Annotated in this window: 51 protein-coding genes (2 of these 51 running past the window's edge); 17 read left to right on the top strand and 34 right to left on the bottom strand. The window is 66.7% G+C overall.

What is annotated here, in order from left to right; translation table 11 throughout:
• Positions 1–250, top strand: the end of a protein-coding gene (locus AC1DCU_RS09210) for an AAA family ATPase (RefSeq protein WP_442252248.1). The gene continues 911 nt to the left of window position 1, outside the view; 250 of the gene's 1161 nt are visible here — the last part of the coding sequence; its start codon lies off the left edge, out of view; its stop codon occupies positions 248–250.
• Between the two features lie 39 nt (positions 251–289).
• Here the strand turns inward: AC1DCU_RS09210 and AC1DCU_RS09205 are convergent, their stop codons facing one another.
• Positions 290–1237 (bottom strand): DMT family transporter, encoded by a 948-nt coding sequence (locus tag AC1DCU_RS09205; RefSeq protein ID WP_025877711.1) that lies wholly within the window; start codon positions 1235–1237, stop codon positions 290–292.
• A gap of 77 nt (positions 1238–1314) precedes the next feature.
• Between AC1DCU_RS09205 and AC1DCU_RS09200 the strand changes: the two genes are divergently transcribed.
• A complete protein-coding gene (locus AC1DCU_RS09200; RefSeq protein ID WP_442252249.1) occupies positions 1315–1932 on the top strand; it encodes a Pr6Pr family membrane protein in 618 nt (205 codons plus the stop codon).
• Here the strand turns inward: AC1DCU_RS09200 and AC1DCU_RS09195 are convergent.
• Both AC1DCU_RS09195 and AC1DCU_RS09190 read right to left on the bottom strand, forming a co-directional pair.
• Positions 1853–2731, bottom strand: coding sequence for a DUF72 domain-containing protein (locus tag AC1DCU_RS09195; RefSeq protein ID WP_032975764.1), 879 nt, complete (start codon positions 2729–2731; stop codon positions 1853–1855). The genes AC1DCU_RS09200 and AC1DCU_RS09195 overlap by 80 nt on opposite strands.
• The gene (locus tag AC1DCU_RS09190) at positions 2728–3171 is read right to left on the bottom strand and encodes a VOC family protein (RefSeq protein WP_033830702.1); all 444 of its coding nucleotides are present in this window, start codon (positions 3169–3171) and stop codon (positions 2728–2730) included. The genes AC1DCU_RS09195 and AC1DCU_RS09190 overlap by 4 nt, the downstream gene beginning before the upstream one ends.
• A 110-nt stretch (positions 3172–3281) precedes the next feature.
• On the opposite strand from AC1DCU_RS09190, the gene AC1DCU_RS09185 reads away from it, so the two are divergent.
• Together AC1DCU_RS09185 and smrA are read left to right on the top strand one after the other, a co-directional pair.
• The gene (locus AC1DCU_RS09185) at positions 3282–4841 is read left to right on the top strand and encodes a serine hydrolase (RefSeq protein ID WP_442252250.1); all 1560 of its coding nucleotides are present in this window, start codon (positions 3282–3284) and stop codon (positions 4839–4841) included.
• A 192-nt stretch (positions 4842–5033) separates the two neighbouring features.
• A complete protein-coding gene (gene smrA, locus AC1DCU_RS09180; protein WP_025877703.1) occupies positions 5034–6866 on the top strand; it encodes a multidrug efflux ABC transporter SmrA in 1833 nt (610 codons plus the stop codon).
• A gap of 121 nt (positions 6867–6987) precedes the next feature.
• Here smrA and AC1DCU_RS09175 read toward each other — a convergent pair whose 3' ends face one another.
• Complete coding sequence (locus AC1DCU_RS09175) at positions 6988–8796, bottom strand: DUF885 domain-containing protein (protein ID WP_442252251.1); 1809 nt, start codon at positions 8794–8796, stop codon at positions 6988–6990.
• Between the two features lie 112 nt (positions 8797–8908).
• Between AC1DCU_RS09175 and AC1DCU_RS09170 the strand changes: the two genes are divergently transcribed.
• The gene (locus AC1DCU_RS09170; protein WP_099783365.1) at positions 8909–9265 is read left to right on the top strand and encodes a GFA family protein; all 357 of its coding nucleotides are present in this window, start codon (positions 8909–8911) and stop codon (positions 9263–9265) included.
• Complete coding sequence (locus AC1DCU_RS09165; RefSeq protein ID WP_442252252.1) at positions 9262–10071, top strand: DUF4349 domain-containing protein; 810 nt, start codon at positions 9262–9264, stop codon at positions 10069–10071. The genes AC1DCU_RS09170 and AC1DCU_RS09165 overlap by 4 nt, the downstream gene beginning before the upstream one ends.
• Before the next feature lie 120 nt (positions 10072–10191).
• On the opposite strand, the gene AC1DCU_RS09160 is transcribed toward AC1DCU_RS09165, so the two are convergent.
• Positions 10192–10485, bottom strand: coding sequence for a hypothetical protein (locus AC1DCU_RS09160; protein ID WP_025877698.1), 294 nt, complete (start codon positions 10483–10485; stop codon positions 10192–10194).
• A 69-nt stretch (positions 10486–10554) separates the two neighbouring features.
• Entirely contained in the window at positions 10555–11499 is a 945-nt protein-coding gene (locus AC1DCU_RS09155) for a LysR substrate-binding domain-containing protein (protein WP_049466285.1), read from the bottom strand.
• 116 nt (positions 11500–11615) lie between these two features.
• Between AC1DCU_RS09155 and AC1DCU_RS09150 the strand changes: the two genes are divergently transcribed.
• Positions 11616–12488 (top strand): DMT family transporter, encoded by an 873-nt coding sequence (locus AC1DCU_RS09150; RefSeq protein WP_025877696.1) that lies wholly within the window; start codon positions 11616–11618, stop codon positions 12486–12488.
• Between the two features lie 528 nt (positions 12489–13016).
• Here AC1DCU_RS09150 and AC1DCU_RS09145 read toward each other — a convergent pair.
• Positions 13017–13919: a peptidylprolyl isomerase gene (locus tag AC1DCU_RS09145; protein ID WP_442251025.1), complete on the bottom strand. Its 903-nt coding sequence runs from the start codon at positions 13917–13919 to the stop codon at positions 13017–13019.
• A 410-nt stretch (positions 13920–14329) separates the two neighbouring features.
• Between AC1DCU_RS09145 and AC1DCU_RS09140 the strand changes: the two genes are divergently transcribed.
• From AC1DCU_RS09140 to AC1DCU_RS09130, 3 genes are all read left to right on the top strand, one after another.
• Positions 14330–15529 carry a hypothetical protein gene (locus AC1DCU_RS09140; protein ID WP_442251026.1) on the top strand — a complete coding sequence of 400 codons (1200 nt, stop codon included), beginning with the start codon at positions 14330–14332 and terminating at the stop codon, positions 15527–15529.
• A 92-nt stretch (positions 15530–15621) separates the two neighbouring features.
• Complete coding sequence (locus AC1DCU_RS09135; protein ID WP_032975774.1) at positions 15622–15987, top strand: PadR family transcriptional regulator; 366 nt, start codon at positions 15622–15624, stop codon at positions 15985–15987.
• On the top strand, positions 15984–16973 hold the full coding sequence (locus tag AC1DCU_RS09130; protein ID WP_442251027.1) for a sensor domain-containing protein: 990 nt from the start codon (positions 15984–15986) through the stop codon (positions 16971–16973). The genes AC1DCU_RS09135 and AC1DCU_RS09130 overlap by 4 nt, the downstream gene beginning before the upstream one ends.
• 198 nt (positions 16974–17171) lie before the next feature.
• Here AC1DCU_RS09130 and AC1DCU_RS09125 read toward each other — a convergent pair whose 3' ends face one another.
• The gene (locus tag AC1DCU_RS09125) at positions 17172–18479 is read right to left on the bottom strand and encodes a polyhydroxyalkanoate depolymerase (RefSeq protein WP_025877691.1); all 1308 of its coding nucleotides are present in this window, start codon (positions 18477–18479) and stop codon (positions 17172–17174) included.
• Between the two features lie 86 nt (positions 18480–18565).
• Entirely contained in the window at positions 18566–19162 is a 597-nt protein-coding gene (locus AC1DCU_RS09120; RefSeq protein WP_313444639.1) for a class I SAM-dependent DNA methyltransferase, read from the bottom strand.
• 148 nt (positions 19163–19310) lie between these two features.
• Here AC1DCU_RS09120 and AC1DCU_RS09115 point away from each other — a divergent pair, with 148 nt between their 5' ends.
• Positions 19311–19766, top strand: a complete 456-nt coding sequence (locus AC1DCU_RS09115; protein WP_025877688.1) for a CopD family protein — start codon at positions 19311–19313, stop codon at positions 19764–19766.
• A 484-nt stretch (positions 19767–20250) separates the two neighbouring features.
• Here AC1DCU_RS09115 and AC1DCU_RS09110 read toward each other — a convergent pair whose 3' ends face one another.
• The 24 genes from AC1DCU_RS09110 to AC1DCU_RS08995 form a co-directional block, all read right to left on the bottom strand.
• Positions 20251–21210: an acetyl-CoA carboxylase carboxyltransferase subunit alpha gene (locus AC1DCU_RS09110; RefSeq protein WP_025877686.1), complete on the bottom strand. Its 960-nt coding sequence runs from the start codon at positions 21208–21210 to the stop codon at positions 20251–20253.
• A gap of 129 nt (positions 21211–21339) precedes the next feature.
• The gene (locus tag AC1DCU_RS09105; RefSeq protein WP_442251028.1) at positions 21340–22203 is read right to left on the bottom strand and encodes a hypothetical protein; all 864 of its coding nucleotides are present in this window, start codon (positions 22201–22203) and stop codon (positions 21340–21342) included.
• Between the two features lie 58 nt (positions 22204–22261).
• Positions 22262–25840 (bottom strand): DNA polymerase III subunit alpha, encoded by a 3579-nt coding sequence (dnaE, locus tag AC1DCU_RS09100; RefSeq protein WP_080149342.1) that lies wholly within the window; start codon positions 25838–25840, stop codon positions 22262–22264.
• 215 nt (positions 25841–26055) lie between these two features.
• The gene (locus tag AC1DCU_RS09095; protein WP_442251029.1) at positions 26056–26727 is read right to left on the bottom strand and encodes a ribonuclease HII; all 672 of its coding nucleotides are present in this window, start codon (positions 26725–26727) and stop codon (positions 26056–26058) included.
• Positions 26724–27926 (bottom strand): lipid-A-disaccharide synthase, encoded by a 1203-nt coding sequence (gene lpxB, locus AC1DCU_RS09090; protein ID WP_223482669.1) that lies wholly within the window; start codon positions 27924–27926, stop codon positions 26724–26726. The genes AC1DCU_RS09095 and lpxB overlap by 4 nt, the downstream gene beginning before the upstream one ends.
• Positions 27927–27979: 53 nt before the next feature.
• Positions 27980–28771, bottom strand: coding sequence for an acyl-ACP--UDP-N-acetylglucosamine O-acyltransferase (gene lpxA, locus AC1DCU_RS09085; RefSeq protein WP_025877677.1), 792 nt, complete (start codon positions 28769–28771; stop codon positions 27980–27982).
• 19 nt (positions 28772–28790) lie between these two features.
• Positions 28791–29246, bottom strand: a complete 456-nt coding sequence (fabZ, locus tag AC1DCU_RS09080; protein WP_025877675.1) for a 3-hydroxyacyl-ACP dehydratase FabZ — start codon at positions 29244–29246, stop codon at positions 28791–28793.
• Positions 29243–30265, bottom strand: a complete 1023-nt coding sequence (gene lpxD / locus AC1DCU_RS09075; RefSeq protein WP_032975782.1) for a UDP-3-O-(3-hydroxymyristoyl)glucosamine N-acyltransferase — start codon at positions 30263–30265, stop codon at positions 29243–29245. Before lpxD ends, fabZ begins: the two co-directional genes overlap by 4 nt.
• Before the next feature lie 441 nt (positions 30266–30706).
• Positions 30707–33070, bottom strand: a complete 2364-nt coding sequence (gene bamA, locus AC1DCU_RS09070) for an outer membrane protein assembly factor BamA (protein ID WP_346602242.1) — start codon at positions 33068–33070, stop codon at positions 30707–30709.
• A gap of 74 nt (positions 33071–33144) precedes the next feature.
• Positions 33145–34503, bottom strand: a complete 1359-nt coding sequence (rseP, locus tag AC1DCU_RS09065) for an RIP metalloprotease RseP (RefSeq protein WP_218789015.1) — start codon at positions 34501–34503, stop codon at positions 33145–33147.
• A 55-nt stretch (positions 34504–34558) separates the two neighbouring features.
• On the bottom strand, positions 34559–35749 hold the full coding sequence (locus AC1DCU_RS09060; protein WP_033830714.1) for a 1-deoxy-D-xylulose-5-phosphate reductoisomerase: 1191 nt from the start codon (positions 35747–35749) through the stop codon (positions 34559–34561).
• A 2-nt stretch (positions 35750–35751) separates the two neighbouring features.
• Complete coding sequence (locus tag AC1DCU_RS09055; protein ID WP_442251030.1) at positions 35752–36588, bottom strand: phosphatidate cytidylyltransferase; 837 nt, start codon at positions 36586–36588, stop codon at positions 35752–35754.
• Positions 36585–37352, bottom strand: coding sequence for a polyprenyl diphosphate synthase (gene uppS / locus AC1DCU_RS09050; protein ID WP_032975790.1), 768 nt, complete (start codon positions 37350–37352; stop codon positions 36585–36587). The genes AC1DCU_RS09055 and uppS overlap by 4 nt, the downstream gene beginning before the upstream one ends.
• A 5-nt stretch (positions 37353–37357) precedes the next feature.
• Positions 37358–37912 (bottom strand): ribosome recycling factor, encoded by a 555-nt coding sequence (gene frr, locus AC1DCU_RS09045; RefSeq protein WP_025877664.1) that lies wholly within the window; start codon positions 37910–37912, stop codon positions 37358–37360.
• A 97-nt stretch (positions 37913–38009) separates the two neighbouring features.
• On the bottom strand, positions 38010–38738 hold the full coding sequence (pyrH, locus tag AC1DCU_RS09040) for a UMP kinase (protein WP_025877663.1): 729 nt from the start codon (positions 38736–38738) through the stop codon (positions 38010–38012).
• 119 nt (positions 38739–38857) lie between these two features.
• A complete protein-coding gene (locus AC1DCU_RS09035; protein WP_032975791.1) occupies positions 38858–40396 on the bottom strand; it encodes a sensor domain-containing diguanylate cyclase in 1539 nt (512 codons plus the stop codon).
• Positions 40397–40665: 269 nt separating this feature from the next.
• On the bottom strand, positions 40666–41544 hold the full coding sequence (gene tsf, locus AC1DCU_RS09030; protein ID WP_032975792.1) for a translation elongation factor Ts: 879 nt from the start codon (positions 41542–41544) through the stop codon (positions 40666–40668).
• 125 nt (positions 41545–41669) lie between these two features.
• Positions 41670–42473, bottom strand: coding sequence for a 30S ribosomal protein S2 (rpsB, locus tag AC1DCU_RS09025; RefSeq protein WP_025877657.1), 804 nt, complete (start codon positions 42471–42473; stop codon positions 41670–41672).
• 219 nt (positions 42474–42692) lie between these two features.
• The gene (locus AC1DCU_RS09020; RefSeq protein WP_442251031.1) at positions 42693–43391 is read right to left on the bottom strand and encodes a fimbrial biogenesis chaperone; all 699 of its coding nucleotides are present in this window, start codon (positions 43389–43391) and stop codon (positions 42693–42695) included.
• Complete coding sequence (locus tag AC1DCU_RS09015) at positions 43391–43570, bottom strand: hypothetical protein (RefSeq protein ID WP_223482177.1); 180 nt, start codon at positions 43568–43570, stop codon at positions 43391–43393. The genes AC1DCU_RS09020 and AC1DCU_RS09015 overlap by 1 nt, the downstream gene beginning before the upstream one ends.
• A 148-nt stretch (positions 43571–43718) precedes the next feature.
• Positions 43719–44753 (bottom strand): Csu type fimbrial protein, encoded by a 1035-nt coding sequence (locus tag AC1DCU_RS09010; protein WP_442251032.1) that lies wholly within the window; start codon positions 44751–44753, stop codon positions 43719–43721.
• Positions 44750–47089, bottom strand: a complete 2340-nt coding sequence (locus AC1DCU_RS09005) for a fimbria/pilus outer membrane usher protein (RefSeq protein ID WP_033830720.1) — start codon at positions 47087–47089, stop codon at positions 44750–44752. Before AC1DCU_RS09005 ends, AC1DCU_RS09010 begins: the two co-directional genes overlap by 4 nt.
• 7 nt (positions 47090–47096) lie before the next feature.
• Positions 47097–47852, bottom strand: a complete 756-nt coding sequence (locus AC1DCU_RS09000) for a fimbrial biogenesis chaperone (RefSeq protein WP_099783394.1) — start codon at positions 47850–47852, stop codon at positions 47097–47099.
• Positions 47852–48379 carry a Csu type fimbrial protein gene (locus tag AC1DCU_RS08995; protein WP_025877648.1) on the bottom strand — a complete coding sequence of 176 codons (528 nt, stop codon included), beginning with the start codon at positions 48377–48379 and terminating at the stop codon, positions 47852–47854. Before AC1DCU_RS08995 ends, AC1DCU_RS09000 begins: the two co-directional genes overlap by 1 nt.
• Before the next feature lie 173 nt (positions 48380–48552).
• Between AC1DCU_RS08995 and map the strand changes: the two genes are divergently transcribed.
• Genes map through dapE form a run of 5 tightly spaced genes read left to right on the top strand, consistent with a single transcriptional unit; the run spans position 48553 to position 54619 of the window.
• Positions 48553–49395, top strand: coding sequence for a type I methionyl aminopeptidase (gene map, locus AC1DCU_RS08990; protein WP_080277585.1), 843 nt, complete (start codon positions 48553–48555; stop codon positions 49393–49395).
• A 20-nt stretch (positions 49396–49415) separates the two neighbouring features.
• Positions 49416–52025, top strand: a complete 2610-nt coding sequence (locus tag AC1DCU_RS08985) for a [protein-PII] uridylyltransferase (protein ID WP_456301995.1) — start codon at positions 49416–49418, stop codon at positions 52023–52025.
• Positions 52025–53116, top strand: a complete 1092-nt coding sequence (gene dapD / locus AC1DCU_RS08980; protein ID WP_025877642.1) for a 2,3,4,5-tetrahydropyridine-2,6-dicarboxylate N-succinyltransferase — start codon at positions 52025–52027, stop codon at positions 53114–53116. Before AC1DCU_RS08985 ends, dapD begins: the two co-directional genes overlap by 1 nt.
• A gap of 13 nt (positions 53117–53129) precedes the next feature.
• Complete coding sequence (locus tag AC1DCU_RS08975; RefSeq protein WP_080149330.1) at positions 53130–53495, top strand: arsenate reductase; 366 nt, start codon at positions 53130–53132, stop codon at positions 53493–53495.
• Complete coding sequence (gene dapE / locus AC1DCU_RS08970) at positions 53492–54619, top strand: succinyl-diaminopimelate desuccinylase (protein ID WP_059063604.1); 1128 nt, start codon at positions 53492–53494, stop codon at positions 54617–54619. Before AC1DCU_RS08975 ends, dapE begins: the two co-directional genes overlap by 4 nt.
• Before the next feature lie 152 nt (positions 54620–54771).
• Here the strand turns inward: dapE and AC1DCU_RS08965 are convergent, their stop codons facing one another.
• Entirely contained in the window at positions 54772–55650 is an 879-nt protein-coding gene (locus AC1DCU_RS08965; RefSeq protein WP_442251057.1) for a tetratricopeptide repeat protein, read from the bottom strand.
• Positions 55651–55991: 341 nt separating this feature from the next.
• Between AC1DCU_RS08965 and asnB the strand changes: the two genes are divergently transcribed.
• Positions 55992–56709, top strand: the beginning of a protein-coding gene (asnB, locus tag AC1DCU_RS08960; protein ID WP_032975805.1) for an asparagine synthase B. The gene runs 974 nt beyond the window's last position; only the first 718 of its 1692 coding nucleotides appear in the window; it begins with the start codon at positions 55992–55994; its stop codon lies beyond the right edge, outside the window.

The raw sequence follows: 56709 nt of genomic DNA, 5'->3' as shown, positions 1-56709 counted from the left end.
ACCGCTGCTGGTGCTCAACGAGCCGGAGACCAGCCTGCATCCGGACCTGCTACCGGCGCTTGCACGGTTGATCATCGCCGCCAGTGCACGCAGCCAGGTCTGGGTGGTATCGCACGCCACGCGCTTGATTGCCGCGCTGGAACAGGCACCGCAGTGCCATTCAATGCACCTGCACAAGGAACACGGGCGTACGCTGCTGAGCGGGCAGGGCCTGCTGGATGCACCGGCCTGGCATTGGCCGCAGCGCTGAGACGGGTGCCGGGAAGATCCACGCAATGCGCGGACGCGCTCAATCGGCGATGTTGCGCGCTTCGGATGTTCCGAGGATTTCCGGATGCTGCACGCGCTTGCGGCGGTTGAGCAGCGGATGCAGGAACACGGCACCGACGATGATCGCCACGCCCAGGTAGAACCACGGGGTGACTTCATGCTGCTCGCGCAGCAGCACCACGGCCAGCAACACGGCGTAGACCGGTTCCAGGTTGGTGACCAGCTGCACGGTGTAGGCGCTGAGGTGGCGCAGCGCGACCAGGGCCAGGGCGAACGGCAGCAGCGTGCAGACACCGGCCAGCACCAGCAGCAGGATGCCGTCGTGCAGGTCGGGAACGATCCACAACGGGCTGGCCAGCGCTGGCAGCAGGTACGGCATCAGCGGTGCCAGCAGGGTCAGGGTGAGCGTGCCCGCGCCAAGTTCCAGTGCGGTGACCGTCAGCGGATCGGCATGGCTGACCATGCGCTTGTTGAGCGAGCCGAACACTGCCACCAGCAGGGCCGAGAGCGCGCCGATCAACACGCCCAGGCGCATGCCGTCGGGCACGCCACCCACCACCAGCGCCACACCGGGCAGCACCGCCAGGCCGAAGGCCAGTTCGCGCAGCTGGAAGGGACGCTTGGCCACCCAGGGCTCGATGATCGAGGTGAACACCGGTGCCAGGGCGATGCAGGTGGCGGCAACCGAGGCATTGGCCAGCTTCACCGCGCCGTAGAAGGTCAGCCAATGCAGGGCCACCAGCGCGCCGATACCGGCATAGCCGGCGACCAGCCGCAGCGGCAGCGTGCGCAGCCCGCGCCAGACCCGCGGCAGCAACGCCAGCATCGCCACCACCAGCAGCATCCGCCACCACACCAGCGGCAGCGCCGGCAGGGTGATCAACTTGCCGAGGATGGCGGTGACGCCCCACAGCAGGACACAGAAGTGGATCTGCCAAAGCGCTTTGCGGGTGTCGGGTGTGCTCATCGGCGTATTGTGAGGCAAGCCGCATCGGCGGGCGATGCCTGTGGCATGCTCGCGGCGTTGCCACGAGGGAGCCGTGCATGCCTGCTGCCCGTTTTCTTCTGCTGCGCGGCTGGGCGCTGTTGACCGCGCTGGTCGCTGCAGCATCGTTGCTGCTGCAGTTTGCCCTGCTGATGCGCGGCATCGGCGCCAGCCTGGGACCCGGCGTGGCGAGCCTGCGCTTCTTCAGCTACTTCACCATCCTCAGCAATCTGGCCGTGTGCCTGGGCTGCCTCTGGCTCTGCAGCGGCCGCGCACTGCGACCTACGGTAGCCGCCACCCTGGCACTGTGCATCGGCGTCACCGGCCTGATCTATCTGCTGGCGCTGCAGGGGCTGTGGCAGCCAACTGGCCTGCAATGGTGGGCCGATGCCGGCTTGCACTACGTGGTGCCGCTGCTGTATCTGGCCGGTTGGGCGGGGCTGCTGCCACATGGTGGCCTGCGCTGGCGTGCGTTGGGTGTGGTCCTGCTGGTGCCACTGGCCTACCTGGGCTGGGCGATGCTCACGGCCTCGTGGTTGGGCAGCGCACCGTACCCGTTCCTGGAAGTACAGCCGATCGGTTCGCGTGCATTCGGCCTCAGCGTGCTGCGCGTCGGCGGGGTGTTCGTGCTGGGCTGGACACTGCTGTGGGCAGTGGACCGCTGGCGCCGTCGATGACCCGCTGCAGTGCCATCGCCGCCGCCGGATTGCGCACCTTGCCGGCGCCGATGCACAGCAGGTAGACCTCGCGCGGCGCGGCCGGGGACGGTGCGGCCAGGCAGGGCAGGTCGTCCACCGCCTCACCCCGGGCCCAGCACCGCGCGCGCGTGGCCCAGCGCTGCTGCATCGGCTGGGGAAGACCTTCGGCCAGTCGGGCCTGGCTGCGTTTGATCCGTGCATAGACGAAGCCCGCGGTGATGTCGCCATGCAGTGGCGATTCGTCGCTGTCTTCGATCACCAGGGCCACGCCATGCCGGCGCGCCGCTTGCACCAGTTCCGGCCCATGGACGCTGGCGTTGCGCACCTCCAACGCATGCTGCAACCCCGTTCCATCCAGCTGCCTGGGCAGCTGTGCCATGAAGGCATCCAGCGCCGCGGCATCGGCCGGGTGCTGCGGGTCGAACTGCCAGAGCAACGGGCCCAGCCGGTCGCCCAGCGCGACGGCCGCCTGCAGGAACGCGCTGGCCGCCTCGATCGTGGACGACAGGTCGCGACGCTGCACCAGATGACGCGGGGCCTTCATCGAGAACCGGAAACCTTCCGGCGTCTGCGCTGCCCACTGCGCGCACTGGGCAGCTGTCGGGGTGCGGTAGAAGGTGCCGTTGATCTCGATGCAGCGCAACGCACGACTGGCATAGGCCAGCTCTTCGCGCTGGATCAGTCCTGGCGGATAGAAGGCGCCCCCACGCCATTGCGGGAACACCCAGCCGCCGATACCGCAGCGGACCGGCGCCGCAGACGCTTGCCGTGCCGTCATTGCGTGTGTTCCGCTCGCCATGGATCGTAACTGCCGAACCACCACAGGTAGCCTTCCGGATCGGCGCAGGCATAGCCACGTCCACCGTAGGCCTGGTCGGCAATGTCGATGACGATGCGCGCACCGGCAGCCTTGGCCCGGGCATAGTGGGCGTCGACATCGGTGACGATCACGCAGGCACTCTGGGTCTGCCGGCCGCCGACTTCATCGGGCATCACCGCCAGCTTGGCCCATTCGCCGCTGTTGCTGGCAGATCCAAGCATGATCATGCCCTGGCCGAATACCAGCTGCGCGTGATGCACCGTATCGCCGTCGGCATGCACGGCCTGCGCGTGGAAACCGAACGCGCGCTGCAGCCAGTCGATGGCCGCCAGCGCATCGCGGTAACGCAGGCACGGAATGATGGTGGAGCCGTTGCTGCTCTGGCCGTTCGCACCCATGACACCCCTCCTATGGCACAGGGCAGGCTGCACCCGTGGCCGTTACCATCGCGCGAAACCCCGGTGACGGCCTGCACATGGCCGCTACCCCTGTTCGGAGATGGTGCTGGATGAAAACCTGGATCGGAGGAGCCGTGCTGCTTGCGTGCACGACCATGGCCAATGCGGCGACCCCGCAGCAGCTGCAGGACCTGGATGCGACCGTGGAGCGCGTGCGCGCGCAGTTCGACGTGCCCGGTATCGCCGTGGCCGTGGTCAAGGACGGGCAGGTGGTGCTGGAACGCGGCTGGGGCGTGCGTGAGCTGGGCAAGCCGGCGCCGGTCGAGGCCGATACCCTGTTCGCCATCGCCTCCAACACCAAGGCCTTCACTGCCACCTCGCTGAACCTGCTGGCCGAGGACGGCAAGCTGAAGATGGACGACAAGGTGATCGACCACCTGCCATCGTTCCGCATGTCCGATCCGTTCGTGACCGGGCAGATGACGATCCGAGACCTGCTTTCCCACCGCAGTGGCCTGAGCCTGGGCGCAGGCGACCTGCTGTTCTGGCCGACCACCTCCTACAGCAATGCCGAAGTCGTGCAGCGCCTCGGCCAGGTGCCGCTGAAGGGCGGTTTCCGCGAGCGCTATGCCTACGACAACATCCTGTATGCAGTCGCCCAGCAGGTGATCGAGCACATCTCGGGCATGAGCTACCAGCAGTTCCTGCAGACACGCATCTTCGACAAGGTCGGCATGGCCGGCACGCGCTACAACGCCGATCACCTCAAGGCTGGCGACAATGCTGCGGTCGGCCACGCCAAGTACGATTTCAAGGACCTGCGCACCGTTGCACCGTTGACCTGGTCGAACAACGCAGGTGCCGGCGGCATCTATTCCAGTGCCCACGACATGGCGCGCTGGATGCAGGTGCAGCTGGCCGAAGGCAAGCTGGCCGATGGCACTGCGCTGTTCACCGCCAAGAGCCAGCAGCAGATGTGGCAGATGATCACGCCGCAGACGATTCCGGCGCCGAGCGTGCCGGAGCTGGCACCGGCGCGGGCCAACTTCGCCGGCTATGGCGAGGGCTGGAGCCTGAGCGACTATCGCGGGCAGAAGCTGGTCTGGCACACCGGTGGCTGGCCGGGCATGGTTTCGCGGCTGACCCTGGTGCCGGGCGAGAAGCTGGGCGTGGTGGTGCTGACCAACCAGGAAGTGGGTGCGGCCTTCAATGCGATCACGCTGAGCGTGCTCGATGCCTACCTTGGCGGTGAAAAGCACGACTGGGTGGATGCCTATGCCAAGGGCGTGGCCAAGGGCCAGGACAAGGCCGACGAAGCGTGGGCCAAGCACCAGGCCGAGCGTGACAAGGGCAGCAGGCCGTCGTTGCCGCTGGCCGGGTATGCGGCCACCTACCGCGACCGCTGGTATGGCGACATGGTGGTGACGGCGGAAGGCAAGGGCCTGCGCCTGCGCTTTGCAAAGACCGCGCAGCTGAGCGGCCGCCTGGAGCACTGGCAGCACGACACCTTCATCGTGCGCTGGGACGACCGCTCGCTCAATGCCGATGCGTTCGTCAATTTCAGCCTGGACCCGGATGGAAAAGTGCGCGAGGTGCGCATGCAGCCGATCTCGGACCTGACCGATTTCAGCTTCGATTTCCAGGACCTGCTGTTCACGCCGGTGAAATGACGCCGCCGGGCGCGGCGCTACCGTTTGGCCGAGCGGACGGGTAGCGCCGGACCACGTCCGGCGAGCGCGTAGCGCGGTTGCAGGCGATCCGCCGGGCATGGCCCGGCGCTACCCGGAACCGGTAATGATCGTCGGCCGGCGTACACACGCGGCGTGGGATACTCCGCCGGCTATCGATGGCGAGGGAATGCGATGTTCCGTTGGTTTGAATCCCTGATTCCGGTGTTTCCGCCCATTGACGGGCGCATGCCGCCGCGCACCGTGGTGCCGTTCTACCTGCACTACCTGCGGCCGGTGTGGCCGGTGCTGCTGGCCACCCTGGTCGCCGGCCTGCTGCTGGCGCTGGTGGAAGTGGCGATGTTCGATTTCCTCGGCCGCATCGTCGACATGGTTGCCGAGCAGCCTGGTGCGGACTTCTTCCAGCGCCATGCCGATACCCTCGGCTGGATGCTGTTCATCACCGTCATCGCGCGCCCGATCCTGGTCGGCCTGCACAACCTGCTGGTCAACCAGGCCATCGTGCCGGGGCTGAGCAATCGATCGCGCTGGCTGATGCACAACTACGTGGTGCGGCAGAGCCTGAGCTTCTTCCAGAACGACTTCGCCGGCAGCATGGCCAACCGGGTGATGCAGACCGGCACCTCGCTGCGCGAGTCGGCGGTGCAGATGGTCGATTCGCTGTGGTACATCGTGGTCTATACCGGCACCGCGCTGTACCTGTTCGCGCAGGCCGACTGGCGGTTGATGGTGCCGCTGATCCTGTGGCTGCTGGCCTACGTGGTGATCATGATCTACTTCGTGCCGCGCGCGAAGGAACGGGCCTGGATCGCCTCGGAGGCGCGCTCCAAGGCGATGGGACGCATCGTCGATGGCTACACCAACATTCCCACGCTGAAGCTGTTCGCCCACGGCGGCCGCGAGCAGGCCTATGTCGCCGATTCGATCCAGGAGCTGGCGGTCAAGCACCGCGCGCAGACCCGGATCACCACCGGCATGGACCTGACCATCGCCATCGTCAATGGTTTCCTCATCGCCGGCACCTGTGGCCTGGCACTGTGGCTGTGGAACGGCGGACACATCACCGTCGGCGCGATCACCCTGGCAACCGGCCTGGTGATCCGCATCCACAACATGTCCGGCTGGATCATGTGGACCATCAACGGCATCTTCGAAGACATCGGTACCGTGCAGGATGGCATCACCACCATCGCCCAGCCGCTGACCGTGCAGGACCGCGAGGATGCGGTGCCGCTGCAGGTGACTCGTGGCGGTGTGCACTTCCAGGATGTCCATTTCCACTACGGCAAGAAGGGCGGCGTGATCGCCGGCCTGGACCTGGTGGTGAAGCCGGGCGAGAAGATCGGCCTGGTCGGCCCCTCCGGTGCCGGCAAGTCGACGCTGGTGAACGTACTGCTGCGGCTGTATGACCTGGAAAGCGGTCGCATCCTGATCGATGATCAGGACATCGCCTACGTCACCCAGGAAAGCCTGCGCCAGCAGATCGGCGTGGTCACCCAGGACACCTCGCTGCTGCACCGTTCGATCCGCGACAACCTGCTGTACGGCCGTCCCGATGCGACCGACGCGCAGCTGCGCGCGGCCGTGGCCAAGGCGCGCGCGGAGGCCTTCATCGACACGCTGGTCGACGGGGAAGGGCGTCGTGGCTACGACGCGCATGTCGGCGAGCGCGGGGTGAAGCTGTCCGGTGGCCAGCGCCAGCGCATCGCCATTGCCCGTGTGCTGCTGAAGGACGCCCCGATCCTGGTGCTGGACGAGGCGACCTCGGCACTGGACTCGGAAGTGGAAGCGGCCATCCAGGACAACCTGGACGAGCTGATGGGCGGCAAGACGGTGATCGCGATCGCCCATCGCCTGTCGACCATCGCGCGCATGGACCGGCTGGTGGTGATGGACCAGGGCCGGATCGTCGAGACCGGTAGCCATGCCGAGCTGATCGAGGCCGGTGGACTGTACGCGCGGTTGTGGGCACGGCAGACCGGTGGTTTTGTAGCTGCGGAGCAATGACCAACGCCGCACGGTGGATGCGCAACAGTAGATCCACGCCATGCGTGGATGCTGTGCCACACGGATAAAGAAACGGCCCGGGTTTCCCCGGGCCGTTTTCATTCAACTCACACCCGATCCCTCACTCGATCGGCTGGTCCAGCATCAGCTGGCGTGCGAAGCGCACCGGCGGTGCGCCGTAGGACAGCATCTGGTCGTGGTAGGCCTTCAGGTTGAACTTGTCACCCAGCTTGTCCTGCATCGCCTTGCGGGTGTCGAAGTGTTCCTGCGCACCGACGAAGTAGGTCGGCAGCTGAGCCGAGGTCAGCTGCGCGCGCACCCACTTGCCCGAGGCTTCGCTTTCCTGCTGGAAGGCGTCGTGGGTCATCAGGTGCATCGCCTTCTCGCGATCCCAGTTGTCCACGTGCACACCCTGGTCGAGGATCGCGTTGGAAATCGTGCGCAGGTAGAACTTCAGCTGCACCAGGTGGAACAGCGGGTCGTTGTTGAGATACCCCTGCTCCTGCATCATGCGCTCGGTGTAGACCGCCCAGCCTTCGGCGAACAGGCCCGAGCGCAGCACCGCGCGCAGGGTGGAGGGGAACTTGGCCGAATGCCAGCCTTCCAGATAGTGGCCCGGGGTGCCCTCGTGGATGCTCAGCAGGTGGATCATGCGCGAGTTGTATTCGCGCAGGAACGAATCGACCTGCTTGTCGTTCCAGTCGTCCGGAATCGGCGAAACCGCGTAGAAGGTCTTCAGGTTCTTGTCCAGCGGGCCCGGCGAATCGCAATAGGCCACGGCCACGCCACGCTGGAATTCCGGCATCAGGATGATGTCCACCGGCGCGTCGGGCAGGGTCATCAGGTCGTGCTCGCGGACGAACGCAGTGGACTGCTCCAGTGCGGCCTTGGCGTCGTCGACCACCTTGTCGCGCGCCGGCTTGTCAGCGTAGGCCAGCTCCAGCGCGGCCTCGATCGCCTTCTGCTGCTGTTCGTCGGTCGGCTGCGCCGGCATTTCCGGTGCGCCCGGCTTGTCCTTCAGCACGGTCTGCGCGATGCCGTACATGTCCTCGCGCACGCGCTTGAGTTCGGCGCGTGCACGCTCACCGATCTCCTGCCGCGACAGCGAGGAATTCAGCGCGAACTTGAGCTTCTGGTCGTACTTTTCCGCACCGATGCGGAAGTCACCCTTGGCGTTCGGCACCAGGGTCTTGTCCAGCCAGGTCTGCTGTTCGTCCACGGCCTTCTTCAGGCCATCGATGGCGGCCTGCAGGCGCTGCTGGTCGGCCTGCGGCAGCTCGCCGATGTGCGGGGTGATGAAGGTATCGACGATGCTGAGGATGCCCTTGTTCTGCTTGGCCACGGTCTCGGCGTGGATCTTCGGCACGCGTGCCGGATCCAGGTTTTCGCGGGCCTGGGCGAAGATCGCCGGCAGTTTCTCCATGCGCGCGGTGGCGGCCTTCAGGCGCTCGGGCAGCGGCGCGAACTCGCGTGCCATCAGGCCGTAGATCGCGCTGCCGGCAACGCCGTTGTACAGCTGCGGATCCCACTTGCCGGACTGCATGACCTCGGCATTCCAGATTTCCGACTGCAGCTGGTTGCGCAGGATCGCTGCATCCACCTGGTTTTCGCGGCCCAGCTTGGCCACCTCGATCTTGTCCAGCTCGCCCAGCAGGCCCTTGTAGGCGTCCACGGTCTTCTGCTGGCCGGCCGCGCTCAGGTCGTCGATCTCGCTGTCATAGCGGTGGTCGCCGATCTGGGTGGCGCTGACCGGGGACAGCTGCATCCAGGTATCCAGGGCACGCTTGGACAGGTCGGCGAAGGCGGCGTCGACCGCCGCATCTCCGGCCTGCTGGCTGGCGGCCGGGGTGGAACCGCTGGTCGGGGCATCGGCCGGCTGGCAACCGGCGAGGGCGGCGGCGAGGGCGAGGGCAAGAAGATGCGGGCGCATCGGCATTCCTGTACGGGGTCAATCCTCGAGCATAGGCCCCCAGGGCTGCTTTGTCCCCGTGCCATAGGATTACCATGGGCGCATACAAGGACTCTCCAGCGGAGCGCGGGACATGGAATACCAGGGAAGCTGCCATTGCGGCAGGATCGCATTCACCGTGCAGGCCGACGCCCCCATCAAGGACGTCATCGACTGCAACTGTTCGATGTGCCGCCGCCGCGGCAGCCTGCTCTGGTTCGCCCCGCGCGAGGCGTTCCAGCTGGGCACCGATATCGCCGACGTGGCGACCTACCAGTTCAACACCCATAACATTGATCACCATCACTGCCGCGAGTGCGGCACCGCGCCGTACAGCGAGGCGGTGGACCCGCGCAGTGGCCAGCCGATGGTGGCGATCAACGTGCGCTGCCTGCCACAGGTCGAGCTGGGTGGGCTGTCGATCACCGCGTTCGACGGAGCCTCGCGATGACGGCGCCTCGCGTGTGGACGCGCGTGGTTATCGTGCCGGCATTGCTGCTGGCGCTGGCGGCCTGTGCCAAGAACGGTGAGCGAGCGCAGGAGGCCGGCGCAGTCGCTGCCGATGCCGATGCCGCTGTCGCTTCGCCGGAAGGCGCTTTCCTGGCCTACGAGCACGATGTGCAGGTGCAGCTGGAAGCAGCGCAGATCGCCCCGCGCATCCAGCAGGTCGCACAGGCGTGCCAGAACGCAAAGTTCGGTGAGTGCGCGGTGCTGCAGGTGGATCAGCGCAGTGGCGAACAGCCCAGTGGCGAAGTCAAGGTACGCATCGCGCCGAAGGGCGTGGAATCGCTGATCGGCCTGGCCGGCGAGGGCGGCACGCTGCAGGCGCGCAACACGCGTGCCGAGGACCTGGCCCAGCAGGTGGCCGACACCGCGCTGACCAGGGCTCGGCTGGAGAAGGAGCACGCGCGGCTGCTGTCCTACCAGGACCGCGGCGATCTGAAGATCGAGGATCTGATGGCGATCACTACGCGCCTGTCGGAGATCGAGGCGGGGGTGGAGCAGGCCAACAAGGACGCCGCCCAGCAGCGCAGGCGCATTGATACCCAGCTGGTGACCCTGCACTTCGACACGACGTCCGGCCAGCGCAGCCGCAGCGAGATCGGCGAAGCCCTGAGCGAGTCGGGCAGCATTCTCAGCACCAGCGTGGCGTTCCTGATCCGTGCCGCGGCCGCTTTGCTGCCGGTGGGCGTGGTGGCGCTGGTGATGGCCTGGATCGTCCGCGCGCTGATCCGTCGCCGACGCCGCAAGCCCTGATCGAACTGCGCCGCGTATTCGCCGGGCATGGCCCGGCGCTACCGGAACAGACGGCGCATGGCCCGGCGTTACCGACGTGCCTCGAGCATCGGGTAGCGCCGGGCCATGCCCGGCGGACGCTCAGCCTTCGTCGGTCTCGTATTCGACGAACACATCCAGTTCCAGTGCCAGTTCCTGCACCGCATCGCGCACTTTCTGCGCGGTGCTCTCGTTGCCTACTTCCACTTCCAGTTCGTGGGTGCCCGGGCCGATGTCGTCGGACAGGCCGGCCGAGCTGGAGTCATCGTCGTCCATGTGCGGCATCAGGTCGTCGGTCTCTTCGACGTGTTCGATGCCTTCCAGGCCGAGCAGCAGGTCGCTGATCGCGCGGGCATCATCTTCGGTTCCGGTAATTCTCAGTCGCAGCAGGGCCATGGCGGAAGCACGTTGTGGGGTTCGCCTGCAGCCTAGCCAGCGCTGGGCAAAGATCGGGTGAGGGCGCAGTCAGCCGGGTGTGCTCGGTCGGCCCAGCAGGCTGTCTGGCAACGCCGGCACCGGCGTGCGCTCATCCGCTGCCTGGCCCAGCAGCCAGTCGATGAACAGCCTTGCGGCGGGGCTGGGCGGCCGCCCTTCGGCATGCACCACGTAATAGGCATAGCGTGCCTTCAGTGCAGGGCCAGGCAGGCGTACCAGCTCATAGCGCTGCAGGTACGGCTGGGCGACGTGGGTACGCGCCAGCACCGCGCCCATGCCGTACACCGCCGCGCGCATCGCGTCGGTACTGTCGGCAAAGGTGTGCATCGCCGGCAACGGTGACGGCGGACGCACGCCGGCATGGCGGAACCAATCGCGCCAGCCTTGTGGTGACAGATCGCTCAGCAGCGGCAGCTCGGCGATGCGTGCCGGGTCCTGCAGTACTTCGACTCCCGGCAGCGCGGGGGACGCGACGGGAAACAGGTTGTCGTCCATCAGGTGCTGCGCATGCAGTCCGGGCCATTGGCCCAGTCCGTAGCGGATGCCGACCTCCGGGCCGTTCTCGTCGTAACGGTCCAGGCCACTGCCGGTGTGCAGCTCGATGCGGATGTGTGGATGGGCCTGGGTGAAACGCGGTAGCCGTGGCAGCAGCCAGCAGTACGACAGCGAGCGCAGCGTCGCGATCCGCAGCGGCACGCTGTCCGCGTCCGGCTGCAGATGGTGGGCGACGGCGGCGACATCGGTGAACGCCGCGCTGGCGGCGTCGGCCAACTGCCGGCCTTCGGCGGTCAGGCGTACCCCGCGTGCATGGCGCAGGAACAGGCGCGTGGCCAGCACCTCTTCCAGGCGCCGCACATGGTGGCTGACCGCGCTGGCGGTCAGATGCAGTTCCTGCGCGGCCTGGGCGAAGTTCTGATGGCGCGCAGCGACCGCGAAAACGGCCAGGGCGGGAAGCAGGGAAGGGCGTAGCAGCATGTCCGGCCTCAAACCATATTTGTGGCTGGCAGCGATACTACGCGCTTGTGCAGCGGGCGTCTGCGGCTGATCCTGTGTGGCCGGAACAGCGCCACGATGACGAACGGACAGAGCATATGAATGCGATACCCCAAGCGACCGAGCGTGATTGGCGCACACCGCTGGAATTGACCCTGCTCGGCGCGATCTGGGGCTGCTCGTTCCTGTTCATGCGGGTGGCGGTGCCTTCATTCGGGCCGTTCGCCCTGGTCGAGGTACGGCTGGTGCTGGGCGCACTGGTGTTGCTGCCGTTCCTGTGGCGCGCACGCGCGCAGTTCCCACCGCGCCGCTGGTTGTGGTTGGCGCCGATCGGCCTGGTCAATTCGGCGTTGCCGTTCGTGCTGTTCGCTTACGCCGCAGAGCGTGCGCCGGCGGCCATCGGTGCGATCTGCAATGCGATGACGGTGCTGTTTGCCGCACTGATCGCCTTCCTGTTCTTCGGCGAGAAGATCGGGGTGCGCCGTGCCGGCGCGCTGCTGGTGGGGTTTGCCGGCGTGGTGGTGCTGGCCACGGCCAAGATCTCGGGGCTGAGCATCGGCACGGCCGTACTGGCCGGTGCCGCCGCCTCGCTGCTGTACGGCCTGGGCGTGAACCTGGTGAAGCGGCACATGACCGGTCTGCCTTCGGCTGCGGCCGCCGCTGCCACGTTGTCGTGCGCCTCATTGTGGTTGTTGCCGATGGCGCTCACGCATCTGCCGCAGGGTCCGATTCCGGGCAAGGCATGGGGCGCGGCGATCGCGCTGGGCGTGGTCTGCACCGGATTCGCCTTCCTGATGTTCTATCGCCTGATCGGCCGCATCGGCCCGTCGCGCGCGTCAACGGTGACCTATCTGGTTCCGCTGTTCGGCGCTGCGTTCGCCTGGTTGTTCCTGGGCGAGCCGGTGACGCTGCAGATGCTGATTGCGGGTGCGTTGATTCTCGGTAGCGTGGCGGTGAGTCAGAAGGGCTGACGGCGCCGACGCAGCGTCGTCCGACACACTGGTAGTGCCGGGCGCTGCCCGGCAGCCTTTTCCCGCGCCTGCGGGGAGGCGTCACTTTCTTTGCTCGTGCAAAGAAAGTAACCAAAGAAACACGCCGCCAGGTCGCGAGCCGGTGCTGCGCACCGGTGCCCTGCGCTCCTCGGCCCGTCGAGGGGCGGCGCGCAGAAGTCAGCCGACTAACAGTCGGCTCTACAGGACATCGGCGCCTCTTCGCCCTCGCCGGACCTGCGGTGCTCGGCTCGCTCAAGGCGGACTGGAAGGTCAAGACCAACAGCAAGAGCATCCACGCATGGCGTGGATCTACTGGGTGCAGCTGCGGCCTTTGATCTGGGTCCGCCTTGAGCGAGCCGAGCATCGCAGGGGACCGACGTGCGAAGCACGGCGGCTCGCGACCGGCGGAACGCTTCTTTTGGTTACTTTTCTTTGTGTACAAAGAAAAGTAACGCCCAAGAACAATGAAGCGCCTTCAGCACGCGCCACGCGCAGGAAGCCAGCCTCCTACCGCACCGGCACCGGGATATTGCACAGGTCGATATGCCCGGCCGGGCGCTTGTAGAAATCATCCACGCGGTTGCGCCGCGCTTCGACCGTATCGGCGAAGGTCTTTGAATCCGTGCGCAGCACCTGGATCGGTGTGCGCTCGGCCGCGGGTACGTCGCTGACGCGACGGATCGACACGATCGGTGTGCGCAGCTTCGGGTCGGCGTAGAAGCCCATCGGTGCCGGTCCGCGCGCGATAGCGCTGAGCAGTTCCATGCCCTTCAGCACGCGGCCGACCAGGGTGATGTTGCGGTCCAGCTGGCGCGGCGATTGGCCAGTCACCACGTAGAGTTCTGCACCGATGCTGCTGTCTTCCTCGTTGCTGCGGCCCGCACCCAGCATGCCGTAGCAGTGCGCCAGCCAGGCCTTGCCGGCCTGCGGGTCCTGGCCGACCGGGAAGCCGTCGACGAAGCCGGTCTGCGCTGCCCAGCCATCGCGATCCGGCAGCACGCTCACCTTCAAACCGCTGTTGGCACGCTCGAATTCGGCCGGCAGCTTGCGCTGGGCGCTGCCGAACGGCTTGGCCTTGGCGGCATCGTCGGCGTCGGCATCGCCGAACTGCACCACGAAGTTGTCCTGCGAGCGGTAGATGCTGGTGCCGTCCCAGAAGTGCTCGTGGGCGAAGGTCTGGATGTTGGCGACATGGCGCGGGGCAAACTGCGGCGCCAGCTCGATGATCACCCGCCCGGCCGGCAGGTCCATGTACAGCAGGTTGGCCGGGTCCGGCGTGCGCCAGTCGCTGGCGGCCGAGGCCTCCAGGATCTGCTGCGGGCTGCGGTAGGGCGCGGCCGCGCTGGCCAGCGAGGGCAGCAGGCAGGCCAGGGCGAGGGTAGTCAGGGCAAGGCGTCGACGGTGCGGCATGGGATCCCCGGAACATGAACGAGGTCTCGATTCTGCGCGAGAGTGCGTGCCTGCGCCACGGTCCCGTGCTGGCCGTGTCCATGTACGTGCGGCACGATGGTCATTCTCCTTAATGGAAGCAGATGATGTTGATACCGCATCCGGAGGCCCCCGAAGCCGCACTGAGCGCCAGAATCGACCAGATCCTGAAGGCGTTCGTCGATGAAGGGGGGAATCGTGTGCATTGGTTGCAGACGTTGTCGCCACGTGGGCTGTTCGATCTTGATGAGCGTCGGCGCAGTTGGTGGGCTGCCAACGATGATGGCCTGCTCGCCTGCCTGAAAGCCTGTGCAGCGGCGCCGGTTACTGTGCAGACGGCGGCACTGTTCCTTGCGGGCTCGGATGGCAATGGCCGCACGCGTGAGGCCGCGTTGCAGATGATGCGCTCGGTGCCCAGCCATTTGACGTTGTCCTGTGCCTTGCTCCGCTGCAATGACTGGGTGGCTGAAGTGCGTGCGGCGGCGCAGGATTGCGTGATGTCCCTGCTCGGGCAGTGCGCGGTGCAGCACGTACTGGCGGCCTGGCCGGTCGCCGTGCGCCTGCGCCATTCCCAGCGCGTTGACCGGGCGTGGCTCGAGGGCACCCTGTTCGCCTGGTTGTCATCGCCCTCCAGCCGCATAGTGCTTGAAGGACTGCTGGGCCATCCCGACGCACGCACCCGGCTGATGGCCTACGCCGTCGCCCTGCACAGTCATCCGGATCGGGCAGCGTTGCGCGTGCGCGCGATTCTGGACAGTGATCCGCACATCTCGCACTTGGCACTTGCCGATCTTCTGCACCACGGTGAGCCTGCGGATGTCGAGGCGAAGTGCGCGCTGGCATTGTCCGCGCCTGCGAGCGGGGTACGTAGTGCCGCGTTGCGTGCGCTGGTCGAGCGCGAGGTGGCCGGCTTGGATGCGCACATCGAAACCGCGGCATTCGACCGTTCGAGAGGCGTGCGCCGGTTGGCGATGTGGCTGCTCCAGCAGCGGCAGGCCACGCCGGCCATCGCGTTGTGGCGAGACGAGCTCAAGCACCGTCGACGCGCGCGATGGCGCGAAGCATTGGAAGCGCTGGCCGATCACGCCGAGGCAGAGGATATGCCTGCATTGCGCGCCTTGTTGCCCCAGGTATCGGCGCGCCATCAGCGCAACTGCCTGCGCGGCTGGGTGCGGGCCGAGGGCGGTGCCCGTCTGGCATTGCTGCGCGAGGCACTGGAAAAGCCGGGGCGGACCGTGAATGCGTTGCTGGCCAGCGCCACCGTGCTATGGGCGGCAGAGCTGGACCCGCCGCGCCTGCTCGCCTTCTGCCACGACGGTCCTTCGCCGGTGGCACAGGCTGGCCTGCTCGGGCAGCTGACCCGGCTGCCCTTGTGGCAACACCTCGACCTGCTGCTGGATGCGGTACCGCAGCGCGAGGATGAACGTGCCTGGCACCTGCGGCTCGTGCATGGCTGGCTTCGGGTGAGCGGGCAGTACTCGCCGCTCGGGGCCGCCCGTCGGCAGGCCCTGCTCAGCCGGCTTGAAGAGGGCAGGCACTCTTTGCCGCAGAACGTTGCGGCCCAAGTGCGGGCGGCCGTCCATCATGCCTGAAGGCCCCCTTCCGCACGGCAGGATGACTAACGACACATTCGCTATACCGAACTTCGCACTACTGTGGACTTCAACGTAGTGGAGGGCCGGTCATGTCCGAGGACGATGTCCACCTGAAGAAGTTCCAGAAGGAGCTCAGCGCCGGCACCGTGTCGCTGGCCCTGCTCGCAGTGCTGGCCCGCGCCGGTGAGCCGCTGTACGGCTACCTGATCGCCAAGGAGCTGGAACGGGTGGGCGAGGGCGTGCTCAGTGGCAAGCAGAGCGCGCTGTACCCGGTGCTGCGCAACCTGGAGGGCGCCGGCCTGCTGGAGAGCCATGTGGAGCCGTCCAGCAGCGGGCCGCCGCGCCGCTACTACCGCATCAACGCGCGTGGCCGGGAGGTGCTGCAGCAATGGCGCCAGGCTTGGCGCGACACCCGTGATTCCGTCGATTCCGTGTTGGAGGGGGTACCGCAATGAACGACCTGGACCTGGCAGGCAACCGTCTGCCCAGCACCATCCCGCAGTACCTGGCGCAGCTGCGTGCCGCGCTGGACGGTGCCGATCCGGCGATGGTGCAGGACGCCCTGTACGACGCCGAGGAATACCTGCGCTCGGAACTGGCGGCGCAACCCGGCCGCAGCGAAGCCGAGGTCATCGCCGACGTCGCCGGCAGCTACGGCGCACCGGACGAGGTGGCGGAGATCTACCGCGAAACCGAGCTCACGGTGAACCGCGCGCTGCGCACGCCGCGGGCTGACACGGGYCCGGTGCTGCGTGCAGCGGCCGAGGCCAGCGGTGCTGCACCGGCGGCACAGCCCGCAGCGCCCGTGCGACGCTCGCTGCTGGCGCGTTTCTTCGGCGTAGTGACGGACCCGCACACCTACGGCGCGCTGTTCTACATGCTGTTGTCGCTGGCCACCGGCATCTTCTTCTTCACCTGGGTGGTCACCGGCCTGTCGCTGTCGCTGGGCCTGCTGATCCTGATCATCGGCGTCCCGTTGACCGTGCTGTTCTTCGGCTCGGTGCGTGGACTGGCGTTGCTGGAAGGGCGGCTGGTGGAAGCGCTGCTGGGCGAGCGCATGCCGCGCCGGCCGCAGTACACCGACCGCAGCCGCAGCTGGCTGCAGCGTATCGGCGACATGTTCACTGATGGCCGTACCTGGCTGACCCTGCTGTACTTCGTGCTGATGCTGCCGCTGGGCATCATCTACTTCACCATCGCGGTGACCTTGCTGTCGCTGTCGCTGGGCTTGATCTGGGCACCGGTGGCGGCGATCTTCAGCGGCGACATCCCCGGCATCTACATCAACGACGTGAACGTGCTGCCGATGGCAGCCTCGCCGCTGGTGGCGATCGTGGTAGCAGCGGTGGGTGTGTTGCTGCTGCTGCTGACGATGCACCTGGCACGCGGCATCGGCAAGCTGCACGGCATGCTGGCCAAGAACCTGCTGGTGCGCTTGTAAGGCAGCGATCTGTTCTCTGGTGGGTGCCGACCTCGGTCGGCACTTCGCCATGGTAGGTGCCAGCCTTGGTTGGCACGAACCATCAGGTGTCAGTACGCTTGAAAGAGCGCCAACCAAGGTTGGCATCTACCGAAAGCGCCAACCAAGGTTGGCATCTACCAGAAGCGCCAACCAAGGTTGGCATCCACCAGGGGCGTGCTACCCCGCCTTGCGGCGCAGCGGGGTGACGTTGCTCTTCTTCTTCGTGGCCTTCGCTGCCGGGGCTTCGGCATGCGCGGCGAAGAAGTCACGCACCTTCGGGTACACCACTTCGCGCCAGCGGCGGCCGCTGAAGATGCCGTAATGGCCGGCACCATCCACGATGAAGTGTTCACGGCGTTCGGCCGGTATACCGCTGCACAGTGCCTGCGCCGCTTCGGTCTGGCCGAGGCCGGCGATATCGTCCAGCTCGCCTTCGATGCTCAGCAGCGCGGTATCGCGGATTGCCGACGGGTCGACCTTTTCGCCGTTGACCACCCACTCGCCACGCGGCAGCAGGAAATCCTGGAACACCACGGAGATGGTGTCCAGGTAGTACTTGGCCGGCATGTCCAGCACCGCGTTGTACTCGTCGTAGAAGCGACGGTGCGCGTCGGCATCCTCCAGGTCGCCCTTCACCAGGTCGGTGTAGAAATCCCAGTGCGAGCTGAAGTGGCGGCTGGGATTCATCGACAGGAAGCCGGCGTGCTGCAGGAAACCGGGATACACGCGGCGGCCGGCACCTGGATAGCTGGCCGGTACGGTGTGGATGACGTTGTTCTCGAACCACGACAACGGGTTCTGCGTGGCCAGGTTGTTGACCGCGGTCGGGCTGCAGCGCGCGTCGATCGGGCCACCCATCATCACCAGCGTGCGCGGCGTCGGTTCGCCGCGGCTGGCCATCAATGAAACCGCGGCCAGCACCGGTACGGTAGGCTGGCAGACACTCACCACGTGCAGGCGCTCCACGCCAAGATGGCGGATGAACTCCTGGATGTAGGCGATGTAGTCGTCCAGCCCGAATTCGCCTTCGCTGCCGGGCACCATGCGCGCGTCGACCCAGTCGGTCACGTACACGCGGTGGTCGCGCAGCAGCGTGCGCACGGTATCGCGCAGCAGCGTGGCGTGATGGCCCGACAACGGCGCCACCACCAGCACGAACGGCTGGTTGAGCATGGTGTGCAGCTGGTCGGCTTCATTGCTGTGGCGCTTGAAGCGCAGCAGCTTGCAGAACGGCTTGCTGAGTTCCTCGTGCACCACGATCGGCACGCGCTCGCCCTCGACCTCGATTTCGTTGATGCCCCATTCGGGCTTCTCGTAATCCTTGCCGATGCGATGGAACAGCTCATTGACCGCCGCCAGACGATCAGCGCCAGGCATCTGCGACCACCAGTGTCCCTGGTTGGCGAAGAACTTGGCGTTGGCCTGGGCCTGGTGCACCCAGGGGGCGAGCAGGTTGCGGGTCAGTTCGTGCAGTTGATAGAGCATGCCGACCGAATATGTATGGTCTTATGTTGCCGCGCAGCATAGCGCATCCGACTGTCCCGGACGTTAAGCAGACTCACTGATCGTATTCAGCGGGCCGCCTGTTCCAGCGCAGTCGCTTCAGTGGCCAGCGCTGGCCCCAGCCAGAGGTGGGAGCCGACTGCCTGCAGGCCTTGCCGGGTCAGCTCGCGCCGGTACCAACGGGCCGGGCGCGACTGGAAGCCGTCATGGTCGCCCTCGAATTCATCTTCGGCGGCGAAGGTCTCCAGGAACGCCACGCCTGCGGTCAGCTCGGCGACACCGGCCAGGCCTGCGCGAAGTTCGCGGTTGGGCACGTAGTGCATCACGTCCGAACAGACCAGCAGGTCGACCGGGGCGCAGGGTCGCAGCCAGGCGAAATCGCCGAAGCTGGCCAGGTGCAGGTTGCGGGTGCGGCCGTAGCGGCGCACAGCGTACTCGCTGCTGTCGAAACCGAGGTATTCGACCTTCGGACGCAGTTTCAGCAGCGGCGCGCGCCATGCCCCTTCGCCACAGCCGACGTCCAGCACGCTGCGGATCGGTCGTTCCAGGTAGTACTCGGCCGTCGCCACGGCGAGGGCGACCTTGCGCGCCAGGCGCGCGCTGCCACCGATGTCGGCGCGGCGATACCAGCGCTGGAAGTAGGCGGCGTCGTAGGTCTTGTCCATGGCGATCCGGTGCAGTCGTGAAATCGGCGCCTATCGTACGGCGTTGCAGCACGTCATGCGTCGATGTGTCGCGGCGGTTGCACGTGAGGTGGCCTCGCCACGACATGCGAGAATGGCGGACATCCACGCCAGCCGCCGGAGCGAGCGCATGCAGAGCTATTACTGGGTCAAGACCTTCCACATCGTGTTCGTGGTGGCATGGATGGCCACGGTGTTCTACCTGCCGCGCATCCTGGTGAACCTGTCCGAGACCGCGGGGCAGCCGGCGGTGGTCGAGCGCCTGCAGCTGATGGGCATGCGCTTGTACCGCTTCGGCCATTCGATGTTCGGCCTGGCGTTCGTGCTCGGCCTGGTGCTGTGGCTGGGCTACAAGGTGATTCCGGATTTCCCGACCATGGTCGCCCCGGGTGGCGCAGGCTGGCTGCACGCCAAGCTGGGCCTGGTGGTGGTGCTGCTGGCGTACTTCATCTGGATCGGGCGGCTGCTGAAGGGCGTGGCCAAGGGCAGGGCGCTGCCGTCGTCGCGCGCGCTGCGCTGGATCAACGAGATTCCGCTGCTGGCCTTCATCCCGATCGTCTGGCTGGTGCTGGCCAAGCCGTTCTGAGATCTGGAGCTCTCGAACATGTCACTTTCTTGCTCGTGCAAGAAAGTAACCAAAGAACACGCCGCCAGGTCGCGAGCCGGTGCTACGCACCGGTGCCCTGTGCTTCTCGGTGAATCAGGGGACGGCGCCGAACTCGCTGCGCTCAGACATCGGCGCCTCTAGGCCCCTGATTCCCCTGCGATGCTCGGCTCGCTAAAAGGCGGACCCAACGTCAAACGCCACACCTGCACCCAGTAGATCCACGCCATGCGTGGATGCTTTTCGCTCTGCTTTCCCAATCCGCCTTCAAGCGAGCCGAGCACCGGAGGTCCGGCAAGGGCGTAGAGGCGCGGATGTTTGAGCGTAGCGAGTTCCGCGCCGTCCCTTGGCGGACTGAGGAGCGCAGGGAACCGGTGTGCAGAGCACACCGGCTCGCGGCTGGCGGAGCGTTTCTTTTGGTTACTTTTCTTTTCGCGAAAAGAAAAGTAACGCCTCGAGCACAGGCTCAGGCCGCCTCGTAAGTACCGTAGCTGCGCAGGCGCTTGTAGCGCTGGTCGAGCAGCTCTTCGGTGGACAGCGCATCCAGCGCGTCCAGCTCGTTCAGCAGCACGGCCTTCAGTCGCTTGGCCATCTGCGTCGGGTTGCGGTGGGCGCCGCCGGTCGGCTCGCGCACGACCTTGTCGACCAGGCCCAGGCCCTTCAGGCGCGGCGCGGTCAGGCCCAGCTGCTCGGCAGCATCCTTGGCCTTGCCGGCATCCTTCCACAGGATCGAAGCACAGCCTTCCGGGGTGATGGTCGAGTACACCGCGTATTCCAGCATCACGGTACGGTCGCCCACGCCCAGCGCCAGTGCGCCGCCCGAGCCGCCTTCACCGATCACGGTGCAGATGATCGGCACCTTCAGTTCGGCCATCTCGATCAGGTTGCGCGCGATCGCCTCGGACTGGCCGCGTGACTCGGCATCGATGCCCGGCCAGGCGCCGGCGGTGTCGATCAGGGTCAGCACCGGCAGGCCGAAACGCTCGGCCATCTTCATCAGGCGCAGCGCCTTGCGGTAGCCCTCGGGCTTGGGCATGCCGAAGTTGCGCTTGATCTTTTCCTTGGTGTCGCGGCCCTTCTGGTGGCCGATGACCATCACCGAGCGGCCATTGATGCGGGCCAGGCCGCCCATGATCGCCTTGTCGTCGGCGAAGGCACGGTCGCCGGCCAGTTCCTGGAACTCATCGCAGATGATGCGGATGTAGTCGGCGGTGTACGGGCGCGACGGATGGCGGGCCAGCTGCAGCACCTGCCACGAGGTCAGGTTGCGGAAGATCTGTGCGGTGCGCACGCGCAGCTTGTCCTGCAGCGCATGCACTTCGGCCTCGACATTGACCGCCGGCCCGGCACTGGCGTTGCGCAGTTCCTGGATCTTGGCTTCCAGGTCGGCGATGGGTTGCTCGAAGTCGAGGTAGTTCGGATTCATCGGAAGCCGTCGTGTAAAGAAGAGGGGAATTCTAGCCGAATGCGCAGGAACGGCCCGTACGCCTTCGTCTGGAAGCCGACGGTAGCGCAGTGGGGGCCGGCGGCGCCAGTCGGTCCGCCGGCCGCCGGTTCAGGGCAGGACCAGCGCGCTGCGGGCCATTTCGGTACTGCGGATCGTCACGAAGTCGTTGTAGGCCTCGTTGGCCGCCACCGGCAGCTTCGCGCCGAGCGTCATGGTGGCCTGGGTGAAGGCCATCTGCGCCTGGAAGTCTTCCTTGCGCAGGGCCTTCTGCTCGCTGGCCGTGCTGGCCTTCAGCCAGCGGGCATAGATGTCGCGCACCGGACCGGCATGGGCCTCGAAGGCCGGGTCCAGCGCGGGCAGCGCCGGCGCGGGTTCCAGCGTGTAGGCCGGGGCCACGTAGCCGGCGGGCTGCTCGCGCTTGTAGGCACCGGGTTCGCCCATGCTGGCCTCGATGTAGGTGATGAATTCCGGCGCGGTGAAGATCTTGGTGCTGATCCGGCCGCCGGTCGAGTCCACGTGCGCAACCACCTGCTCCTCGGGGAACGGCTCGCGCACGCCGAAGTTCCAGGTCTTGTCGATGAACAGGCCGTGGTGCTTTTCGAACGGTCCCTTGAACTCGACACCGCCCAGCTCGATGCCCAGGCCGCTGACGCCGAAGTTCTTCAGCTTGTCCTCGCCGGTCACATAGATCTCGCGCGCCGTTACGTACTCGCTGAGGCTGGGATTGATCAGGCCGCCGCGGCCGTCGGCGTAGACGATGAAGCGCACATCGCCCAGGCGGTCGGTATGCAGGTGATGCTCACCGGCAGCCAGGCTGATCGGTCGCGACGCGTGCGCAGCCACCGGCAGGTCCTTGCCATCGATGCTGATCGCCAGCGGCGCATCGGTCGGGTTGTCGATCTCGAAATCGACCTTGGAGGAACAGCCGGCCAGCGCGAGCGCGGCCATCATCGGCAACAGCAGGTTCTTCATTACGGGCAATCGTCCTTGACGTATGCAGCGGGAAAGCGGAAACGGGGTGGGGCCAGCCTCAGCTGGCCCATGGCGGGCTGTAGCGCACCTTCAGCGTGCGCACGGCTGGTTCGGCGCGCAGCGCCTCCATCAGCTTGGAATCGACGCGCACCGCGCTCTGCCCGGAAACATCGAGCATGCCGGCGATGCCGCCATCGGGGCCCTTCAGCAGCAGGTCCAGGCGCAGGGGCGTGCGGCCGGGGCGATGGCGGTCGAGCAGGGCGTCGATGCGCTCCCACACCGGTCGCTGATGGCGCAGGTCCAACCGCAGCGACAGGCGCGTGGCGTAGTTCGCACAGACCTCGTCGAAGTCCCAGCACTGGCGGATGCGCAGTGCGAAGCCGCCATTGAATTCGTCTTCGCGCAGGCCGCCCTTGACCACCAGGATACGGTCCTTGGTCATCAGGTGGCCGAACTCGGCCATGGCATCGGAGAACGCGCTGCATTCGACGCGGCCACGGCCATCTTCCAGCTGGATGAAGATCTGGCTCTCGCCCTTGCGGCGCACGCCGACCACCTGGCCGGCAAGCACGGTCTGCACTTCCGGACGCCAGCGCTTCTCGCCGCCACCACTGTTGCTGTTGGCGCTCCAGATCTTTTCCACCGAGCCGAGGTCGGTACCGACCAGATCGCGCACGTCATCGCGCCACGGGTCGAACGGGTGGCCGCTGAGGTAGAAGCCCAGCGTGTCGCGCTCGCCGTTGAGGCGCTGCAGCAACGGCCATTCGTCGGTTTCCTGCAGCTCCAGGTGGATGGCCTGTACGCCCGGCTCGGGGCCGCCGAACAGCGAATTCTGGCCGGACGCACGCTCGCGCGCCATCTGTTCGGTGGCCTTGATCACTTCCGGCAGCTGCAGCATCAGCGAGGCACGGTTGTGGCCCAACTCATCCAGCGCACCGCAGTTGATCATTGCTTCCAGCGTGCGCCGGTTGAGCTTGGCCGAACCGATGCGGGTGCAGAAATCGAGCAGATCGGTGTAGTCGCCGCCGCGAAGGCGTTCCTCCACCACCGCTTCGCAGGCACCCTGGCCGACGCCCTTGATCGCCCCCAGGCCGTACTGGATCGTGTCCGGCGTAGACGCTTCAAACATGAAGGCGGACTGGTTCACCTTCGGCGGCAGCACGGTCAGGCCGAGGTTGCGCACCTCGTCCAGGAAGCCGACTACCTTTTCGGTGTTGTCCATGTCCGAAGACAGCGTCGCGGCCATGAACTCGGCCGGGTAATGGCGCTTGAGCCAGGCCGTCTGGTAACTCACCAGCGCGTAGGCGGCGGCGTGCGACTTGTTGAAGCCGTAGCCGGCGAACTTCTCCATCAGGTCGAAGATCGCATCGGCCTTGGCTTCGCCGACGCCGTCCTTGGCCGCACCTTCGCGGAAGATCTCGCGGTGCTTGGCCATTTCCGCCGGCACCTTCTTGCCCATCGCACGGCGCAGCAGGTCGGCGCCGCCCAGCGAGTAGCCGCCGACGATCTGCGCCATCTGCATCACCTGCTCCTGGTACACCATGATGCCGTAGGTGTCGCGCAGGATGCGCTCGGTGCGCGGATCGGGATACTCCACGTCTTCGCGCCCGTGCTTGCGGTCGACGAAGGAGGGAATCAGGTCCATCGGGCCGGGTCGGTACAGCGACACCAGCGCGATCAGGTCTTCGAAACGGTCGGGCTTGGCGTCCTTCAGCAGGCGGCGCATGCCCGAGGATTCGAACTGGAACACCGCGCCGGTATTGCCCGAGGCGAAGATGTCCTTGTAGGTGGGCGCATCGTCCAGCGGCAGCTGGGTGATGTCCACCGGCGGAATGCCGGCGCGCTCATGGCGCTTGTTGATCGCCTTCACCGCCCAGTCGATGATCGTCAGCGTGCGCAGGCCGAGGAAGTCGAACTTCACCAGGCCGACTTCTTCAACGTCGTTCTTGTCGAACTGGGTGACCGGATTCTTGCCGCGGCCGTCTTCATCGTGTTCGGCAAACAGCGGGCAGAACTCGCTCAACGGCTCGGGCGCGATCACCACGCCACCGGCGTGCTTGCCGGCGTTGCGGGTCAGGTCTTCCAGCTGTCGTGCCAGGTCGATCAGGTCGCGGACGTCGTCCTCGCTCTGATAGCGCTGGATCAGCTCGGGCGAAGCCATCTCGCTGTCCTTGCCCTCACCCATAGCATCCTTCAGCGAGATGCCGAGGATGTTCGGGATCAGCTTGGCGACGCCGTCGACCAGGCCGTAGGGGAAGCCGAGCACGCGGCCGGAGTCGCGCACCACCGCCTTGGCTGCCATGGTGCCGTAGGTGATGATCTGGCTGACCCGCTCGCGGCCATATTTGCGCGCAACGTAGTCGATGACCTCGTCGCGGCGGTCCATGCAGAAATCGATGTCGAAGTCGGGCATCGACACGCGTTCGGGGTTGAGGAAGCGCTCGAACAGCAGGTTGTACGGCAGCGGGTCCAGATCGGTGATCTGCAGTGCCCACGCCACCAGCGAACCCGCACCCGAACCACGGCCCGGGCCGATCGGAATGCCCTGCGCCTTGCCCCACTGGATGAAGTCGGCCACGATCAGGAAGTAGCCGGGGAAGCCCATCTTGATGATGGTGTCCAGCTCGAACTCGAGGCGGTCGCTGTAATCCTGCGCGGTCATGCCGGGCGCGATGGGATTCTTTTCCAGGCGTGCGGCCAGGCCCTTGCGCGACTCGCTGCGGATCCAGCTGTCCAGCGTCTCCTCGTCGGGCACCGGATAATCGGGCAGGAAGTAGGTGCCCAGGCGCATCTCGATGTTGCAGCGCTCGGCCAGCGCCAGCGTGTTGTCGATCGCATCGGGGATGTCGGCGAACAGCGCGCACATCTCTTCGGCCGACTTCAGGTACTGCTGGTCGCTGTACTCGCGTGGGCGCTTGGGGTCATCCAGCACGCGGCCGGTGGAGATGCACACGCGGGCTTCGTGCGCGCTGAAATCGGACGGTGACAGGAAGCGTACGTCGTTGCTGGCGATCACCGGCAGGCCACGCTGGCCGGCGGCCATCAGCGCGAACTGGTTGAAGCTCTCTTCGCCATCGCGGCCGGTGCGGGTCAGCTCCAGGTGCAGGCCGTCGCCGAACACGCGCTGCCAGTCGGCCAGCTGCTGTTCGGCCAGATCGTGCTTGCCATCCAGCGCCAGGCGCCCGGCCAGACTCTCACGGCCGGCCAGGGCGAACAGGTTGGCGTTGCCGGCCTTCAGCCAGTCCGGATGCACCGCCACGCCGCCCTCGGGGCGATGGCCTTCCATCCATGCCCGGGTCAGCAGACGCGACAGGCTGAGGTAGCCCTCGCGGTCGCGGCACAGCAGGGTCATCCGCCACGGGTCCTGGCCTTCTTCGGCGATCATCACGTCGGCGCCGGCGATGGGCTTGATGCCCACGCCTTCGGCGGCCTTGTAGAACTTGACCAGGGCGAACAGGTTGTTGAGGTCGGTCACCGCCAGCGCAGGCAGGCCGAGTTCGACCGAGCGCGACAGCAGGTTGGCCTGCTTGGCCTTCTTCGGGTCAGCCTGGTCCGGCTTGGCCGGCACGCGGATGGTGGAGTCCGCCAGCGAGAACTCGGTGTGGACGTGGAGATGTACGAAGCGGGAGTTGGACATGCCGGACCAGGTTGGAGCGCGCAGGCCCCGGGTGCAGACGCGGGAATCGTCGCCGGGGTCGGGAAGCGCTGGAGTGCCCGGTCAGGGTAGCGAGGGCAGGGGGTTGCGACAAGGACTTGACGGTGCGCGATATCGCCAATGCCGCCGGGCATGGCACGGCGCTACCGGGGACGTTCATGTTGCCGTGGTAGCGCAGGGCCATGCCCGGCGAACGTTCAGGCGATCGCGATGGCGGCCGCCCCAGCCGGCGGCGCCTCCAGGCACTCGCGCACCGGGGCGAAGCTGCGCCGGTGCTCCGCGCACGGGCCGTGTTCACGCAGGGCGGCCAGATGCGCCGGGGTGCCGTAGCCCTTGTGCTGGTCGAAGCCGTACTGCGGGTGGCGTGCGTGCAGGTCCAGCATGTAGCGGTCGCGCGAGACCTTGGCCAGGATCGAGGCCGCCATGATCGCGCGGTCGATGCCATCGCCGCCGACCAGCGCCTGCGCCGGCAGCATCAGCCCCTTGGGCACCACGTTGCCGTCGATGCGGGCGAAGCCGGCCACGTGGGCCACCGCCGCGACGACATCGCGCATGCCCTGCAGCGTGGCCTGATAGATGTTCAGGCGATCGATGGCTTCCACGTCCACCAGCACCACGTGCCAGGCCAGGGCGCGGTCGAGGATGCGGTCATGCAGCTGCTCGCGGCGGGCCGCGGTCAGCTGCTTGGAATCATCCAGGCCGTTCAGTCGTGGCCGCTGTGGATCGAACACCACTGCTGCCACCGCGACGGGGCCGGCCAGCGGTCCGCGTCCGGCTTCGTCGACACCGGCGATGCGGTGGCCGGGGTCGATCACCGCGGCACCATCGAACAGGGCCAGGCTGGCGGCTGCGGCGTGGCGGCGGCTCATGCCTTTTCCTGGCCGCGCACCAGCAGCTCGCCAACGGCATCGGCTGCGCGCGCCGATGCATTGCGGCGCAGGCGTTCATGCAGGCGCGCGTAGGTGCCCTGCAGATCGGCGATCCGCTGCGGATGGTCGAACCACTGCTGGATGGCGGCGGCCAGTTTTTCCGGCGTGCAGTCGTGCTGCATCAGCTCTGGCGCCAGGTCCTGGCCGGCCAGGATGTTGGGCAGGGCGAAGCGGTCGACCTTGATCAACCCCAGCGCCTTCACCAGGCGGTACGTCAGTTCGTTGACCCGGTAGCCGACCACCATCGGACGCTTCACCAGCATCGCCTCCAGGGTGGCGGTACCGGAGGCCAGCACCACCACGTCGGCGGCGATCATCGCGTTGCGTGCCTGGCCGTCCAGTACATGCGAATAGGCCACCGGCAGCGCCGAGCGTGACAGCTGCTCTTCGATCAGGCGCCGGCAGGCCGCGTTGGCCGCCGGCACCACCACGTGCAGGCCTGGAATGCGCTCGGATACCTGCCAGGCGGCCTCGAAGAAGGCTTCGCCGAGCTTGGATATCTCGCCCAGGCGGCTGCCGGGAAGCACGGCCAGCACCTTGGCCGAGGCGGGCAGGCCGAGCTCGATCCGGGCCGCTTCCCGGTCGACGTGCAGCGGGATGTCATCGGCCATCGGATGGCCGACGAAGCGCGCGTCGATGCCGTGCTTGGCGTAGATCGGCGGTTCCATCGGGAACAGGCACAGCACCAGGTCGGCGCTGCTGCCGATCTTCTCGGCACGCTTCTCGCGCCATGCCCACACCGAAGGGCTGACGTAGTGCACGGTGCGCACGCCACGCTGTTTCAGCCAGCGTTCGATGCCCAGATTGAAGTCCGGAGCGTCGATGCCGATGAACACATCCGGTTGCCACTCCAGCGCACGCTGGCGGAAGGCCGAACGCAGCTTGAGCAGCCGCGGCAGATGGCGCAGGACTTCGGTCAGGCCCATCACCGCCAATTCGCTGGCATCGTGCCAAGTCTGGCAGCCGGCGCTGCGCATGGCATCGCCGCCGATGCCGGCGAATTCGGCATGCGGGAAGCGGGCCTTCAGTTCGCGCACCAGGCCTGCGCCGAGCAGGTCGCCTGAGGCTTCGCCGGCGACCAGGGCGATCCGCAACGGGCGCTCGCTGAGCACCCGGTGTGCAGGCACGCTGCCGGCCATCGAGGCCAGCGAAATCACCTCGGCGCCGGCCGGCGCCTGGCCGGTCGCGCTGCTCATCGCAGCAGGTGCCTCTCGGTGTGCTCGATGAAGTCCAGCATCGACTTGACGTCGTCACTGTCGCGCGCCTGCTCGGCCAGCTGTGCCTTGGCTTCGGCCAGCGGCAGGCCCGCCACGTACAGCGTGCGGTAGGCACGCTTGATGGCGGTGATGCGTTCGGGATCGAAGCCGCGACGCTTCAGGCCCTCGCTGTTGATGCCGCGCGGGCGGCCCAGCGAGTCGGTGCCGACCATGGTGAACGGCGGGACGTCGCCATTGGTCAGCGCGCCCATGCCGAGGAAGGCATGTGCACCGATGCGGCAGAACTGGTGCGCACCGGCGAAGCCGCTGATGATCACGTAGTCACCCACGGTCACGTGCCCGGCCAGCGTGGTGTTGTTGGAGAACACGCAGAAGTTGCCGACGTGGCAATCGTGGGCCACGTGCGTGTAGGCCAGCATCCAGTTGTCATCGCCGATGGTGGTGATGCCACCGCCGCCGCCAGTGCCACGGTTGAGGGTGACGAACTCGCGGAACACGTTGCGGTCGCCGATCACCAGTTCGGTGCGTTCACCGCCGTACTTCTTGTCCTGCGGTTCGCCGCCGACCGCGACATGGCCGATGAAACGGTTGTCGCGGCCGATCCGGGTCGGGCCATGGATGCTGCAGTGCGGACCGACCTCGGTGCCGGCACCGATCTCGACGTCCGGCCCGATGATCGTGAACGCGCCCACGCGGACATCGTCGGCCAGGCGCGCCGACGGATCGATCACGGCAGTGGGATGGATCAGGGGGGCGTTGTCGCTCATCTCGGACCTCCAGCCAGGGTCATTCGCGGGTGCCGGCGCACAGCACCTCGGCGCAGGCGACGACTTCGCCGTCGACCTTGGCCACGCAGTCGTACACGGCCATGTTGCGGATCACGCGCTTGATCTCCACGTGCATCTCCAGCACGTCACCGGGCACCACCTGCTTGGTGAAGCGGGCCTTGTCGACCTTGACCATGTAGAACAGCTTGGACTGCGCATCGCGGCCCAGCGTCAACTGGGTCAGCACGCCGCCGGCCTGGGCCATGGCTTCGATGATCAGCACGCCGGGCATGATCGGCTGGCCCGGGAAGTGGCCCTGGAAGAACGGCTCGTTGATGCTGACGTTCTTGGTCGCGACGATCGTGCGCTTCTCGTAGTCGATCGACACCACCTTGTCCACCAGCAGGAACGGGTAGCGGTGCGGAAGCAGCGTCTGGATCTGCGCCATGTCCGGCAGGGTCTGGGTGTGGCTCATTCTTTCTCCTTGCTCACAGACAGGATGCGACGGGCCAGGGCATCGAGCTGCTTGAAGCGCGCGGCATTCTTGCGCCACGTGCGGTTGTCGGTCAGGGGCGTGCCGGAGGAATACTCGCCCGGCTCGGTGATGGAGTTGCGGACCACCGATTTGCCGGTGATCACGACCTTGTCGCAGATTTCAAGATGACCGACGACGCCAACGGCGCCGCCGAGCAGGCAGTAACGGCCGATCTTGGCGCTGCCGGCAATGCCGGTGCAGCCGGCGATGGCCGAGTGGGCGCCGATCTGCACGTTGTGTGCGATCTGTACCAGGTTGTCCAGGCGGACGTCCTCGGCCAGCACGGTGTCTTCCAGCGCGCCACGGTCGACACAGGTGTTGGCGCCGATCTCGCAGTCGTCGCCGATGCGCACGCCGCCAAGCTGCGGCACCTTGATCCATTTGCCAGCGTCCATGGCCAGGCCGAAGCCATCGGCGCCCAGCACGGCGCCGGGATGGATGCGCACGCGCTTGCCCAGCTTGACGCGGGTGACCAGGGTGACGCGGGCGATCAGTTCACAGCCGCTGTCGAGGGTGCAGTCTTCGCCGATGATGCTGCCGGCGCCGATGATGCAGTTCTCGCCGATGACGCTGCGTGCGCCGATGGTGACGAACGGACCGACGTGGGCGCTGGCGGCGACCTGCGCCTGCGGATCGATCACTGCGCTGGGATGGATGCCGGGCGGGCGGGTCGGGGCGATGTCGAACAGCGCGCCGATCTTGGCAAAGGTGGTGTAGGGGTCCTTGGCAACCAGCGCGGTGCCGGGAGCCGCGTCGGCATCCTCGGCGCGCAGCACCACGATGCCGGCCTGGCTGTCGGCCAGCTGGGCGCGGTAGCGCGGATTGGCAAGGAAGGTCAGCTGGCCGGCACCGGCATGGGCGAGGGTGGCCACGCCATCGATGGCGGTGCCTGGGTCGCCATGGACCTGCAGGCCGAACTGATCGGCGAGTTGCTGGGCGGTGTAGGTAGGAGTATTCACGGCGGGAGTTTAACGTGTGACGCCATTGCGGTCATGCGGGAGCGGTTCTGCGGCCAACGGCGGGGCCCCTCGTGGCTGGCAGAGTGAGGCCCGAGGGCCGGGTCGGACGGGTGGGGCCCGCGAGGGACGGCGCAAGTACGTCCCTGTAGCCTTGGTCGCCGCATCCATGCGGCTCACACCCTCGCGGGCCCCACCCATCCGACCTTCGACGGTCTGGCGCGAGTGCCAGCCACGGAAAAACAGAAAAAATCAAAAGCAGTTCGGCTGCCGCGCCCGCGCGGGCGCCCGAAAACGAAAACGCCGGGCAGAGCCCGGCGATTCGTACCCCGTCTGGTGGAAAGCCCCCCTTTGTTAAGGGGGGCGCGCCAACGGCGCGGGGGATAGGGAGCAGGATAGGCCCCGCGGTTTGCATCGCAAACCGTGGGAACGTTTGGGGGCCAGTTAGAACTGGCCACCAAACGTGAATTGCAGACGTTCGATCTCGTCGCCGTCCTTCTTCTTCAGCGGGAACGCATAGCTGATCGAGATCGGGCCGACCGGGGCGCGCCACAGCAGGGCTACACCGGTGGAGACGCGCAGCTCGTTGGCCTTGAAGTTGTCGGTGCCGTTGTAGACGTTGCCGAAGTCGACGAAGGCCGACACACGGGCCGACGGGCTGTCGAACAGGCGCGGGAAGTAGGCTTCGACCGAGCCGACGGTCTTCAGCGAACCACCCAGCGGCTGGCCGTTCGGGTAGCCGTTGGTGACTTCGCGCGGGCCGAGGGTGTTGTCCTCGAAGCCACGAACCGAGTTGGTACCACCGGCGTAGAAGTTCTCGTAGAACGGCAGGCCCGACGCGGTCACCGAGCGCAGGTTGCCATCCTTGTCCGGCACCATCGCGGTCTTGTCATTGCCATAGCTGTCGCCGTAGCCAACTTCCGCGCGGGTGTTGATGACCAGCGAGGGGATGATCGGCCAGTATTTGCTGATCTGGTAGTTGAGCTTGTAGTACTCGACGGTCGAGCCGGGCAGCGTGGTTTCCAGGCCCACGCGCTGGTAGGTACCGCGGGTCGGCATGAAGTAGTCGTTGCGCGAGTCGCGGGCCCAGCCCAGCTCGGTGCGCCAGGAGTGGAACGTGCGGCGCCCGATCACATTGATGTAGTCGATGATGGACTGCGGGGTCGAGCCCGGGTACGTGGTGATCTGGTTGCTGTCGATGCCGAACATCAGCGAGACGGTGTCGGTCTCGGTGATCGGCACGCCGAATACCACCTGCGCCGAACCGTTGGTGCTGTTGTACTGCGCGGTGTTGAAGTCGGAGTAGTCCAGTTCGCGCCAGGACAGGTTGTAGCCCAGCGAGACGCCGTCATCGGTGAAGTACGGGTTGGTGTAGCTGAAGCCGTAGCGCTGCAGGTAGCTGCTGCGCGAAGCTTCGACCGACACGCGGTTGCCGCCGCCCAGGAAGTTGTTCTGCGACAGCTGCACCGAGGTGGTCATGCCGTAGGACTGCGAATAGCCCAGGCCGAACACGAAGCTGCCCGAGGTGGTTTCCTTGACGTTGTAGACGACGTCGACCTGGTCGTTGCTGCCGCTGACGGGCGGGGTTTCCACTTCCACCGCCTCGAAGTAACCCAGGCGCTGCAGGCGGATCTTGGAACGGTCGATCGCGGCCTGCGAGTACCAGCTGTTCTCGAACTGACGCATTTCGCGGCGCATCACCTCATCGGAGGTGCGGGTATTGCCCTTGAAGATGATGCGGCGGACGGTCACGCGCGGGCCGGGCACGACCTGCATGTTGACCGCCACGGTCTGCTCGGCGCGGTTGGTGGTCGGAATCGGGTTCACCTTGGCGAAGGCATAACCGATGTTGGACAGCGAGTTGGTGATCGAGTCGGAGCTGAATTCCAGCAGGGCACGCGAGAACGTGTCGCCGGACTTCTGCACGACCATGCGCTCGACGTCTTCCTGCGGCAGGATCGTATCGCCGCTGACCTTGATCTCGGAGATCTTGTACTGGTCGCCTTCGGTCACGCCGGCGGTGATGAACATGTCGCGCTTGTCGGGGCTGATCGACACCTGCGTCGAGTCGATGCTGAAGTCGACATAGCCGCGGTCCAGGTACCAGGAGTTGAGCTTTTCCAGGTCGCCGGACAGCTTTTCCTTGGAGTACTGGTCGTCACGGCGGTACCACGACGCCCAGTTGTGCTCCTTGGACTCCCAGTACTCCAGGATGTCCTTGCTGTCGTACTTCTCGGTGCCGACGATGTTGACGTGGCGGATCTTGGCCGCCTTGCCTTCCTTGATCGCGATGGCGATGTCGACGCGATTACGGTCCAGCGGGCTCACGGTCGGGGTGATGTCGACGGTGTATTTGCCACGATCGTTGTACTGGCGGCGAAGTTCCTGGGTCACGCGATCCAGGCTCAGGCGATCGAAGGTGCCGCCTTCGGTCAGGCCGATGTCGGACAGACCCTTGAGCAGCTGGTCGGACTTGATGTCCTTGTTGCCGGTGACGGTCAGCTTGTTGATCGCCGGACGTTCCTTGACGGTCACCACCAGGATGCTGCCCTGGCGATCCAGCTGCACGTCTTCGAAGAAGCCGGTCTTGTACAGGGCGCGGATGGTCTCGCCGACCTTGCTGTCGGTGACGGTCTCGCCACGCTCGACCGGCAGGTAGGTGAACACCGTACCGGAGCTGATGCGCTGCAGGCCGTCGACGCGGATGTCGCTGACAGTGAAGGGCTCGGCTGCCTGGGCCAGGGCGGGAGCGCCGGTGACGGCGGCGAGGGCGAGGGCCAGCAGGCGGCGATTGGGGAGTCGCGTCATGTCACGTCCGGTAGGAAGGTCGATTTCATTGGTAAGGGATGCCGACGCTGTAGACGGCAAAAACATGGAAAAGTTCATCGCGGGACCAGGCCGAGGATGTCGTTGTAGAACGCCAATCCCATCAGCCCGGCCAGCAACGCCAGGCCGATGTATTGGCCGGCGGCGACGGCACGCTCGCTCAGCGGGCTGCCCTTGACCAACTCGATAAGGTAATACAGCAGGTGGCCGCCGTCCAAGATGGGGATCGGCAGCAGGTTGATGATGCACAGGCTCAGCGACAGCAGGGCGAGGAACTGGATGAACCAGTCCACGCCGCGTTTGGCCGAAATATTGGCGACCCGGGCAATGGTGACCGGGCCGGAAACGTTCTGCAGCGAGGCTTTGCCGGTCACGATCCGGCCCATCATGGCCAATGAATCGGCGGCCATCCTGCCGGTTTCGCGCACCGCGACCGTGACCGACTGCAGCGGGCCGAACTTGAGCAGGGTGTCGTAGGCGGGGCTGTAGCTCTGGGCAAAGCCGGCGCCGATCTGCCAGATGGGCTGGCCCTTGCCGTCCTTGCCCTGGCGCGGGGTGATCTCCAGCGCCAGGCGCTCGCCACCACGCAGCACCTCGATCATCGCCGGGCCACCGCGGCGGCCGAGGCTGCCCACTTCGCTGATGGCCTGCTCGACGCTGTCGATGCGCTGGCCGTCGATCGCCACGATCAGATCGCCGGCCTGCAGGTGACCCTCTGCAGCCGAACCCTTCACGATGTTGTCCACCAGCGGTGGCTGCAGCCACGCACGCCAGTACACCCCGGCCAGGATCGGAACCCGGCGTTCATCGAAACCAGCCGGCAGCTGCGACAGCGGCAGGGTGCGCGAGCGCAGCTGGTCTGCTGGGTCGAGAACCTGCAGGGTCACGTCGCGACGATCCATCGCCGCCGCGGTCAGGGCCATGCTGGCCTCACCCAGGGTGATCACATCGCGGCCGTCAACGCTCAGCAGGCGATCGCCGCTGCCGAGCCCGGCCGTGGCGGCCATACCGGTAGCGCGGCCGACGGTTGCGGAATAGTCCTGCTTGCCGATCACGAACATCGCCCACAGCAGCAGGATGCACAGCAGCAGGTTGGCGATCGGGCCGGCCGCGACGATGGCGATGCGCTGCCACACGGTCTTGTGGTTGAAGGCCTGGCCGCGCTCGTGCGGATGGACCTCGACTTCGCGTTCGTCGAGGAATTTCACATAGCCGCCCAGCGGGATGGCGGCAATGGCGAACTCGGTGCCATGGCGGTCGCGGCGCGACCACAGCGGACGGCCGAAGCCCACCGAGAAGCGCAGCACCTTGACCCCGCACAGGCGCCCGACCCAGTAGTGCCCGAATTCGTGGAAGGTGACCAGCAGCCCAAGGCTGACGATCATCCACCAGACCGATCCGATGAAGTCAGTCATGCAGGTTCACATTGGCGGACACGGGCGGCGGCGTCATACGGGATGGGTGCGCTGTTCAGGTGGCGGCGATGGCGTTCAGGGTCAGCTGGCGGGCCCGCTGGTCGGCGGACAACAGAACCTCAAGTGTATCGGCTGGTTCGGTCGGCAGTGTTGAAAGAGCGTTAGCAACCAGCGTCGGAATGGTCAGGAAGCCTATGCGGCCCTGAAGAAACGCTGAAACAGCCTCTTCGTTGGCGGCGTTCAGCACCGCCGGGGCGGTGCCACCGGCGCGCATCGCTTGCCACGCCAAGGCCAGGCAGGGGAAGGCGTCGGTGTCGGGGGCCTCGAAATCCAGCCGGCCCTGGGCGAGCAGGTCCAGCCCGGACACGCCCGATTCGATCCGTTGCGGCCAGCCCAGGCCTACGGCCAGAGTGGTGCGCATGTCCGGCAGGCCCATCTGCGCCAGCGTGGAGCCGTCAACGAACTCCACCAGCGAATGCACCAGGCTCTGCGGATGCACCAGCACCTCGATGCGTTCGCCGGGGATGCCGAACAGGTGGTGGGCCTCGATGACCTCCAGGCCTTTGTTCATCAACGTCGCCGAATCGACCGAGATCTTCGGCCCCATCGACCACTTCGGATGCGCCACGGCCTGGGCCGGGGTGACCTGCTGCAGTTCGGCGCGGCTGCGCCCGCGGAACGGGCCACCCGAGGCGGTCAGCAGGATGCGGCGCACGCCGGCACCGTCGAGGCTGGCATCCCGTGAACGCAGGCACTGGAAGATCGCGCTGTGCTCGCTGTCGATCGGGATGATCTCGGCGCCGGCACGTTCGGCGGTGCGGGTCAGTAGTTCGCCGGCCAGTACCAGCGATTCCTTGTTGGCCAGCAGGATGCGCTTGCCGGCCGCAGCGGCGGCCAGGGTCGAGGACAGGCCGGCGGCGCCGACGATCGCGGCAACCACGGTGTCGCAGGCGTCGCTGGCCGCCAGCTGGTCCAGCGCGGCATGGCCGGCGTGGGCCTGGGTGGCCAGGCCGGCTTCGCGCAGGCCGTCGCGCAGTTCGGCATACAGGGTTTCATCGGCGATCACCGCATGCGCGGGCCGGTGCTGCCGGCACAGGGCCAGCAGCGCCTGTACCTGGCGGCCGGCGGCAAGCACGGTGGCCTGGTACCGCAGCGGATGGCGGGCGATCACGTCAAGCGTGGAGGCACCAATCGAGCCGGTGGCGCCGAATACGGCGACCCGGCGCAGGTCTGCAGCAGCTTCCATGGTCAGAACCCGAAGATTTCCTTGCCCAGTGCGAACACCGGGATGGCCGCCAGCACGCCGTCGACGCGGTCGAGCACGCCGCCGTGGCCGGGGATCAGGTGGCCTGAATCCTTGGCGCCGGCATGGCGCTTGATCAGGCTTTCGAACAGGTCGCCCAGTACCGAGGCGAATACGGCCACCACCGAGGTAACCAGCAGGCCGGGCAGGTGCCCGGCATCGATGCCGGCCAGCCAGCCCAGGCCGACGGCCACCGCAACGCCGGCGATCAGCCCGCCGACGAGGCCTTCCCAGGTCTTGTTCGGGCTGATCCGCGGTGCCAGCTTGTGCTTGCCGAAGTGACGGCCAGCGAAGTAGGCGCCCGAATCAGCGGCCCAGACCAGTGCCAGCGCGGCCAGCAGCCACAGGTGGCCCTGATGGCCGGGCGGGTCGCCGCCGGCATGGATCAGCACCAGCGCAGCCCACGCCGGCACGATGGCCAGGGTGCCGGCCAGCAGCTTGAGGATGCGCGCCGGACTGCCAGGCTGCGCGCCGAAGTTGAAGAAGCGCAGCCACACCAGCGCGCCCAGCCACCACGCCACGCCCACCAGGGTCGCGATCTGGAACAGTACCAGGGTGCCGGCATCGGCCCACACCAGCAGCACCATCAGCACCAGGTTGAGGACCAGCAGCACGGTGCGGGCGAGGGTGTCTTCGACGTCGGCCAGCTTCAGCCATTCCCACAGGCCGATCAGCAGCACGGCAGCGGCGGCGGCGGCCAGCCATTGCGTGGGCAGCAACAGGATCGCCGCAATGGCGACCGGCGCCATGATCAGCGCGGCGAGGACTCGGGTCTTGGTCATGGGCTGGACGTCTCGGTGGCCAGGGCGGCGATCTGGGCGCTGGTCAGGCCGAAGCGGCGCTCACGGCTGGCGTAGGCATCCAGCGCCAGCTGCAGCTGCGCGGCATCGAAATCCGGCCACAGCGCTTCGGTGAACCACAGCTCGGTATACGCCAGCTGCCACAGCAGGAAATTGCTGATGCGGGTATCGCCGCCGGTGCGGATGAACAGGTCCGGTGGCGGCAGGTCGGCCAGGGCCACCTGTCGCCCCAGCAGGGATTCGTCGATCTGCTCGGGAAGCAGGCGGCCGGCTGCAACTTCAACAGCCAGTGCGCGTGCGGCACGGGCGATGTCCTGACGGCCACCATAGCTGGCGGCGATCGACAGGGTCAGTGTGCTGTTGTCGGCGGTGCGCTGTTCGGCCAGCTGCATGCGGCTGACCAGGGCAGCACCGAAGCGCTCGCGTTCGCCGATGAAGCGCACGCGCACGCCGCGCCGATGCAGCTCGTCCACTTCGCGGTCGAGCGCGCCGAGGAACAGCTTCATCAACGCATCGACTTCTTCCTGCGGCCGGCCCCAGTTCTCGCTGGAGAACGCGAACAGGGTCAGCGCCGGAATGCCCAGTTCCAGGCAGCGCTCGATGGTGCGGTTTACCGCGCGCGCGCCGGCTCGATGGCCGATCACGCGGGGGCGACGGCGCTGCTGTGCCCAACGCCCGTTGCCATCCATGATGATGGCGACGTGGCGCGGGAGGGCGGCCGGCAGGGGAGGCGGGACTGAAGGCATCGACTTCAGACCGACATCAGTTCCTTTTCCTTGTCGGCGACGACCTTGTCGATATCCTTGATGTTGGCATCGGTCAACTTCTGGATATCGTCTTCGCCGCGCTTCTTGTCGTCTTCGCTGATCGCCTTGTCCTTCAGCAGCTTGGCGATTTCCTTGTTCGCATCCTGGCGGATGTTGCGCACGGCGATCTTGGCGCCTTCGCCTTCCTTCTGTACCTGCTTGGCCAGTTCCTTGCGGCGCTCTTCGGTCGGCGGCGGCAGGTTGACGCGGATCGAGGTGCCGATGGTGTTCGGGGTCAGCTCGATGTTGTACAGGCCCTTTTCGATCTCCTTGATCATGCTCTTGTCGAAGGGCGTGACCAGCAGGGAGTGGGCGTCGGCGTTGGAGACGGACGCTACCTGGTTCAGCGGCGTGCTGGCGTTGCCGTAAGCATTGACCGTGACACGGTCCAGCAGGGCCGGCGTTGCGCGGCCGGTGCGGATCGAAGTGAGGGTGTGCTTAAGAGCGTCGATGCTCTTGGCCATGCGCGTCTGCGCGTTGTTCTTGATGTCGTTGAGCATCGCCAGGGTCCTGGATGTAACTGGAATCGGGCGATTATAGGCGAATACGGGACGCCGCCGGGCCTGAATCGGCCCGGAGGTCGCCTTGCGCTCAGCCTCAGGCCGGATCGCGGCCCTGGACGAGGGTGCCGATGTTCTCGCCGTGCAGGATCTTCAGCAGCTCGCCCGGCTGGCCCATGTCGAACACGCGCATCGGCAGGTCGCTGTCACGGGCCAGGGCGAAGGCGGCGGTATCCATCACTTCCAGGCCACGGCGGATCACTTCGTCGTAGCTCAGGCTGTCGAAGCGGACAGCGTCGCTGTACTTGTTCGGATCCTTGTCGTACACGCCATCGACCTTGGTTGCCTTCAGCAGCAGGTCGGCGCCGATCTCGATCGCGCGCAGGGCGGCGCCCGAGTCGGTGGTGAAGAACGGGCTGCCGACGCCAGCGGCGAAGATCACCAGGCGGCCCTTTTCCAGGTGGCGGATGGCGCGGCGGCGGATGTAGTCCTCGCACACGTCGTTGATCTTGATCGCGCTCATCACGCGGGCCTTGGCGCCCACTTTTTCCAGCGCATCCTGCATGGCCAGCGCGTTGATGACCGTGGCCAGCATGCCCATCTGGTCGCCGGTGACGCGGTCCATGCCGCCAGCGGCCAGGCCTGCACCGCGGAAGATGTTGCCACCACCGATGACCAGGGCGACTTCGGCGCCGGCCTGCTGGGCCTCGACGACTTCACGGGCCAGGCGGTTGATGATCTTGGGGTCGATGCCGTAGTCCTCATCTCCCATCAGCGCCTCCCCGGAAAGTTTCAACAGGATGCGGCGATAGGCGAGCTTGGACATAGGGACCTCGGGTGCGTGGAAATCGCGGGCGATTCTACGCGCAAGCGGCGCGCGGCCAAAGCGTTTTGTGCACTGCGGCGCAAAATACCGGTGTGCCCCGTGCATCCGGGGCGCACCATTCAGCCCAGCTCGGCGCCAGCAGTGGCAGACAGTTCATCATGCCCCAGTTCGCCCGGAGAGCGTGCGATGACCCTGTTGCGACCCAGGTTCTTGGAGCGGTAGAGAACGTCATCGGCGGCGCGCAGCAGGTCCTGCACGCCGGCAAAGCGCTCGTAGCCGCCCTGGGTGGCCACGCCGGCCGAGAAGGTGATGAACAGCGGGCCACCTTCCAGTTCCGCCATCGGAGTGGCGACGATGTTCGCCAGTACCCGGCGGATCACGTCCAGGGCCACCGATTCACTGGTATTGGGCAGCAGCGCGACGAACTCCTCGCCGCCGAAGCGGGCCACGGTGTCGCTGTTGCGCAGCTGCCCCTGCAGCTTGCCGGCAAAGGCGCGCAGCACCTCGTCGCCGGTCAGGTGGCCGTGCGCATCGTTGATCTTCTTGAAATCGTCCAGGTCGATGAAGGCCACCGACAACGGCCAGCCATGGCGGCCGGCGCGCAGGAATTCCTGTTCCAGCACGGCTTCGAGCTGGCGGCGGTTGAGGACGCCGGTCAACGCGTCGCGATGGGCCTGGTCGGCCAGGCGCTTGGCGCGGGCCTCGAATTCATCGGCGCGGCGGCGCGCCTGGTCGGCATCCTGCAGTTCGCGCAGGTTGCGCAGGGTGGCCAGTTCCTGGGCGTGGTCGATCAGTTCACGCACGCGTGCCGGCGAGTTCAGGCCGTTCTCGAACAGGCTGGCGATGTCCGGCAGCGCTTCGCTGATCCGCGCCAGCACCTGGTCGAAGCGGGCGCTGTCCATCTGCAGGCGGTCGTGGACCTGCTGCAGGGCGCGTTCGCGTGCGCCATCGGCGTCTTCATCCAGCCAGATGTCGGCGACCGCGCCAGACAGCTGTACGCAGGCCTGGAACGGATTTTCGGCGGTGACTTCGTCTTCGCTGTGGCGGATGCTGTCCACCAGGTAGCGCGGCAGGCCCCACTCCTCGGCCACCCATGCGCCGACGTCGGCGTGGCTGCAGCCGAGTTCCTGGCGCTCGCGCGCGATCAGGTCGGGGTTGTCGCGCGCCTCGCGCAGCAGCGGTAGGTAGCGTTCGGATTCGGCCTGGGCCAGGCACAGCACGCCCATGTCCTGCAGCAGTCCGGCCAGCATCAGCTCCTCCAGCCTGCGCAGGCCGCGCGCTTGGCCGAGCTGGCTGGCCGCCAGCGCGCTGAGGATGCTGCGCTTCCAGGCGCGTTGGCGCAGATCGTGGTCGGCGCCGCCTTTGCCGGTCAGGCCCTGGGTGACAGTGAAGCCCAGGGCGAGGCTGATCGTAGCGTTGAGCCCGAGCATGGTCAGCGCCTGGCCGAGGTTCTCGATCCGGCGCCGGCTGGCATACAGCGGTGAATTGGCGATACGCAGCATGCGCGCACTCAGCGCCATGTCGATGGCGATGATGTCCGCAGCGGTTGCGATGTCCGCCTCCGGGTCCTGGGCCAGTTCGATGATGCGCAGGGCAATACCGGGCGGCGAGGGGAGGTTGCGGCAAAGCGCCAGTGCAGCTGTCAGCTCGGGAGGCATGTCGGGTCGTTCAATTCCATTAGGACAAGAATACCTAGGAATGCATCACAGTCTGCGAATTTCGTTCCTGTTATGTGACTGCAGGTTCCCTTTGCCGAGTATCGGCTTGATTCGCTTGCAACGCAAAGGTGTCGGTGTGCGCACCAGCGGTGCGCACCCACAGATTCGGCCACCCACAGGTGAAGGGCACCCGCAGGCCCACCGGCATAAAAAAAGAGCCGCGGTTTCCCGCGGCTCCTTCTGGTTTCATTACAGCCGTGAGGCTGGAATCAGACCTGCATCGCCTTGGCAACTTCGGCGGCGTAGTCTTCCACCACCTTCTCGATGCCTTCGCCAACGACCAGCAGCTGGAAGCCAGCCACGTCGGCGCCGGCGGCCTTGACCACCTGCTCGACGGTCTTGTCGCCGTCCAGGACGTAGCTCTGGCCGTACAGGGTCACTTCGCTGACGATCTTGTTGATCTTGCCGCTGATGATCTTTTCCAGGATGTCGGCCGGCTTGGACTTGTCCTTCTCGGACATCTTGGCCAGTTCGATTTCCTTTTCCTTTTCCACGAACTCGGCCGGCACATCGGCAGCCTTGTTGTGCGGCGGCTTCAGCGCGGCCACGTGCATGGCCAGGCCGCGAGCCAGTTCGGCGTCGCCGCCGATCAGGTCGACCAGCACGCCGACCTTGCCGTTGGTGTGGACGTAGGAACCGACGTTGCCAGTGGTGTCCAGCTTGACCAGGCGACGGATCTGGATGTTCTCACCCAGGGTCTGCACGGCGGTCGCGCGGGTTTCTTCGACGGTCTGGCCGGTCGGCAGGGTGGCCGACTTCAGGGCTTCCACGTCGGCGGCGCCCGATGCCAGTGCAGCGGCAGCGACGGAATCGACGAAGTTCTTGAAGTTGATGTCGTTGGCGACGAAGTCGGTTTCCGAGTTGATCTCGACCAGCACGGCCTTGCCGCCGTCCTGGGCCAGGCCCAGACGACCTTCGGCGGCCACGCGGTCAGCCTTCTTGTCGGCCTTGGCAGCGCCGGACTTGCGCAGCGCTTCAGCAGCGGCGTCGATGTTGCCGCCGGCCTCGGTGAGCGCCTTCTTGCATTCCATCATGCCGGCGCCAGTGCGCTCGCGCAGTTCCTTGACCAGGGAAGCAGTGATTTCCACGGGATTACCTCACGAAAGAAAGGGGTTGGGCCGGCATGGTGGCCGGCCCGTGTGACAGTTTCCTGTCGTCGCGCCATCGGCAGCGGACAGGAAAGGTGGGCGCGTGGCGCCCACCGGGGCCTGGATCAGGCCTGGGCTTCGCCCTTGTCGGCAGCAGCCTTCTTGGCCGGAGCGCGGCGAGCCGGCTTGCCTTCTTCGGCCGGAGCGTCGGCGAACTCTTCTTCACGGACGGTGGCGGCGTGCGGTGCAGCAGCCTTGCCTTCCAGCACGGCGTCAGCAGCGGCGCGTGCGTACAGCTGCACGGCACGGATGGCGTCGTCGTTGCCCGGGATCGCGTAATCCACCAGCTCCGGGTTGTAGTTGGTATCGACGACGGCGATCACCGGGATGCCGAGCTTCTTGGCTTCCTTGATGGCGATGTCTTCGTGGCCGATATCGATGACGAAGATCGCGTCCGGCAGACGGTTCATGTCCTTGATGCCGCCCAGCGAGGCTTCCAGCTTGTCGCGCTCGCGACGCAGGCCCAGCACTTCGTGCTTGACCAGCTTCTCGAAGGTGCCGTCGGATTCACCGGCTTCCAGTTCCTTCAGGCGGGCAACCGACTGCTTGACGGTACGGAAGTTGGTCAGGGTGCCGCCCAGCCAACGCTGGTTCATGAACGGCATGCCGCAACGCTCGGCTTCTTCGCGGATCGACTCACGCGCGCTGCGCTTGGTGCCCAGGAACAGGATGGTGCCGCGCTTCTGGGCAACCGACGAGATGAAGTTCATCGCGTCGTTGAACAGCGGGACGGTCTTTTCCAGGTTGATGATGTGGATCTTGCCGCGGGCGCCGAAGATGTACGGAGCCATTTTCGGGTTCCAGTAGCGGGTCTGGTGGCCGAAGTGGACGCCGGCTTCCAGCATCTGACGCATGGTGACCTGAGGCATTGCAGAACTCCTGATGGGGAACCGGCGATTCCGCCCGCGGGATAGGTATGCGGGACGCGTGGAAGCGCTGAAGGTTCCGGGGTTGGGCTTCCCTGTTGCCTCCGTGGCCGAACTCCTTGCGGAGCACCCCGGCACGGATGGGGGCAGCAGGTGTGGATTCACCGGTGACGTCCGGTGTGGACGGTGTCCCGCGCACGGGGCGGCAGGACATCCCGGCAATTATAGCCCGCTTGGCTGGCTCGCTGCAATTGCGGGTGCCCGCGCCGCCAGGATGACCTCCGTTCCGTCCTGCAGGCGGGCATGGAACCTGCCGCCTGCATAGCCATCGGCGCGCGGCGGCAACTGCCACTGGCGCTGGCGCGCCGCCAGCACGTAGCCGGCAAGGCCGGGCAGCAGCAGGCTGCGCTGGCCGCCAGCCGTGTCATAGGCAAGGTCGCTCAAGCGCGCGTGCCGGGTGCCACTGTTCAACAGTCTCAGCATGAATTGCGACCCGTTGACCACCAGCTCTGCCTGCAGGCAGGGGGACGCTGGGCCGACCGGTTCGCTGCGGAACAGGGGCAGTGAATAGCGCGGCATGGCCGGTTCTGCCGGTGCCAGGATGATACGGAATGCCTGTTCAGCGGCCACAGGCGCGGACGACGCCGGCAGCAACCACACGCGCTGGCGGGCGCCGGCCGGCAGGTCCAGCAAGGTCGGACTGGCCAGCACCTGCCCGCTGCGCTGCAGGTGTTCCGCATCCTGTTGCTGGTCCCACGCCCAGATCTGCACCTGGCCGCGCCAATGCCCGGGGCCAGGATTGTGCAGCCACAGCTCGGTCCGCCCCTGCGCAGCCGGCAGGTGCAGGGTGGTCGGCATCAGGTCCAGCGCCTGCAAGGGCATGGGCAGCAGTGCCATCAACAGGGGCAGCAGCCGGCGCATCAGTAGTAAGTGGTGGGCGGTTCGGGCAGCGAATGCCCCTGTTCGTCCTGCGCTGGCGGGGCCAGTTCACGGACCTGGGGCGGCAGGTGACCGCCGTCGCTGTGCTGCTGTGGCACCGGGCAACGTGGGCCGCCCTCCGTGCCGACGCAGCCTTCAACCACGGTCAGGCGGATCTGCATTGGGACGGGCGCCGGGTCGGCCCACGCTGCTGTGCTGGCGATGGACATCGCTCCGATCAGTACTGCCCGAACCACCTGCGATCCACCGTGTTGTCGACCTGATGCGCGGTATCGGCCGAGATGGGGGATTCTGTAGAGCGGGCTCCCCTCAGTAGGTGATCGTCACCTGCACCAGGTCGTTGTAGGTGCCCGCCGGAGGCTGTCCGGCAACGGGAGGCACACGCCCGAATATGTTCAGTGTCTGCGCGCTGCCAGTGCCGACGCCGCTTAAGGTGTCCACGGTGAGCGTATTGCCCCAGCGCAGGCTGCGCGCAGCGTCCCGGTACAGCTCGTAGGTCAGGTAATAGCTGTTGCCGCCGATGGTGGTGCGCATGCGCCGGGTGGTAGTAAGGGCCGGGTTGTTCTGACCGTTGTTCAGGCCGACCTGGTAGGCGGTGCGCTTGAGGCAGGTCAGCGTCAGGGTGGCGGTCTGGTCGATGTTGGCGGGAATGCCGCCGGTGACGTTGCCGAAATTCATGGTGGTGGTGAGGTAGCTGCCGCATTGCGGCAGCACGGTGGCAGTGGCATTGAAGGTGAAGGCATTGCTGGCGGTGTTGGTGCCGGTAGCGCCGCCATTGCAGGTGGCCGGTACGGTGGCGGTGCCCAGCAGCACCTCGTTCCAGGCCCAGGTAAGCACCACGTTGGCCCCGGTGAAGGTGCTGCTGTAGTTGCCGGAGGCCAGCACCTGGTTGGCCGGGATCTGTGCGAACAACTGCGTGGTACGGCTGCCGGAGCCGCCGATCAGCGGCACGTTGTAGGTCATCGTCAGTTCCTGTGCGGGAGGTGTGCCGCGCGGTGCCAGGCCGGTGACTTCGCTGTAGTTGGCGACGTTGTATATCTGGAAATTGAGCGGATCACTGCTGCCGTTGACCATTGTCCGCCACGGCGAGGTACTGGTGCCGCCGGTGCCATTGCCCAGGCCGATGCAGACGCGGATGCCGGTGGTGGCGACCAGGCTGAGTGCGGCGGTGGAGCAGTTCACGGTGATGTTCAAGGTGCCGGGGGTGGCACCTGCCGCGCCGCTGCTGACGTTGCCGAAGGGCAGCAGCGCGTCGGCGGTGGCGGTGCAGGTCGCGGCCGCGCGTGTCGATGCACTGGCGATCAGGCCGGCCAGAAGCAGCAGGCCGAGCAGCAGCATCCTCATGGCGCCACCTCCGGCACGCATTGCAGCGGGACCGGGCGGGCGCTGGCCCCGACGGCGACCACCTGCGGTGCCGGCACGCGGACCCGGCACTGGCCACCGCTGCTGGTGATGTACAGCACGCTGCCGGGTGCAACGTCCTCCAGGTACAGCAGGCCGTCGTAGCCGACGGTGGCCTGGCGGCCATCGGGCAGCTGCACTTCGCTGCCCACCTCCAGCGGTTGCCCCCTCATGTCCTGCAGGATCAGCCGCAATGACGCGCGCGAACGCAGGTTGAAGGTCAGGCCGGTGCCGGCGCGCTGGCGGGGTGTCACCCAGTCCTCGATGCGATCAGCGCGCATGTCCGCTGGCAGGTCCAAGGTGTCGATGGAGACGCGGTTGCGCTGCCAGGACAGCAGCGGGCTGATCAGCAGCAGGCCACGCTCGTCGGTGGCACCGATCAGGCGGTTCTCAAGCCGCACCGGCACACCGCCAACGCCATTCGTGCTGACCACGGCGAAGGCATCGGCGACTTCGCGGGCGGCGAAGGTGTGCCCGGCCATCCACACCAGGCTGCCGCTGGCGCTGCCATAGGCGTAGTTGAGGCCCGCCTGGCGGGAGGCACCGAAGGCGTAGCGGCCGACATCGTTGAGGATGCCGACTTCGGCCAGGCCGCCGCTGCCGCCGTCGCCGTGGCGGACCTGCGCGCGCCAACCGATACCGCCTGCGCTGCCGTCGCCCGGGACCGGCTGGGTGACATCGGCGACCCAGCTCTGGCGGTCGCCATTGCGCTGGCTGGACAGGCTGGCCTGGCGGTTGTTGCCCAGGCTTGCGGTCAGCGACAGGTAGACGCTGCGGTCATCACTGTCGTCCAGGTTCTGGTTGACCGACAGGTAGGCCGACCAGCGCGGGCTCCAGCTGCGTGACCAGAACAGGCTGGCATAACGGTTGTCATCGCCATCGGGGTAGCGCAGGCGAAGGTAACTGGCGCTGAGGGTGCCCAGGCGCAACAGGTCCAGGCCGACCGTGGCCTGCTCGCTGATGCTGGGCGGCAGGTTGGCCTGCAGCGCGCCCAGGTCGCGGTAGTCGCCGTGGCTGCGCACGCTGCGCAGGTTGAAATTGAAGCGCCGGTTGTTCCAGCTGTACCCGAGCGCCCACTGTCCGCCCTGCAGGCCCTGGTAGCGGCTGTGGGCATAGGCGGCATTGAGCACGCCGGCGCCGCCCAGCAGCCACCAGCCACCCACGCCGGCCTGCGCCAGGCCGCCGCCGCCCTCGGCATGTGCTTCACCGGTGAATGTGTCGCTGACGCCGCCGCGCCAGCTGGCGCTTGCCACGGTACGGTCGTCATAGGCGAAGGAGCGTTCGCCGAACTGCTCGCGCAGCTGGCCGACGCCGAGCGACCAGTCCGACAGACCCTTGGCCAGCAGCTGCTGGGTGCCGTAGAAGCTGAAATCCAGGGTCTGCATGCGGCCGAAGGCATCGGTGACCACCACCTGCGCGCTGCCGGTGCCGCTGATGCCCGGCTGCGCCGCCAGCTGGAACGGCCCGACCGGTACCTGGCCGCTGTACTGGCGCAGGCCATCGACATACAGCTCGACCGTCGATGGCACCACCGCCTGGCCGAGGAAGGCCGGGGTGGGGGTGAGGACGCGATACGGCTGCAGCCCGTAATTGCGCCCGATCTGCAGGCCGCCCAGGCGTACCGGCCGGCTCCAGTCGACAAAGCCGCTGTAGAAGTCGCCAACCTCCAGGGTCAGCGCCTTGTCCGGGAAATCCAGTGTCCAGCGCGTATCAAGGCGTACGCTTTCGCTGCGCCAGTGGCGGTCGCCGGTCTGGTAGCGACGGCTGACGGCGGTGTTCTCGAAGGTGCCGGTACCGATGCCGAACACCCGCAGTTCAGAGCTCAGGGTAAGGTTGCCGAGGCTGTCGACACGGCTGCCGTACAGGTCGTAATTGAGCAGGACGCCGGGCGAGGCGCTGCCGCGGGAAGCGCGGACCTGCGGGCGGCTGAGCACGGTCGTGGGCAGGGTCAACTGGTCCAGTGGCACGTCCAGCGCGAGGGTCTGCAGGTGCGCGTCATAGCGCACCACCGCACCGCTGATCTGGTCGAGGTACACCGGGGCATCGCCGCTGGCGTTGAAGCCAAGCTGGCGCAGGATTTCGGGGCTGGCCTGCAGGCGGCCACGGTTGTCGGTGAAGGGCAGCAGGCCGCGCGGCGTGCTGTTGAGGGTCACGTCCAGGTACAGCGTCTGGTTGGCCGTGAGTGGGGTTGGTGGCGGCAGCAGGGCATCGGCGGAGACCCCGGAGACATCGGCTGCATGAGCCGCCGGGGACAGGGCCGCACCGAGCGCTGCGCTCATCAGCGCCTCAGCGAGCCGGTGGTGGCGGCAGCGACGTCTGTTCCGACTCGCCATTGAGCTTGGCCGTGATCTGGTCGTTGTCGCGGTCGATCGCCGTGCGCTCCAGCGGCCAGCGCATGACCTGGCCGGGCAGCACATAGCCCAGCAGGCCGGGATGGACGATGCGCGGCCGCTCCGGGCTACCCAGGGCGAGGTCAGCGATCTGCGCGTAGCTGTTGCCGGTATTGCCTACTTCCACGCCGTTGCGACCGTCGTCCAGCCGCACCAGGCGGGCGTGCAGCTGCGGTGCCAGCCGGCTGCCAGCGCCGGGTTGCACGAATACCGGGATGGAATAGCGCAGCACGAACTGCATGCCTTCGGTGCGCGTGGCCAGATCGGGCACCTCGTCGACGATCAGCCGGTAGTACTGCTGCGCAGCCGGTGCGTCGGCCACGGCGCGCATGACCCGTACCAGCTGCTGCTGGCCGGCGGCCAACTCCTGCATCGGCGGCGTGGCCAGCAGATCTTCGGTGGGCAGCAGCTGTTCGTTGCCGTCCTGCTGCACCCAACGGAATACCCGGACCTGCAGCTTCACCGGCGAGGTGCCGCTGTTGGTCAACCACAGTTCGCCAGCGCGCTGGCGTGCCTCCAGCTGCAGGCTGGTGGGCGCGACCTGCAGGCTGGTCGCCGACGCCGCGGAGACCCAAAGCAGCAGGCTGAGAACGAGCAGCGCCACGCCGGTGGCGCGCCACGGGCGGGATCCGGCCATGCGGGCGTGCTCCATCAATAGGTGATCGTGGCTGTAACGGTATCCAGGTAGTTGCCGGTCGCAGCGTTGGCCGTGCTCAGGTTGAGGATCTGGCCGTAGACGATGTAGGGCACCGCCAGGCCGGTGCCGATACCGGCCTGGGTGTTGGTGCCCGTGGTGGCGCCCCACACCAGGGTATGCGCGGCATCCTGGTAGAGCTGGTAGCCCACGTAGTTGTTGGCCGTCACTGCTGCGTTGGTGTTCTTCATCCGCCGCGTGGTGACGTCATTGGCCGTACCGGCATTGGCACCGGCGTTGAGCGAGATGGTGTACGGGGTCAGCGCCGAACACTGTGCGGTTACGGTGCCCTGGCCCAGGGTCGGGGTGGCGGTGGTGGAGGCGGCGGTACCGAAGTCGACGTTGGTCGCGGCGGCCGCGGTGATGGTGCAGGCCTTGGTGACCACCAGGGTGACGTTGAACGTAGTGGTGTCGGCGGCGGCGGCCGGGCCAGCCACCAGCAGGGCCAGGGCCCAAGCCCAGGGGGAACGAACGGTGGATCGCATGGACAACCTCCCTGACCCGAAGGTCCGTTGAACAGCGCGAAGTCGGCACGTTCTGCGCCGATTTGACGACAGTGGGGCCAGCGTAGGCACCGCAAGTGTCTGTATTCCGTGAGAAACAGGCGATCGAAAGGGTGTGGCCCATCACGCTTTCACGTTCCTTGCCGGATCCGTGCATGCCCCGGATCGCCAGTTGGGTGGCGTTCGTTCAGATTGCGGCCGGATCGGCGATAATGGGAGCCATGAGCGTGAATATCAAAACCCCGCAGGAAATCGAGATGATGCGCATCGCCGGCCGCCTGGCCAGCGAAGTGCTCGACATCGTCACCCCCCACGTCAAGCCCGGTGTCACGACCGAGGAACTGGACCGCATCTGCCACGACCACATCGTGAACGTGCAGGGCGCCATTCCGGCCAACGTCGGCTACCGCGGCTTCCCCAAGACCGTGTGCACCTCGGTCAACAATGTCATCTGCCACGGCATTCCCAGCGAAGGGAAGGTCCTCAAGGATGGCGACATCATCAATATCGACGTCACCGTCATCAAGGACGGCTGGCATGGCGACACCAGCCGCATGTACTTCGTCGGCACCCCGTCGGTGATGGCCAAGCGCCTGGTCGACGCCACCTATGAAGCGATGTGGCGCGGCATCCGCGCGGTGCGTCCGGGCGCAACCCTGGGCGACGTCGGCCATGCGATCCAGAGCTACGCCGAAGGCGAACGTTTCAGCGTGGTGCGCGAGTACTGCGGCCACGGCATCGGCAAGGTCTACCACGATGAACCGCAGGTGGTGCATTACGGCCGTCCGGGCCAGGGCCTGGTGCTGCAGCCGGGCATGACCTTCACCATCGAGCCGATGATCAACGAGGGCACCCGCTACAACAAGGTGCTGCCCGATGGCTGGACCGTGGTGACCAAGGACCGCAAGCTGTCGGCACAGTGGGAGCACATGATCGCCGTCACCGAGACCGGCGTGGACGTGCTGACCCTGTCGCCGGGCGAGTCGCAGGTCTCCTGACGATGCTGCCGGCGAGTTCGCTGCTGGACACGCCGGCCGCGTCGCTCAACGACCCGGACTGGGCTGCTGCCGCGCGCGACGCGCTGCAGCAGGCCGATACGCGCCTGTACCGCCGCTTCGACCAGGGCGACAACATCGAGCGCCTGCTGGCCTTGCGCGCGCGCGCGGCCGATCACCTGATCCGCCATGCGTGGCAGCGCTGCCTGCCGGCCGACAGTGGCCTGTCGCTGTTTGCGGTCGGTGGCTATGGGCGCGGTGAACTGTTCCCGCGCTCGGACATCGACCTGCTGGTGTTCGGCGATCCGCAGGCGCAGCTGGCCCATGAAGAGGCGCTCGCGCGCCTGTTCGCGCTGCTGTGGGATTGCGGCCTGGCGGTCAGCCACGCGGTGCGTTCGGGCGGGCAGTGCAGCGAGGCTGCGGCCGACCAGACCGTGCTGACGGCGTTGATCGAAGCGCGCCCGCTGATGGCCGATGAGGCGGCGCGGCGTGCGCTGCGTGCGGCAGTGGATGACCGCGAGCTGTGGCCGCCGCGTGCGTTCTTCCTGGCCAAGCTGGAAGAACTGCGCAACCGCCACCAGCGTTTCGGCGACACCGCCGACAACCTGGAGCCGGACCTGAAGGATGGCCCCGGCGGCCTGCGCGATCTCAACACGCTGGGCTGGATGGCGCTGCGTGCGTTTGGCGTGCGCGATCTGGAAGCGCTGGTCGGCCTGGGCCACCTGGGCGCTGACGAGGCCGCGGCGCTGAAGCGCGAACGTGCGGTGCTGGCGCGACTGCGCTTCGGCCTGCACCTGGTGGCGCGACGCCCGGAAGAGCGCCTGCGCTTCGATTACCAGAAGACCCTGGCCGCGCGCCTGGGCTTTGAAGACGACGCCGAGAGCCTGGGCGTCGAGAAGATGATGCAGGGCTTCTACCGCGCCGCTTCGGTGGTGCGGCGGATCAGTGATCGTCTGCTGCAGCGTTTCGAGGAACAGTTCGATGGCGAGGCACAGCCTGAGCCGCTGACCGTGGGGTTCGCGCTGCGCCGTGGCTACCTGGCGGCCAACGATGCCGACTGGCCGAATGCTGACATCGGCCAGGTCTTCGCGCTGTTCGCCAGCTGGGCGAACAATCCGCAGATCCGTGGCCTGCATTCGTTGACTGCGCGCGCGCTGGCCGAATCGCTGCCGTTGCTGCCTGCCTATGACCAGGCAGACCCTGATGCGCGCGAACAGTTCATGGCCCTGCTGCGTGGCCAGCGCCCGGTCGACACGCTTTCGCGCATGGCGCGGCTGGGCGTGCTCGGGCAGTGGATTCCCGCATTCGCCCAGGTCAGCGGGCGCATGCAGTTCGACCTGTTCCATGTCTACACCGTCGACCAGCACACGCTGATGGTCCTGCGCAACATGGGGCTGTTCGCCAGCAGTCGCGCCGATGAACGTTTCTCCATCGCCCACGAAGTCTGGCCGCGCCTGCGCAAGCCCGAACTGCTGCTGCTGGCCGGCCTGTTCCACGACATCGCCAAGGGGCGCGGCGGCGATCATTCCGAACTGGGCGCGGTCGATGCACGGGCGTTCTGCCACGCGCAGGGGCTGAGTGGTTCGGATACCGAACTGGTGGCCTGGCTGGTCGAACAACACCTACGGATGTCGGTGACCGCGCAGAAGCAGGACATCGCCGATGCGGACGTGATCCATCGTTTCGCGACCCTGGTCGGCAGCCGCGACCGCCTGGATTACCTCTATCTGCTGACCTGCGCCGACATCGCCGGCACCAGCCCGAAGTTGTGGAACGCGTGGAAGGACCGGCTGCTGGCCGATCTGTATTTCGCTACCCGCCGCGCGCTGCGCGAGGGCCTGGAGCATCCGGTGCCGGCCGCCGAGCGCGTGGCCGAAGCGCGCGACAGCGTGCGTGCGCTGGTGCGCGAGCAGGGCTACGACGATGCCACCATCGACCGCCAGTTCGCGGTGATGCCTGACGAAGGTTTCATCCGCCTGCGCCCGGAACAGTTGGCCTGGCAGGCTGCCGCACTGGTGCCGATCAAGCAGGGCCAGACGCTGGTGAAGGTACGCCGGATCAGCGTTGACGACCCAGCGCTGGAAGTGTTCGTGCACTCGCCGGACCGTGATGGCCTGTTTGCCGCGATCGTGATGACCCTGGACCGCAAGGGTTACGGCATCCACCGCGCACGCGTGCTGGATGGTCCGTCCGAGACGATTTTCGATAATTTTGAAGTCAGCCCGGCCGATACGTTTGCCGATGGCAGCAGCGCCAACCTGGAAGCTGCACTGCGCGAGGCGCTCAGTGGCGACCTTGCGCGGCTGCGTCCCTCGCGCCGGGTGGTGCCACGCCAGCTGCGCCACTTCCGTTTCGCCCCGCGCATCGAGTTCCGCGATGAACCCGGCGCGACCCGTTTTGCCCTGGTCGCCCCCGACCGCCCCGGCCTGCTGGCCGACGTGGCGTTCGTGCTGCGCAACCAGGGACTGCGCGTGCAGGACGCGCGCATTGCCACATTCGGCGAACGCGCCGAAGACACCTTCGTGATCAGTGACGAACACGACCTCCCCCTGACTGAATCCGCCCGGCAGCAGCTGCATGACGCAATGCTGGCCTGCCTGGACCCTGATCGAAACGCCGGAGACCCCGCCTGATGGCCACCAAGCCTGCAAAGAAGACTGCCGCGACTGCCAAGAGCGCCGCGGCCAGAAAGACTACTGCCGCTGCCCCGGCTGCGAAGAAAGCTGCACAACAGCCGAAGGCGGGCCAGACCGCAGCGGTGAAGAAGGCCGCCGTGCCGAAACAGGCTGCAGCGAAGAAGGCGCCGGCAAAGAAGGTCCCGGCCAAGACCGCCGAAGCTGCGCGCGCCGAGAACATCGCGCGCAAGTCGCTGCGCAAGCCGGCCGGGCCGGGCGTGGAAGAACTGAAGTTCGGCATCGAAAGCGCCTTCGAGCGCCGCGCCACGCTGACCCTGCACGAACTGGAAGGCTCGACCCGGCCGCTGGTCAACCGCGTGATCGATGGCCTGGAAAGCGGCGAGTTCCGCGTCGCCGAACCCGATGGCCATGGTGGCTGGAAGGTCAACGAATGGCTGAAGAAGGCGGTGCTGCTGTATTTCCGCGTCAACGACATGGCCGTGGTCGATGCACGCCCGGCACCGTTCTGGGACAAGGTCGAATCGCGCTTTGCCGGCTATGACGAGGCGAAGTTCCGCCGTGGCGGCGTGCGCGTGGTGCCGGGTGCGATCGCCCGTCGCGGCACGTATTTCGGCAAGGACGTGGTGCTGATGCCGAGCTTCACCAACATCGGTGCCTACGTCGGCGAAGGCACCATGGTCGACACCTGGGCCACCGTCGGTTCCTGCGCGCAGATCGGCCAGCACTGCCACCTGTCCGGTGGTGCCGGCATCGGTGGCGTGCTCGAGCCGCTGCAGGCCAGCCCGACCATCATCGAAGACCATTGCTTCATCGGCGCGCGTTCGGAAGTGGTGGAAGGCGTGGTCGTCGGCCATCACAGCGTGATCGGCATGGGCGTGTTCCTCAGCCAGAGCACCCGCATCTACAACCGCGCCACCGGCGAAATCAGCTACGGCTACATTCCGCCGTACAGCGTGGTGGTGTCCGGCTCGCTGCCGAGCAAGGACGGTACGCACTCGCTGTACTGCGCGGTGATCGTCAAGCAGGTCGATGCCCGCACCCGCAGCAAGACCAGCGTCAACGACCTGCTGCGCGGCCTGGCCGACTGACGGGGCCGCACGCATGAGCACCACCGTCCATGGTCTGAAGAACTGCGATACCTGCAAGAAGGCGACCAAGTGGCTGGACCGCTTCGGCGTGCCGTACACCTTCGTCGACTACCGCGACAACAAACCCAGCCCGGAAACGCTGCTGGAATGGGCCGCGCAGCTGGGTGGCCTGGCGGCGATGGTCAACCGGTCCTCCACCACCTGGCGGCAGCTGCCGGACAATCGCAAGGCCGCCGATTCGGAGGCGGAATGGAAGCTGCTGCTGCGCGAGTACCCGCAGTTGATCAAGCGGCCGCTGGTGGTGACTGCCGACGGCAAGGTCAGCCAGGGTTTCAGCGACAACGGTTTCAAGGCGCGCTTCGGCGTGGGCGGCGCGTGAGCGCCGTCCTCGACCTGGCCTGCGATCTGATTGCACGGCCGTCGGTGACTCCGGACGATGCCGGTTGCCAGGCGCTGATTGGTGAACGTCTGCAGGCGGCCGGTTTCACCTGTGAGCACCTGCGGCTGGGTGAGGTCGACAACCTGTGGGCCACCCACGGCAGCGGCGCGCCAGTGCTGGTCCTGCTGGGCCATACCGACGTGGTGCCGCCGGGCCCGCGCGAGGCGTGGCAGAGCGATCCATTCGCGCCACAGATCCGCGATGGCGTGCTGTACGGTCGCGGCACCGCCGACATGAAAGGCAGCGTGGCCGCGTTCGTGATCGCTGCCGAACAGTTCGTTGCGGCCCATCCGCAGCACACCGGTACGCTGGCGGTGCTGCTGACCAGCGATGAGGAAGGCGATGCGATCGATGGTGTGCGCCATGTCGCGCGGCTGTTCGCCGAGCGTGGCCAGCGCATCGACTGGTGCATCACCGGCGAGCCGTCCTCCACCGCCACGCTTGGTGACCTGCTGCGCGTGGGACGTCGCGGCAGCCTGTCGGCCAAGCTGCGCGTGCAAGGCGTGCAGGGCCACGTGGCCTACCCGGACAAGGCGCGCAATCCGATTCATCTTGCCGCGCCCATGCTGGCCGAACTGAGCGCACGGCGCTGGGACGAGGGCTATGAGAGCTTCCCGTCGACCAGCCTGCAGATCTCCAACATCCATGCCGGCACCGGTGCCAACAACGTGATTCCCGGTGAGCTGGAGGTGGATTTCAACATCCGCTACAACCCGCACTGGGATGCAGCGAAGCTGGAAGCGGACATCACCGCGCTGCTGGACCGCCATGGCCTGCAGTACACGCTGAAGTGGCACCGCAGTGGCGAGCCGTTCTACACCCCGGAAGGTACGTTGCGCGCAGCGGCGCGCGCGGTGCTGGCCGAGCACACCGGTCGCGCACCGGAAGAGAGCACCGGTGGTGGCACCTCCGATGCGCGCTTCATCGCACCCCTGGGCGCGCAGTGCATCGAAGTCGGCCCGGTCAACGCCAGCATCCACCAGGTGGATGAGAACGTGCGCGTGGACGAGCTGGAAGCACTGCCGGGGCTGTACCAGCGACTGGTGGAGCGGTTGCTGGTGTGATCCGCGTCGCCGGGCATGGCCCGGCGCTACCGGGTGAGCGTGCGGATGCTGGTGTGATCCGCGTCGCCGGGCATGGCCCGGCGCCACCGGGGTGAGCGTGCGGATGATCGTGGGTAGCGCCGGGCCATGCCCGGCGAGCGCAGCGGCGCGCGTTACTCCGAAAAACTGAAGAACGGCGGTTCGACCGCTTTCTTCCAGTAGCTCGGCGCCGCCATGTAGAACTGCTGTGCTTCCGCCTTGGCAAACCAGGCCGCAGCAGCGTCAGGGTTCTTCTCGACGCCCGGCGCACTGCGGCCCAGCAGCAGCCCGGCGAAGTACTGGCCGAACACATTGCCCTTCTCGCCGGCGCGCTGGTACAGCTGCAGCGCACGCGCCGGATCGCGCGGCAGTCCCACGCCCTTCTCCAGCAGCGCGCCCAGGTCCACCTGCGCTTCGGCATCGCCGCGCTCGGCGCGACGCTGGATCTGCGCAACCAGCGGATGCACGCTGTCGCCCTGCGCGGCCACCGCATCCGGCAGTCGCGACGATGAACTCGGGTAGCGCTGGTAGATCATTCCGCGCAGGTCCCAGCACAGCGCCTGTTGCGCGTCGCCACGCTGGCGATAGGCCTTGGCGAGTTCGTAGAACGCATAGGGATTGCCGTGGTAGGCCGCCGCCAGATAGGCGCGTTCGCCACGCCGCCAGGACGCGCGCAGCACCGGCGCAGGGTTGATGTGGGGGCTGTCGGCATACCGCAGCGTGCCGGAGATCCAGATCCGGCCCAGGGCTTTTTCCGCCTTGGTGTTGTGGAAGGTCCAGGGGGTGACCGCTGCGGCACGCTCGTAATAGGCGATGGCGCGCGGATCGTTGAAGCGCTCGAAGGTTTCCGCGGTATCAAAGGCCCCCTCGAAGCTGCCGTCGGTTCCGCGTTGTTCCAGGCTCTGCTGCTGAGCCGGCGGAAGGAGCGAGGGTGGGGGCAGGGTCTGGCAGGCGGCCAGGCCCAGGCAGATCAGGGCGGCCAGAGCCGCGTTGCGTCCGTTGCGGTGTTGCATTTCCATTGCACGTTTCATGGCGGGCCATTATGCGCTCTGCGGAGTGGTTGCCAACGCAACGGTTGCGCCGTGCCGGAAAGCGGGGTAGGGTCGATGCCATGTCGATCCGCCTGGCCACCGCCGTCAACAACACCAACCGCAATAATCTGCGTGCGAATAATCGTGCGCGGCCGATGCGGGACTGCGCCCTGGGTAGATAGACAGCAACATACGCCCGGACACCAGAAAACCCGCATCGGCCGATGCGGGTTTTTTTGTGCCCGGGCGCAGCCCCACCCGGGCCTGGATGGCCGGTCGAACACCTTCCCCCCGTGTACTTCCCCACAACAGGAGTTCCACCCATGTGTTCGATCTTCGGTATTTTCGGCCTGCAGGCCGGTGACGATCTTCCTTCCCTGCGCCGCCATGCGCTGGAGCTGTCGCAGCGCCAGCGTCATCGTGGCCCGGACTGGAGCGGTGTGTACCTGGACGAGGGCGCGCTGCTGGTGCACGAGCGCCTGGCCATCGTCGATCCGGCAGGCGGCTCGCAGCCGCTGCTGTCCGAAGACGGGCAGCTGGCGCTGGCGGTCAACGGCGAGATCTACAACCACCAGCAGCTCAAGGCCGGACTTGCCCAGGCCTATGCCTTCCAGACCGGCTCGGACTGCGAGGTGATCAACGCGCTGTACTGCCAGGGCGGGTCGCCGGCGCAGTGGCTGGAGCAGCTCAACGGCATCTTCGCTTTTGCTTTATGGGATCGCAGTGCGGGCCGTGTACTGATCGCGCGCGACCCGGTCGGCGTGGTGCCGCTGTACTGGGGCCATGATGCGCAGGGGCGGTTGCGCGTCGCCTCTGAAATGAAGGCGTTGGTCGATACCTGTGCCGACGTCGCCCAGTTCCCGCCTGGCCATTACTACGACAGCGCCAGCGGTGAGCTGGTGCGCTACTACCAACAGCCGTGGCGCGAGTACGACGACGTGCAGGGCCGCCCGGCCGATCTCGCCGAGCTGCGCCAGGCCTTCGAACATGCGGTCGAACGCCAGTTGATGAGTGACGTGCCGTACGGCGTGCTGCTGTCGG

This window comes from Stenotrophomonas sp. 10L48 (genome assembly GCF_056395105.1).
Note: the sequence above shows the minus strand (reverse complement) of the source record. Positions and strands in the feature narration are given on the sequence as shown.

Bases quoted from the DNA above. Each gene is read 5' to 3' on its own strand.
- AC1DCU_RS09205 (WP_025877711.1), bottom strand. From the start codon at position 1,237: ATGAGCACACCCGACACCCGCAAAGCGCTTTGGCAGATCCACTTCTGT.
- AC1DCU_RS09200 (WP_442252249.1), top strand. From the start codon at position 1,315: ATGCCTGCTGCCCGTTTTCTTCTGCTGCGCGGCTGGGCGCTGTTGACC.
- AC1DCU_RS09195 (WP_032975764.1), bottom strand. From the start codon at position 2,731: ATGACGGCACGGCAAGCGTCTGCGGCGCCGGTCCGCTGCGGTATCGGC.
- AC1DCU_RS09190 (WP_033830702.1), bottom strand. From the start codon at position 3,171: ATGGGTGCGAACGGCCAGAGCAGCAACGGCTCCACCATCATTCCGTGC.
- AC1DCU_RS09185 (WP_442252250.1), top strand. From the start codon at position 3,282: ATGAAAACCTGGATCGGAGGAGCCGTGCTGCTTGCGTGCACGACCATG.
- smrA (WP_025877703.1), top strand. From the start codon at position 5,034: ATGTTCCGTTGGTTTGAATCCCTGATTCCGGTGTTTCCGCCCATTGAC.
- AC1DCU_RS09175 (WP_442252251.1), bottom strand. From the start codon at position 8,796: ATGCGCCCGCATCTTCTTGCCCTCGCCCTCGCCGCCGCCCTCGCCGGT.
- AC1DCU_RS09170 (WP_099783365.1), top strand. From the start codon at position 8,909: ATGGAATACCAGGGAAGCTGCCATTGCGGCAGGATCGCATTCACCGTG.
- AC1DCU_RS09165 (WP_442252252.1), top strand. From the start codon at position 9,262: ATGACGGCGCCTCGCGTGTGGACGCGCGTGGTTATCGTGCCGGCATTG.
- AC1DCU_RS09160 (WP_025877698.1), bottom strand. From the start codon at position 10,485: ATGGCCCTGCTGCGACTGAGAATTACCGGAACCGAAGATGATGCCCGC.
- AC1DCU_RS09155 (WP_049466285.1), bottom strand. From the start codon at position 11,499: ATGCTGCTACGCCCTTCCCTGCTTCCCGCCCTGGCCGTTTTCGCGGTC.
- AC1DCU_RS09150 (WP_025877696.1), top strand. From the start codon at position 11,616: ATGAATGCGATACCCCAAGCGACCGAGCGTGATTGGCGCACACCGCTG.
- AC1DCU_RS09145 (WP_442251025.1), bottom strand. From the start codon at position 13,919: ATGCCGCACCGTCGACGCCTTGCCCTGACTACCCTCGCCCTGGCCTGC.
- AC1DCU_RS09135 (WP_032975774.1), top strand. From the start codon at position 15,622: ATGTCCGAGGACGATGTCCACCTGAAGAAGTTCCAGAAGGAGCTCAGC.
- AC1DCU_RS09125 (WP_025877691.1), bottom strand. From the start codon at position 18,479: ATGCTCTATCAACTGCACGAACTGACCCGCAACCTGCTCGCCCCCTGG.
- AC1DCU_RS09120 (WP_313444639.1), bottom strand. From the start codon at position 19,162: ATGGACAAGACCTACGACGCCGCCTACTTCCAGCGCTGGTATCGCCGC.
- AC1DCU_RS09115 (WP_025877688.1), top strand. From the start codon at position 19,311: ATGCAGAGCTATTACTGGGTCAAGACCTTCCACATCGTGTTCGTGGTG.
- AC1DCU_RS09110 (WP_025877686.1), bottom strand. From the start codon at position 21,210: ATGAATCCGAACTACCTCGACTTCGAGCAACCCATCGCCGACCTGGAA.
- AC1DCU_RS09105 (WP_442251028.1), bottom strand. From the start codon at position 22,203: ATGAAGAACCTGCTGTTGCCGATGATGGCCGCGCTCGCGCTGGCCGGC.
- dnaE (WP_080149342.1), bottom strand. From the start codon at position 25,840: ATGTCCAACTCCCGCTTCGTACATCTCCACGTCCACACCGAGTTCTCG.
- AC1DCU_RS09095 (WP_442251029.1), bottom strand. From the start codon at position 26,727: ATGAGCCGCCGCCACGCCGCAGCCGCCAGCCTGGCCCTGTTCGATGGT.
- lpxB (WP_223482669.1), bottom strand. From the start codon at position 27,926: ATGGCCGGCAGCGTGCCTGCACACCGGGTGCTCAGCGAGCGCCCGTTG.
- lpxA (WP_025877677.1), bottom strand. From the start codon at position 28,771: ATGAGCGACAACGCCCCCCTGATCCATCCCACTGCCGTGATCGATCCG.
- fabZ (WP_025877675.1), bottom strand. From the start codon at position 29,246: ATGAGCCACACCCAGACCCTGCCGGACATGGCGCAGATCCAGACGCTG.
- bamA (WP_346602242.1), bottom strand. From the start codon at position 33,070: ATGACGCGACTCCCCAATCGCCGCCTGCTGGCCCTCGCCCTCGCCGCC.
- rseP (WP_218789015.1), bottom strand. From the start codon at position 34,503: ATGACTGACTTCATCGGATCGGTCTGGTGGATGATCGTCAGCCTTGGG.
- AC1DCU_RS09060 (WP_033830714.1), bottom strand. From the start codon at position 35,749: ATGGAAGCTGCTGCAGACCTGCGCCGGGTCGCCGTATTCGGCGCCACC.
- AC1DCU_RS09055 (WP_442251030.1), bottom strand. From the start codon at position 36,588: ATGACCAAGACCCGAGTCCTCGCCGCGCTGATCATGGCGCCGGTCGCC.
- uppS (WP_032975790.1), bottom strand. From the start codon at position 37,352: ATGCCTTCAGTCCCGCCTCCCCTGCCGGCCGCCCTCCCGCGCCACGTC.
- frr (WP_025877664.1), bottom strand. From the start codon at position 37,912: ATGCTCAACGACATCAAGAACAACGCGCAGACGCGCATGGCCAAGAGC.
- pyrH (WP_025877663.1), bottom strand. From the start codon at position 38,738: ATGTCCAAGCTCGCCTATCGCCGCATCCTGTTGAAACTTTCCGGGGAG.
- AC1DCU_RS09035 (WP_032975791.1), bottom strand. From the start codon at position 40,396: ATGCCTCCCGAGCTGACAGCTGCACTGGCGCTTTGCCGCAACCTCCCC.
- rpsB (WP_025877657.1), bottom strand. From the start codon at position 42,473: ATGCCTCAGGTCACCATGCGTCAGATGCTGGAAGCCGGCGTCCACTTC.
- AC1DCU_RS09020 (WP_442251031.1), bottom strand. From the start codon at position 43,391: ATGCGCCGGCTGCTGCCCCTGTTGATGGCACTGCTGCCCATGCCCTTG.
- AC1DCU_RS09015 (WP_223482177.1), bottom strand. From the start codon at position 43,570: ATGCAGATCCGCCTGACCGTGGTTGAAGGCTGCGTCGGCACGGAGGGC.
- AC1DCU_RS09010 (WP_442251032.1), bottom strand. From the start codon at position 44,753: ATGAGGATGCTGCTGCTCGGCCTGCTGCTTCTGGCCGGCCTGATCGCC.
- AC1DCU_RS09005 (WP_033830720.1), bottom strand. From the start codon at position 47,089: ATGAGCGCAGCGCTCGGTGCGGCCCTGTCCCCGGCGGCTCATGCAGCC.
- AC1DCU_RS09000 (WP_099783394.1), bottom strand. From the start codon at position 47,852: ATGGAGCACGCCCGCATGGCCGGATCCCGCCCGTGGCGCGCCACCGGC.
- AC1DCU_RS08995 (WP_025877648.1), bottom strand. From the start codon at position 48,379: ATGCGATCCACCGTTCGTTCCCCCTGGGCTTGGGCCCTGGCCCTGCTG.
- map (WP_080277585.1), top strand. From the start codon at position 48,553: ATGCCCCGGATCGCCAGTTGGGTGGCGTTCGTTCAGATTGCGGCCGGA.
- dapD (WP_025877642.1), top strand. From the start codon at position 52,025: ATGGCCACCAAGCCTGCAAAGAAGACTGCCGCGACTGCCAAGAGCGCC.
- AC1DCU_RS08975 (WP_080149330.1), top strand. From the start codon at position 53,130: ATGAGCACCACCGTCCATGGTCTGAAGAACTGCGATACCTGCAAGAAG.
- AC1DCU_RS08965 (WP_442251057.1), bottom strand. From the start codon at position 55,650: ATGCAACACCGCAACGGACGCAACGCGGCTCTGGCCGCCCTGATCTGC.